The following is a 57,671-nucleotide window of genomic DNA, read 5'->3' as shown; positions in this document are numbered from 1 at the left end:
TAAGCAGCTTCCGGCGGCAGGCCAAATCAACGGTGACGAATGTTTCACCTTTGGCCCGTTAACCTCGGACTCATGAAGATCCCCTGTGGCGAGGGAGCTTGCTCCCGCTTGGCTGCGGAACAGCTCTAAAGTCATACGCTACGTTGTTTCAGGGGAACCGGGAGCGTCGGATTGATGGCCGCTTCGCAGCCAAACGGGAGCAAGCTCCCTCGCCACAAAGGTCTGTGCCAGACCAACTATCTGTGTTTTTTACGGTCTAGAATTCGGCCTCTGTGCCCCATTTCCCAAGGAAGCCCATTACGTGAAATCCCTCCTTGCACTGCTTTCCCTCGTAGCCCTGCCGGTGCTGGCCGCCGAGCCGACCCTGTACGGTCGTTACGAATACATCGCGCTGCCGGAAATCGGCGGTGAAGTACTCAAGGCCAAGATGGACACCGGTGCGCTGACTGCGTCGCTGTCGGCCAAGGATATCGAAACCTTTACCCGCGACGGCGAGAACTGGGTACGTTTTCGCCTCGCGACCAAGGACGCGAGCAACAAGGTCTACGAGCACAAAGTCGCGCGGATCAGCAAGATCAAGACCCGCTCCGAGGAAGACGAAGAGGACAAGGACGTGATCGAACCCACCAAGCGTCCAGTGGTCGATCTGGAGTTGTGCCTGGGTAACGTGAAACGCACGGTTGAGGTCAACCTGACCGACCGCAGCAGCTTCAATTACCCGCTATTGATTGGCGCAAAAGCCCTGCGCGAGTTCGGCGCGGCGGTGAACCCGGCGCGGCGATTTACGGCGGACAAGCCGGATTGCTGATTAATACAGGCTGAGCCGGTGTGATGCCTTCGCGAGCAAGCTCGCTCGCACAGGGATCTCCAGTGAACACAAAGTTTGTGCGCACCACAGATCAAATGTGGGAGCGAGCTTGCTCGCGATTAGGGCAGTACGGTCAACGAAGATTTAAAGCTTCGGCATCGTCGCAATCATCGAAGCCCGCTGACTCACCTCGAAGTACCACCCCGCCAACTGCGGATTCACCTCGCGCCAATCCAGATCCGGATGACGCAAATCCAGATAACCCAACGCACACGCCACGCTGATCGCTGCCACATCGAAATGGCTGGTCAGCTCGGCAATTGCGTCCTTCTCCAGCAACGACAAGGTGCGGCGGATTTTGTCGCGTTGGCCGTCGAGCCATTCGTCCCAGTGTTTTTCCGGGGAGCGCAGGGCGGTTTCGTAGCGCACCAGCACCGCCGCATCCATGATTCCGTCGGCCAGCGAGGCCAGGGTCAGGCGGCGCCAGCGGGCCGAGCCTTCGCGGGGAATCAGCGGGTTGCCGACGTGTTGATGATCGAGGTAGTCGAGGATCACCCGGCTGTCGTGGATGACGTTGCCGTCGGCCAGGCGCAGGGCCGGGATCTTGCTCAGAGGGTTATCGTCGATAAGAGTCAGGTCCGGGTTGACCGGGGTCAGCACGCTGGTCTGCAACGCCACACGGTTCTGTTGACCGGTTTCGTGCAGCAGCACCATCACTTTGCGAACGAAGGGTGAAAGAGGGTTGTGGTACAGGGTCATGCTCGGGGCGGACATGGCGACGACTCGGTCGGGGGCGGTGTCGGGCAGCATAGCGTGTTGGTTCGGTAGCTCAAACCGAACCCTGTAGGAGCGAGGCTTGCCCGCGAATGCGGTGCGTCAGCAACAGAGTTTTGACTGACACACCGCTTTTGCACGCAAGCCTCGCTCCTACAGGTTTTGCGTTTTAGCTGGCCGGTTGCAGTGTCTGCGATTCGGCATTTGGGCCTGAAGCAGCCTGCGGCTTGAGTTCACGAGCCACAGTCCAGACGATGAACGCAGCCACGATGTCGAAAATCGCCAGCACCACGAACAGCGGGCTGTAGCCGATCTTGGTCACCATCACACCAAACACCAGCGTGAAGGCCGCCGCACCGAGGTAACCGAACATGCCGCCCATGCCGGTGGCAGTGGCCACTTCGTTTTTGCCGAACGAGTCCGAGGTGATCGCATACAGCGCGCCGGACAAGGTCTGGTGAGCGAAGCCACCGATGCACAGCAGCGCAATGGCGGTGTACGGGCTGGCAACCAGGCCGATACAGGCAGGGCCGATCATGCACGAGGCACCGAACAGCAGGACCATTTTGCGCGAGGTGAACAACGACACGTTGCAGTGCTTGTGGAAGAACGGGCTCAGGTAACCGCCGAGTACGCAGCCAAGGTCGGCGGCGAGGAACGGCAGCCAGGCGAACATCGCGATCTCTTTGATGTTCATGTGGCGTTCAGTCATCAGGTACAGCGGAATCCACGCGTTGAAGGTCTGCCAGGCTGGCTCGGAGAGCATACGGGCGCTGGCGATGGCGTAGAAATTGCGGCTGCCGATGATCTTTTTCCAGCTGCCTTTTTTCGTTGCGGTGTTTTTGAAGTGATCTTCCTGACCGCCGAGGATGTAATCGCGTTCTTCGTCACTCAGGCGCTTTTGATCGCGTGGGTGCTTGTAGAAGATCATCCACAGGAAAGTCCAGGCCACGCCCAGGCCGCCGACGATCAGGAACGCCAGTTCCCAACCGCTGTGCAGAATCGCCCAGACCACCAAGGGTGGTGCCAGCACGGCGCCAATCGACGAACCAATGTTGAACCAGCCAATGGCCACCGAGCGCTCTTTGGCCGGGAACCATTCAGTGGAGGTCTTGACCGCCGCGGGCAGACCCGCCGCTTCCGTCAGGCCAAGCAGGCCGCGGACGAATGCCAACCCCTGCCAACCGGTCGCCAGAGCCGCCAGTGCGCAAGCAATCGACCAGGCGAAGGCAAAAATGGCGAAGCCCATTTTGGTGCCGATGGCATCGATGATGTAGCCCGCCACCGGTTGCATCAGCGCGTAGCAGACTTGCCAGGCGACGACGATGTGCGAGTACTGCTCGGTGGAGATGTTCATTTCGCTCATCAGTGTCGGAGCAGCCACTGACAGGGTATTGCGCGCCAGGTAGTTGACCATCAGGCCGGCCGTCACCAGACCGACCATCCACCAGCGGATGCCTTTGACTTTCATCACTTCACCATTCTTTTATTTTTGGATTTTTTGGTGTTTCAGTTGTTGTAGGTTGTCGTACAACATGCGTCTTTATAGAAGTGAGAGGGCGAAATTGTCAACAAATATGTCAGAGGATTTACAGGAGGAAGCGACGGGCGGAAGAGGCCGTCATCGTATGACTACTCGAAATGGGTCATGTAGGAGCTGCCGAAGGCTGCGATCTTTTGATGTTGTTTTTAAGAGCAAGATCAAGAGATCGCAGCCTTCGGCAGCTCCTACAAGGGCCAGCGTTCAGTCAGCGGCGTTGCAGGAGGCCGCGCAGGGCGAAGAAGGCCGGAATGCCCAGGCCCAACCAGCTCAGGGCGTCCCACATTCCATCGCCAAGCAACGCGGCAAACAATCCCGCCGCACTGAACAGGGCGATAACGGTCGGGGTGCCGAAGACCTTCCAGAAGTTCGACTGCCGGGGCTTCATGCCAGGCTCTCCGCTTTTTCCAGGACGGGTTTTGCAGCCTTGCGCCGCACCACCCACAGGTAAACCCCACTGCCAAGCACAATGATCGTCAGCACATCCAGGGTCGCCCAGAGGATTTTCATCGGCATGCCACCGTAGTCACCAAAGTGCAGCGGTTGCGACATGCCCATGGCGTCCATGTACCACGGACGCTCGGCCACGGCGGTCACTTGAAGGGTGCTGGCGTCGATCAGCACTGGCGTCAGCAGGTGCGACGTCAGGTGCGTGCTGCCCTTCATGAACACCGCGTAATGGTGCTCGCTGGAAAACCGCGTGCCGGGGAAGGCGATAAAGTCCGGTTGCATGCCCGGTGCGGCGTCTTCGGCGATGTCGAGCAGACGGGTGGCCGGCGCTAGATGTGTCAGCGCAGGTGCATCGCGGTACGGCGCGACCATCGCGCTCAAGCTGTCGTTGCGCCAGGCGGCGATCAGCAAGTCGGCACAGGCGCTGATGACACCGGTCACGCCGACGACCAAGGCCCAGGTCAGGGTCACGACGCCGATCAGGTTGTGCAGGTCGAGCCAGCGCAAGCGAGTGGATTTGTCCTGGCGGACGGTGGCGAATTTCAAGCGGCGCATGAATGGCAGGTACAGCACGGTGCCGGAGACGATCGCCGCTACGAACAGGATGCCCATGAACGCCAGCAGCAACTTGCCCGGCAGCCCGGCGAACATATCCACGTGCAGGCGCAACATGACCAGCATGAAGCCGCCGTTGGCCGACGGCGTCTCCAGCGCTTCGCCGGTACGGGCGTCGAGCATGAAGGTGTGGGATGAGTTCGGCTCGGTCCCGGCAGTGGGCGCCATGATGGTAAGCACGGCGTTGGGTTCGTCTTCTTCGAAGCCGAAATATTGCACCACTTCACCGGGACGATGCTTTTCAGCGGCTTGCACCAACTGCTGCAGATCCAGCTGCGGGGTGTCCGCCGGCATTTGTCTGACTTCAGGAGCATCGCCCAGCAAGTGGTCGATCTCGTGGTGAAAGATCAACGGCAGGCCGGTCAGTGCCAGCATCAGCAGGAACACCGTGCAGATCAGGCTGGTCCAGGTGTGGACGGCGGACCAGCGACGAATTGTTTTACTTTTCATTTCATGACCTTCAGAAATACCAAAGCCGTCCTCGAAGGACGGCCTGGGTATTGGGCGTGTCAGATCAAACCGTTACCACTTGTAGGTGGCACTGGCGACGACGCTGCGCTCATCACCGTAGTAGCAGTAGAAACCGTCGCAGGTGGAGATGTAATCCTTGTCGAACAGGTTGGTCGCATTCAAGGCCAGCGAGGCGCCTTTCAGGCTGTTGTCCAGACGGCCGAGGTCGTAATGGACGGCAGCGTCAAACAGGGTATAAGCGCCAGCCTTGCCCAGCCAGGTGTTGCCCTGGTCGCCATAGGTGTTGCCGGTGTAGCGCGCACCAGCACCGATGCCGAAACCGTCCAGCACGCCGTTGTGCCAGGTGTAGTCACCCCACACCGACGCTTGTTGGTTAGGCATCAGTTGCAGGCGATTGCCCTTGTAGATGCCATCTTGCACTTCGGACTTGGCCAAGGTGTAGGCAGCGGTGACCTTGAGGTTTTCGGTCACGTCGGAGACTGCTTCCAGCTCCAGGCCTTTGACTCGCACTTCGCCGGTCTGGCTGGTGACAGGGACGTTGCCCACGTTGGTGGTGACGGAGACGTTTTTCTGGGTCAGGTCATACACCGCAGCGGTCAATAGCGTGCTGCTGCCCGGTGGCTGGTACTTGATGCCCAGTTCCCATTGCTTGCCTTCGGTCGGCTTGAACGAGTCGGTCGGCGAGGCTGTAGCGTTGCTGGTCGGCTGGAACGACTCGGCGTAGGACAAGTAAGGCACGAAGCCGTTATCGAACACATAGCTGATCGCCGCGTTGCCGCTGAAGTTCTTGTCGCGTTCAGTGTTGGTGGCATCGTTTTTGTTGAAGAACTTGGTACCGGTATGCACCCAGTCCTCACGACCGCCCAAGGTCAGGCGCCATTGGTCGAGGGCCATCTGGTCCTGGACGTACAGGCCGGTTTGCTGGGTTTTCTGATCGTAGTCATAAAACGCAGACGAGCGCGGTGGACGAACAATCGGCAAACCGTAAATCGGATTATTCACGTTGATGCCCGGCGCACTGCCGAAGATCGAGGTGTAGTTGGTGTTGTTGCGCTGATGGTCCAGCCCGAGCAGCAGGGTGTGGTGGATGTCACCCGTGGAAAAGTCGCCCTGGAAATTGTTGTCCACGGCGAACTGGCTGATGTCTTCGTCCACGTTGGTGGTGCCGCGACCGGTATTGCCTTGATCGTCGACGACAAATCCGAAAGCGGCAAATGCCGGAATGTAGCTGTTGACGGTCACTGCCTGGAACGACAGGTCCGACTTGGTGTAGCGCAGGTTCTGACGGAACTGCCAGACATCGTTGAAGCGATGTTCAAAGGAATAGCCCAGCGCATAGTAGGTGCGGTCGTAGTACTCGTAATCCGGATCACCCAGGTTTTTGTGGTGCGAGATCTTGCCGAAAGGCATGTCGATCTTGGTGCCCTGGATCGGGTAGAACTGGCTGGTGATCCCGGTATCGTCATGGGTGAATTGGGTGAGCAGGGTGAACGTGGTGTCTTCGTCAATGTTCCACGTCAGGCTCGGCGCAATGTTGTAGCGCTTGTCATCGATATGGTCGATGGGGGTGCCACCGTCACGCAGTACGCCGCTGAGGCTGTACAGGAACTGACCTTCATCATCGATCTTGCCGGTGCTGGCGAAGTTGATCTGGCGGTGATTGTCGCTGCCGTATTGCAGCTGGATTTCGTTGCTGGATTCGGCGGTTGGGCGACGACTGACCATGTCCAGCAGGCCACCCGGTGGGGTCTGGCCGTACACGGACGAGGCCGGTCCGCGCAGCAGGGCAAGGCGATCGAGGTTCCAGGTTTCCTGTTTCGGGTTCGCGTACACGCCTTTAGGCAGTGGCAGGCCGTCGAGGAACTGGGTCGGTTCGAAACCGCGCACACGCAACCAGTCGGCACGAGTGTCGCTGCCGTAACTGCTGGCGGTGATGCCGGGCAAGTAACGCACAGCGTCATCGAGCGTGTGTACGTTACGGTCGTCCATTTGCTCGCGAGTGACTACGGAAATCGACCGCGGTACTTCGACCAGTGCGGTGTCGGTTTTGGTGCCGGCGGCGGTACGCTTGGCCAAGTATCCTTGCACCGGGCCCCACGCGCTTTCCGTGTCTTCTACGCCAATCACGCTGGTCGCCGGCAGAGCCATCGCGCCCTCGGGCACCGCCACCAGGCTGTAGCTACCGCTGCCGCTCTCTTCCAATTGCAGACCGGTGCCGCGCAAGGCTTCGCGCAGCGCGCTGGCTGCGTCGAACTGGCCTTTGACCGGTGCCGACGTCTTGCCCGCTGCCAGCGATGGATTCAGCGACAGCGCGAGACCGGCCTGGCTGGCGATCTGGTTCAGCGTGCTGGCCAATGGCGCGGCCGGCAGGTTGTAGGCGCGAACGCTAGACGCCTGTTCAGCGGCGATCAGTTGGCTGCTGGCCAATGGCGTGCAAAGGGCAATGGCGACCGCCAGCAAACTGGGGCGCAACAAGGTGTCTAGCGAACGGGACATACAGCGGCTCCTGAAAGTGAATACTTCTCAATTGCTTAGGTGCCGGATGAAAATCAAAAAGTGATAGGGCTGGATGAAAATAATTTCGATTCAGCAATTGTGGTGTGGCTGATGGCCTCTTCGCGGGCAAGCCTCGCTCCTACAACTGATTGCGCTGTACCTGTAGGAGCGAGGCTTGCCCGCGAAGGTGTCATACCAGGCAAAAACATCTCTTCAGGGCTTGGCTTCGGTCTTCGCTGCCACCGTCACCCACCATTGCGTGTGCTGTTCGATCTGCACCGGCAGCGTCGGGAGCAGGGCGTTGAGCGCCAGGTCGGTGTCCTTCAACGGGAAACTGCCGGTGATCCGCAGATCAGCCACTTCCGGAGCAACGCCCAAATAGCCGCGACGATAGCGCCCAATCTCGTGGATCAGATCCTCCAGCCTCGCGTTGTCCACCACCAGCATGCCGCGAGTCCAGGCATCGGCACCGAGGTTCAGCGCCACAATCGGCCCCAGGCCGTTGCTGCGGATCAGCACCTGCTGGCCTTCATGCAGAATCTGTTCTTCAGGGTTCGCCTCGGGATGGGCGGCCACCGCCGACTGCAACACGCTCAGACGCGTACCGTCTTCTTCGCGCTTGACCAGGAACCGTGTCCCGAGCGCGCGCATGCTGCCTTCGCGGGTCTCGACGATAAATGGCCGGGGGTCACCATGGCCGGTTTCTACGAGGATTTCCCCTTCCTGAAGGACGACCAGCCGCTGTTTCTCATCGAAGCGTACGTCTACGGCGCTGTGGGTGTTGAGGTTGATCAGCGTGCCGTCGGCCAGGCGAATGGTGCGTTGCTCGCCGGTGGCAGTGCGCTGATCAGCCAGCCAATAGCTAAGTGGCACGTAACGATCAGCGGCGAATAGCGTCAAGCCGACCACGGCGAAGACGCTGGCCACGCCGCTGCCAAGTTTACGGACGCGTCGGCGAATGCCTTCTCGCGATTGCAGCAAAGCCGTGCGGGCCGGGCCGCTGGCGACACTGAAACGCTGGTCAAGCATTCCCAACTGACGCCATGCGCGGGCATGTTCTTCGTGGGCGGCGTGCCATTTGGCGAACTCTTCGCGCTCCACCGGGTTGCCGGAGTCCAGGGACAATTGCCAGGCAATCGCCGCGTCCAGCACCTGCGCCGATACCGGTTTGGAACTGACCGGGCTCATGTCGGCTCACCGTACAGCGCGATGTAGCACTGACGGACGCCTTGGGCCAGATACTGGCGCACACGCGGCACCGATACCCCGAGGCGCTCGGCGATTTCGGCATGGGAGAGGCCGTCAAGACGGTTGTAGATAAATGCTGCGCGGGCCTTGCTGGATAATTTGCCGAGCAAACGATCAATGTTTTTCAGGTCTTCGAGGATCATTTGCTGTTCTTCAACCGATGGTTGCTCGGCTTCGGGAATCAGCATCAGTTCGGTGAGGTAGGCCTGTTCCAGCGCGGCGCGGCGGAAGTAGTCGAACAGCAAACCCTTGGCAATCGCCACCAGAAACGCCCGCGGCTCGCGCGGTTCTTTCAGTTCCTCACGGCCCAGCAAGCGCACGAAGGTGTCCTGGCTCAGGTCTTCGGCCCGTTGTGGGCAAGCGACATTGCGACGAAGCCAGGTCAATAGCCAACCGCGATGGTCGCGATATAACGCACCGACGAGCTCACTTTGAGGGCTTGGGACTGACGACACGCAGCATCACCGATTGGGAAGTGTTAACTAACGAGAATTGTTCGCGATTGTGTCAGAGGCAGGAGAGGTAAGCAATTAACGTTGGTCGGGTAGGAGTTTGATGTAGGGCCATGTAGGAGCTGCCGCAGGCTGCGATCTTTTGATTTTGATTTTTCAAGATCAAAAGATCGCAGCCTGCGGCAGCTCCTACATGAGGGGGGTGTTAGAAGGACGGAGTTTGCTGTCGGCGCTTGCGCTGATTCAGCCGTTGCTGCAAATTCAACGGGCTATGAATTTGCTGCTGTCGCGCTCGGCTGAACAGGATCAACGCCAGCTCCGCAGTGGCCAAGGCATCGGCGCTGGCGTTGTGGCGTTCAAAAACCTCCAGCTTGAACCAGTCGATCCATTCGTCCAGGCCGGCCTCGCGGATGTTGGCTTGTGGGCAGAGCAATGGCGCGATATCCGCCACGTCGAGAAAGCCATGCGGCAACTTGTAGCCCAGATGATCTTTCAATGCGCGGCCGAGCATGTGTTGGTCGAACGGCGCATGAAAGGCCAATACCGGGCTGTCGCCGACGAATTCCATGAAATCGAGCAACGCCTCGGCCGGGTCGCTGCCGGCGGCAATCGCGCTGGGACCGAGGCCGTGAATCAGCACGCTGGGGCCGAGTTTGAGTTCGGCGCATTGCAGGGTGCGTTCGAATTGCTGGCTGAAGTCGATCGCGCCGTCCTCGATCACTACCGCGCCAATGGACAGCACGCGGTCTTTGTTGAGGTTCAGCCCGGTGGTTTCCAAGTCCAGCACGACCCAGCGCTGCTCACGCAAGCTGCATTCACTCAGCCCGGTCAGCGTCGGCAACCGTTGCAGACGTTGTTGCCGCTCACCGGAGAGGATTGGGCCAGCCGGGCGAAGCCACGAAAACAGGCTCATAACTGGTACCGCAAGGTCAGGCTGCTTTGCAGGCGCTGAGCCTGGCGCAGCGACTCACGCAGGATTCGCCGATCCAGATGATTGAGGCTGTCCGGATCGACGCGGTTGGAGTAGGGCAAGTTCTCCCGGGTCTGTAGCTGATGTTGCTGCATGCGGGTTTGCTGGATGAAGTGATACGCCTCTTCGTACGCAGCGCCATCCAGCGGCTCGATGACTTCTTTGTCCACCAGTTGGCGAAAACGCTCCAGCGTATTGTTTGTCTCGATCCCGTTTGCCAACGCCAACAACCGCGCACCGTCGACGAACGGCGTCAGGCCCTGAACCTTCAGGTCCAGGGTGGCCTTCGCGCCATTTTTGCGCGCGAGTACAAACTCGCGGAAACGTCCTACGGGAGGGCGATTGCGCAGCGCGTTTTCGGCCATCATCCGTTGGAACAAACGGTTGTCGCCGACCTGATCGAGAATGCCGCGACGCAACTGTTCGCAACCTTGCTCGCTGCCCCAGACCACGCGCAAATCGAAGTAGATACTCGAACCCAGCAGGTTCTCCGGTGTGGCCTCGCGGATAAACGCGGCGAAGCGTCTGGCCCATTCGACTCGGGACAAGCACAGCTCGGGGTTGCCGGCCATGATGTTGCCCTTGCACAAGGTGAAGCCACAGAGCGCCAGGCTTTGATTGATCTGCAGTGCGATGGGCAGCAATTTGCCGCGAATTTCCGCCGCGTGGGCGGCGTCCCGGGCTTCGAACAGAATGCCGTTGTCCTGATCGGTGTGCAGCGTCTGCTCACGGCGGCCTTCGCTGCCGAAACACAGCCAACTGAATGGCACGCCAGGGTCGCCTTTCTCGGCCAGGGTCAGTTCGATCACGCGGCACACCGTGTGGTCGTTGAGCAGGGTGATGATGTGGGTGATCTGCGTCGAAGAGGCACCGTGGGCCAGCATGCGCTCCACCAATTGGCCAATCTCGCCACGCAGCGTCACCAGATTTTCCACACGCTGGGCGCTGCGAATGGTGCGCGCCAAATGCACCAGATCGACCCGTTGCAGGGAAAACAGGTCGCGTTCCGAGACCACGCCGCACAAGCGCTGATCCTTGACCAGGCACACGTGGGCGATATGCCGTTCGGTCATGGCGATCGCCGCATCAAAGGCGCTGTGATCCGGCGACAGGAAAAACGGCGCCTGGGTCATGTGCCGATCAATGGCTTCACTGAAATCGCCGGTGCCGTTGGCCACCACTTGGCGCAAGTCGCGCAGGGTGAAAATCCCCAGCGGCGCTTTCTGCTCGTTGACTACCACAATGCTGCCGACTTGCTGGTCATGCATCAGAGTCACGGCTTCACGCAGCGGCGTGTTCGGGCTGCAAGTCACCGGATGACGCATGGCCAATTCGCCGAGACGGGTATTGAGCGAATACTGGGTGCCGAGGGTTTCCACGGCTTTCTGCTGGACTTGCTGGTTGACCTGATCCAGCAAGCTGCTGACGCCGCGTAGGGCAAAGTCGCGAAAGGTGCAGGAAATGGCGAACAGCTTTATGAACGCCAGCTTGTTCAGCTGTAGGCAAAAGGTGTCTTCGGCGGCCAGGTGTTCGGTGCGCGTCGCACGCTCACCCAGCAACGCGGCGAGGGGAAAACACTCGCCGGTGGTGATCTCGAAAGTGGTTTCGGTCCCACCCTTGGCCGTGTGCGGGCGCTCGCCCACCACCCGGCCTTGCTTGACGATGTAGAAGTGCTCAACGGGGCCGTCGGCAGGCTTGATGATGCTCTCGCCGGGGGCATAAAAACGCAGCTGACATTGTTCAACCAGATACGCCAGGTGGGCGTGTTCCATTTGATTGAAAGGCGGGAAGCGCTGAAGGAATTGCAACGTGCCCTGGATGTTCTGCAACACCGCGGTTTTCCCTGCCTGTGTGAAGGCGTCCGCTTTACTCATAACCATTACCGCAGTCTTTTTTGGATTTGTTGTTGTCGGATGACTCAGCCATGGTCGGCCCCTACGAGCGGGGTGCCCATTGGACGTAAGTCTAGGTAGGCAGCAAACGTGACGGAGCGTCGGAAAAACCCTACGCAAATGTGAGAAAAACCTACGCTTTCCCCTATTGGAAAATTTTCCGACGAAGTGCACATTGAAGGTCTGCTTAGCGATGTCTCACCACTGTGCTAGGGAATAGAACTGAACATGTAGAGAATGCCATGTCCGACCACGATATTTTGAGTGACGCCGAGCGCAAAGCGCTCAGTGCCGTCATGCTGGAACCTGACCTGCCGCCGCAGCGAGTGCTGATCGTCGACGACGATAAAGACGCCCGAGAGCTGCTATCAGAAATTCTGGCGCTGGACGGGATTCGCTGCATGACCGCCGCCAGTGGCGAAACCGCACTCAAGATGCTGGATGAAAAACCTTCGATCGGGCTGGTCATTACTGATCTGCGCATGGGAAATGTCGATGGGCTGGATTTGATTCGCCAGGTGCGCGAGTCAGTGCGGGCGGCGCTGCCGATCATCATCGTTTCCGGCGATGCCGATGTGAAAGACGCCATCGCCGCCATGCATTTGAGCGTGGTGGATTTTCTGCTCAAGCCCATCGATACCGGCAAGTTGCTGGGGCTGGTGAAGCATGAGTTGGGGATGGATCTGTAAAGAAAGATCAAAAGATCGCAGCCTTCGGCAGCTCCTACATTTTGAATGCGTATTTCTGTAGGAGCTGCCGAAGGTTGCGATCTTTGATTTTGCCTTCAACAAAAAAGCCCTGATCTTCCGATCAGGGCTTTTTCATTTGCAGCGCTAACGCTTACTCAAAGGCCATTGGCAGCCTTGAACTCGCGACGACGACGGTGCAGAACCGGCTCGGTGTAGCCGTTCGGCTGCTTCGTGCCTTCGATCACCAGTTCGACGGCTGCCTGGAAGGCGATGTTGCCGTCGAAGTTCGGTGCCAGCGGACGGTACAGCGCGTCACCCGCGTTTTGACGGTCAACCACCGGCGCCATGCGCTTGAGGCTTTCCATCACCTGATCTTCAGTGACGATGCCATGACGCAGCCAGTTGGCGATGTGCTGGCTGGAAATACGCAGCGTGGCACGGTCTTCCATCAGGCCGACGTCGTTGATGTCCGGCACTTTCGAACAGCCGACACCCTGGTCGATCCAGCGCACCACATAACCGAGAATGCCCTGGGCGTTGTTGTCCAGTTCGTTCTTGATCTGTTCCGCGGTCCACTGCGGGTTTACAGCCAGCGGAATGGTCAGGATGTCGTCCACCGACGCGTGGGCACGTTTGGCCAGTTCGGCCTGACGGGCGAACACGTCAACCTTGTGGTAATGCAGCGCATGCAGGGCCGCAGCGGTTGGCGATGGAACCCAGGCAGTGTTGGCGCCGGCCAATGGGTGAGCGATTTTCTGTTCCAGCATCGCCGCCATCAGGTCGGGCATCGCCCACATGCCTTTACCGATCTGTGCGCGGCCTTGCAGGCCGGTGCTCAAACCGATATCGACGTTGGAGTTCTCGTAAGCGCCGATCCATTTTTCCGCCTTCATGTCGGCCTTGCGCACCATCGGGCCGGCTTCCATGGAGGTGTGGATTTCGTCGCCCGTGCGGTCGAGGAAACCGGTGTTGATGAACACCACGCGCTCGCTGGCTGCCTTGATGCACGCCTTGAGGTTGATCGTGGTACGACGCTCCTCGTCCATGATCCCGACTTTCAGGGTGTTGCGTGGCAGGTCCAGCACGTCTTCGATGCGGCCGAACAGCTCGTTGGTGAACGCCGCTTCTTCCGGACCGTGCATCTTCGGCTTCACGATGTAGACCGAGCCGGTGCGGGTGTTTTTGCGCGACGTGTTGCCGTTGAGGTTGTGCTTCGCTGCCAGGCAGGTCACCAGGCCATCGAGAATGCCTTCCGGCACTTCGCTGCCGTCTTTGTCGAGGATCGCATCGATGGTCATCAGGTGACCGACGTTGCGCACGAACAACAGGGAGCGACCGTGCAGGCTCAGTTCTTTACCGTCGACGCCGGTGTAGGTGCGGTCGGCGTTCATGGTGCGGGTAAAGGTCTTACCGCCCTTGGCGACTTCTTCCGACAGATCGCCTTTCATCAGGCCGAGCCAGTTGCGGTAGATCACCACTTTGTCATCGGCATCGACGGCGGCGACGGAGTCTTCGCAGTCCATGATGGTGGTCAGCGCGGCTTCCATCAGAACGTCTTTGACGCCGGCAGCGTCGGTCTGGCCGACCGGGGTGCTGGCATCGACCTGGATTTCAAAATGCAGGCCGTTGTTTTTCAGCAGGATCGCGGTCGGAGCCGAAGCATCGCCCTGGAAGCCGATCAACTGGGCATCGTTACGCAGGCCAGAGCTCTTCAAAACCGAGTTGCTGCCACCTTTGAGGGCGACGACCAATTTGCCGTCAACGATTGTGTAACTGGTGGAATCGACGTGGGAGCCGGCTGCCAATGGTGCCGCTTCGTCGAGGAAGGCGCGGGCGAAGGCGATGACCTTGTCGCCACGAACCTTGTTGTAGCCTTTGCCTTTTTCCGCGCCACCAGCTTCGCTGATGGCGTCGGTGCCGTAGAGCGCGTCGTACAGCGAACCCCAGCGGGCGTTCGAAGCATTGAGCGCGAAACGGGCATTCATCACTGGCACCACGAGTTGTGGGCCGGCCATGCGGGCGATTTCTTCATCGACGTTTTGCGTCGTAGCCTGGAAATCGGCTGCTTCTGGCAGCAGATAACCGATGTCTTGCAAGAAGGCTTTATAAGCCACGGCGTCGTGTGCTTGACCGGCACGGGATTGGTGCCAGCCATCAATACGAGCCTGGAAATCATCGCGTTTGGCGAGTAGGGCTTTGTTCTTCGGCGCCAGGTCATGAATGACCTTGTCGGCACCGGCCCAGAACTGATCGGCGGTGAGGCCGGTACCGGGAATGGCTTCGTTGTTCACGAAGTCGAACAGGACTTTGGCGACCTGAAGGCCACCGACTTGAACGTGTTCAGTCATTGCTTGCCTCACTCTGCTCAGCTATTTCGCTTTTCAGCTCTTCAATTTAACAATGAAGCCTATGGCATTTAAACCACAAACCCTGCGACCAGTGCATGCCATTTCTGACGGCTGGGTTGGGACCAATCAAAGGCGCGGAGGCCTTGCTGACGGGGCTTTCAGGGATGCGGCTGCGCCTGTGGCAGACATCGATCCAACGTTATGTAGTGCGCGCTGCGGCATACTACATGATGAATTGCGCTTGTGAAAATCAGACTAATTACGTCGTTCTGCGACCCCATGACGCATTGCAGTCACGGCGAGGCACGGGATGTTCTCAAAAAAGTATGAGATTGTTCCAGTTAAATATAAAAAGTTGTACACGATTTTCGTGTTCAGCAGGCTCGGTGTCTCTTCTTTCGCGGGCAAGCCTCGCTCCTACAGGGCAACGCAATCCTTGTAGGAGCGAGGCTTGCCCGCGAAGGCGTCGGTCGACTCAGCGAGGGGTCAACCCTTGCCTATACTTGGTTTTCTATAACAAAAGTCATGACAAGAGGGCTGCGCCATGGACCACCTCGTACTCACTGTATTCGCTCCGGACAAGCCAGGGCAGGTCGAGCGCATTGCCCAATGCATTGCCGAGCAGGGCGGCAATTGGCTGGAAAGCCGCATGTCGCGCATGGCCGGGCAATTTGCCGGGATCCTTCGGGTGGGCGTGCCCGCTGAAGCCTACGACACACTGGTCGATGCCCTGCAAGGTTTGTCGGCGCACGGCATTCGCGTGCTGATCGCGGAAAGCGGCATAGAACAATCCTGCACCTGGAAACCGATTGCCATGGAGTTGGTGGGTAACGACCGGCCGGGGATTGTGCGTGATATCACCCGATTGCTCAGCGAGCAGGGGGTGAATCTGGAGCGACTGGTGACGGAGGTGCGTCCGGCACCGATGAGCAGCGAGCCGCTGTTCCACGCCGAAGCGATTCTCGCCGTGCCGTTGACGTTATCGCTGGACGTGCTGCAATCGCGCCTGGAAACCCTGGCGGATGACCTGATGGTCGAGTTGGTGCTGCGCAGTGAACCGTGATCAGGTTATCCAAGTTAAACGTGCACCTGCCTGTGGATAACCTGTAGAGACAGCCCGCCAGGCCACGCCGGCCGGGGCTTTTCAGGATCTGATCAAAAAACCAGCAGTTTCAGTAACTTGCGCACAATCGCCGGGGATCAGGCTGTGGATAACCTTGGGAAGGAATGATGCAGGCCACGGAATACGTGGCCTGCAAAGGTTTGTGCGTTTTTTGATCAGCTGCGGCGGCGCAAACTTATCCACGCATCGAGGCTGTAAACCGCCAGCCCGGCCCAGATAAAGATGAACGCCACCAGTGTGCTGGATGACAAGTGCTCGCCAAACAGCAGAACGGCCTGCAGCAGCACCAATGTCGGCGCGAGGTATTGGAGGAAACCCAGAGTGGTGTAGGGCAAATGCCGCGCCGCGGCGTTGAAACACACCAGTGGCACCAAGGTAACCGGACCGGCAGCGACTAGCCACCAGGCTTCGGATGTGGTCCAGAACTCAGGTTGAGCGCTCGCTGCGGTCGGATTGAACAGCAACCAGGCGACGGCAATCGGCACCAGCATCCAGGTTTCCACCACCAATCCCGGCAGCGCCTTGACCGGTGCCTGTTTTCGAATCAGCCCATAGAAACCGAAGCTCAGCGCCAACACCAGTGACACCCACGGCAGACTGCCGACTTGCCATACTTGTTGCGCAACGCCGATTGCTGCCAGACCGACCGCGACCCACTGCATGCGTCGCAGGCGCTCGCCGAGAATCAACATGCCCAGCAGCACGTTTACCAGCGGGTTGATGTAGTAGCCCAGACTGGCTTCAAGCATGCGCCCGTTATTGACCGACCACACATAGGTCAGCCAGTTGGCCGCAATCAGCGTTCCGCTGAGTGCCAGGATCGCCAGCCGTCGCGGGTTCTCTCGCAGCTCACGCCACCAGCCCGGATGCTTCCAGACCATTAGCAGCAAGGCGCCGAACAGCGCGGACCACAGGACTCGGTGGATGATGATTTCCACGGCGGGCACGCTGGCGATGGCTTTGAAGTAGAGCGGGAAAAGTCCCCAGATGATGTAGGCACTCAGGCCCAGAATGTACCCGCGACGCGGGTTGGCGGCTTGCATGCAGAATCCTTGCTCAGGCAGCTGACAAAGGGGGGATTGTAGGGCGGTTGTATAGATGTGTCGCTTCTGAAAAGCAAAAGATCGCAGCCTTCGGCAGCTCCTACATTGATTGCATTCCGATGCAGGAGCTGCCGAAGGCTGCGATCTTTTGATCTTGAAATTAAAAAAGCTTCAGAGGCTCTTCATTCAGCGCTGCCAGCTGCTCACGCAAGGCCAACACCTGATCGCCCCAATAGCGCTCGGTGCCGAACCACGGAAAACTGCGCGGGAACGCCGGGTCGTCCCAGCGGCGGGCGAGCCACGCGCTGTAGTGCATCAGGCGCAAGGCGCGCAACGGTTCGATCAGGGCCAGTTCCCGTGGGTCGAAATCATGAAATTCGTTGTAACCGTCCATCAATTCCGACAACTGCCCAAGACACTCCTGGCGGTCACCGGCCAGCATCATCCAGATGTCCTGCACAGCCGGACCCATGCGGCAGTCGTCGAGATCGACGATGTGGAACATCTCGTCGCGGCACATCATGTTGCCGGGATGGCAGTCGCCGTGCATGCGGATGTTCTGATGCGGTGTGGCGGCGTAGACCTCTTCCACACGCTTGAGCAGGTCGCGGGCCACCGACTCGTAGGCCGGCAGCAGGCTTTTGGGGACGAAATTACCTTCGAGTACGGTCGTCAGTGAGTCGTGACCGAAGTTCTTCAGCCCCAGCGCTTCGCGGTGCTCGAACGGTTTGGTCTTGCCCACCGCATGCAGTCGACCGAGCAGTTGCCCCAGGCGATACAACTGATCGAGATTGCCGGGCTCTGGCGCGCGGCCGCCACGGCGCGGGAACAGGGTGAAACGGAAACCGTTGTGTTCGTGCAGGGTTTCACCGTTGTGGATCATCGGCGCAACCACCGGCACATCGCATTCGGCGAGTTCAAAGGTGAACTGGTGTTCTTCCAGAATCGCTTCGTTGGTCCAGCGCTGCGGGCGGTAGAACTTGGCGATCAGCGGCTCGGAGTCTTCGATGCCGACCTGATAGACACGGTTCTCGTAGCTATTGAGCGCCAGAATGCGCGCGTCGCTGAGAAAGCCGATGCTTTCGACAGCGTCGAGCACGAGGTCTGGGGTGAGGGTTGCAAACGGGTGGGTCATGCTGACTCCTGCGCGCAGCAGGCTGCTGCGTCCGGCCAGGCATGGTAGCGCAGACGGGGCTTGTTTAGGGGTTCGCTTGAGATGAGTGATGTTCGTGCTGACGCCTTCGCGGGCAAGCCTCGCTCCTACAGGTCATGCGCCGATTTAGACATCGCGCATGATCTGTAGGGGCGAGGCTTACCCGCGAAGAGGGCCTATCAGGCGCCGACGACCCCACCATCTTCGCGGCTAATTACCATCACCGAAGACCTCGGTTTGCCATTGGGCAAATGCTCCGGGAAGGTCGATCCGCCGTTTTCCCCCGGATGTTGAATCCCGACAAACAACGTCTTCTGATCCGGTGAGAAGCTGATCCCCGTCACCTCGCAACCCATCGGCCCGACCATGAAGCGACGAATCTCGCCGGTCGCAGGGTCGGCGCAGAGCATCTGGTTGTTGCCCATGCCAGCAAAGTCACCGGCATTGCTCATATCGCCATCGGTAAGAATCCACAGGCGCCCGGCATTGTCGAAGCCCAACCCGTCCGGGCTGTTGAACATGTTCTGCGGGGTGATGTTCGAGGACCCACCCTTCGGCGTACCGGCATGCACGCCCGGGTTGCCCGCGACCACGAACAAATCCCAGGCAAAGGTATTGGCGCCGTGATCGTCGCGGTCGGTGCGCCAGCGCAGGATTTGTCCGTAGACGTTTTTTTCGCGCGGGTTCGGCCCACCCACCGGTTGCCCGTCTTCGCCGCGTTTGGCGTTGTTGGTCAGGGTGCAGTAGACCTGGCCGTCCTTGGGGCTGACGACAATCCATTCCGGACGGTCCATGCGTGTGGCCTTGACCACGCTGGCCGCGAGGCGCGCGTGAATCAGCACTTCGGCTTGATTGGCAAAGCCGCTGCTGGCGTCGATGCCGTGCTTGCCGTGATTCAGTTCGATCCACTCGCCCTGGCCCTTGGGGTGATCGGCATTGCCGTCGCCAGCGTCGAAGCGCGCCACGTACAAGGTGCCGTGGTCCAGCAGGTCGCGGTTGGCCTTGGGGTTTTTGTGGTTGATCTTGTCGCGGCTGACAAATTTGTAGATGAACTCACCGCGCTCGTCGTCGCCCATGTAGACCACGGCGCGTCCATCGCCGGTTTCGGCAAGGGCAGCGTTTTCATGTTTGAAACGGCCCAGTGCGGTACGTTTGACCGGCGTCGATTGCGGGTCGAACGGGTCGATTTCGACCACCCAGCCGTGACGGTTGAGTTCGTTAGGGTTCGTCGCCAGGTCGAAACGCGGGTCGTGCTGGTGCCAGTTGATTTCTTTGCTGGTTGCCACGGCGCCGTAGCGTTTCTGTGCGGCGTCGAACTTCTGCTCGGCATTGCTGCTGCCGAAGCAGTCGGTGAAGTTCTCTTCGCAGGTCAGGTAAGTGCCCCACGGGGTTTTACCGTTGGCGCAGTTCTGGAATGTGCCGAGGACTTTTTGGCCATGCGGATCGGCGCTGGTCTTCAACAGGTCATGGCCGGCCGCTGGGCCGCTCAGGCTGATCGGCGAATTGCCGTGGATGCGTCGGTTGTAGTGCGAGCCCTGGACGAATTGCCAGTGACCGTTTTTACGCTGCACTTCAATCACCGACACGCCTTCACAGGCCAGTGCCTTGCGCACGTCTTGCGCCGACTGCGGCATGCCGCCATGAGGGTAGAGGTAACGGTAATTGGTGTATTCGTTGTTGATCGCCATCAGTGCCCGGTTGTTGTCACCGGGGAAGGCGAACAGGCTCATCCCGTCGTTGTTGTCGCCGAACTGGATTTCCTGATGCTCGGCGCTGCCGTTGCCACTCGGGTCGAAGGCCGGGCCGTTTTTGTGCAGGGGTTGGCCCCAGCTGATCAGCACCGAAGAGTTGTAGCCTGGCGGCAGGCTGATGGCATCGCTGGTGGCGGCGGGAATGCTGTCGAAACCCAACAATTGGCTGGTGCCGGCGCTGACACTGCCGGCCAGCACGCTGCGGCTCAGCAGGTTGCCGCCGAGGAACATCGCGGCACCGCACAGGGCTCCTGCGCTGATAAAGCCGCGACGGCTGAAGCCGACCATTTGCTCAAGGTCGGTGGGTTGGTTGTCTTCTAATAGGCTCACATCAGGCTCCCTGCGGTTTTTGCAGTCACCTTAATGCGGGTCGATGAAGCTTTTGTTGCAGTTGTAATTACAGCGGCGTGCCAAGCAGGACGTTGGACGGCGAGAACTGCGCGCGTACCTGTTTTCCGGCGATCAGCTCACGGGACCGCAAGTGCCAGGGCTCGGCCAGGGCACAGAGTGTCTGGCCGTTGGGCAGGCTGATGCGCACTTCGCAGGGGCCGTCTTCGGCATCGAGAATTTCCTCGATGATGCCCTCCAGGCAATTGTGTCCTGGTGTTGCGTCGTCTTCGCTGCCCAACACATCCAGCCAGCCGGCCTTGATCAGGGCCACGACTTCGGTGCCGGTTTGCAGGTCCAGGCGCAGGGTGCTGTCGTGGGTGATTTGCGCGTCGATGCTCAGGCCTTCGGCCAATTCCAGGCGAACGCGGTCGTTGTGGCCCTGGGTTTCAATGGTCGAGACCTTGCCATGCAACTGATTGCGCGCGCTGGTCCTGAGCATCAAGCGCCCAAGCAGATCGAGGTCGCTGGCCTCTTCAGCGGCTTCCAGCACCTGGGCCTGCAACGCCTGGAGCTTTTGATAGAGGCGCAAGACGCGTTCGCCTTCGCTGGACAGTTTGGCGCCCCCGCCACCCTTGCCGCCGACAACGCGCTCCACCAGCGGTTTTTCCGCAAGGTTGTTCAATTCGTCAATGGCGTCCCAGGCGGCTTTGTAGCTCAGGCCAGCGCTTTTCGCGGCGCGGGTGATCGAACCCTGCTCGGCGATGTGTTGCAGCAGGGCAATGCGTTGCGGGCGGCGGACAATGTGCTGGGACAACAACGTAGGCATGGACATGGCAAGACGCTTTGGGCTGTGACGATGATGAGGACGTTGGCGGCTCGGGGCTCGGGAGTCAAGTCAAGCCACAATACTTGTGGGAGTGAGCCTGCTCGCGATGAGGGTTTCACATTCGACATAGATGTTGAGTGCCAGATCGCTATCGCGAGCAGGCTCGCTCCCACAGGGTTTGTGTTTTCAGGTTACGCGGTGTCGCCAGGTTTCGGCGTGCGGGCCAGGCAATAGACGTCGACCCGAGCGGCACCTGCGTCCATCAATAGGCGGGCAAGTGCCTGAGCCGTGGCGCCCGTGGTTAGCACGTCGTCCACCAAGGCCAGGTGACGCCCCTTTGGTGACGCATTCGGTGCCAGGGCAAAGGCGTGACGCAGGTTTTTTTTGCGTGCCTCGGCGTTCAGGTCTTGTTGGGCGTTGGTGTCTTGGGTCCTTAGTAGTAGCCGTTCGTCGGAGGGAATGGCGAGGTGGACGCTGAGCCAGCGCGCCAGCATGGCGGATTGATTGAACCCTCGTTGGCGCAGACGTCGGGTGGCCATCGGCACCGGCACCAGTGCGTCGGGGCGCGGCAGATCATCTTCGAAACGATGTTGCAGCGATTGCGCGAGAAGTTCGCCGAGCAGGTGGCCAAAGGGCCATTTTGCACTGTGCTTGAAGCGGGTAATCAGGCTGTCGACCGGGAAGCTGTATGTCCACGGGGCCACGACCCGTTCGAAGGCTGGCGGCTGCTTCAGGCACTGCCCGCACGTCAGGCCTGCAGCGGGCAAGGGCAGGGCGCAGGTCTGGCAGTGATCGCTCAGCCACGGCAGGTCGGTTTCGCAACCCATGCAGATGGGCGTGGCACCCTCGGCAGCTTCATTGCAAAGCAAACAGGGTTGTTTGTTTTTTAACCAGATGTAAACCGGCCCTCTGTATCGTGGTTGACAGCGCATCGCTCTTCCTTAAATATGCCGAAACATCTGTGATGCGACCGTGGGGATTCCATTTCCCCGTCGCCTGCCAAAGCATAAAAAGGTATACGCCCATGAGCGCCAGCACCACTGCAACCCTGCGTCATGACTGGTCTTTGGCCGAAGTCAAAGCACTCTTCGTTCAGCCATTCAACGACCTGTTGTTCCAGGCCCAGACGGTGCACCGCGCGCATTTCGACGCCAACCGCGTCCAGGTATCGACCCTGCTGTCGATCAAAACCGGTGCCTGCCCGGAAGATTGCAAATATTGTCCGCAGTCCGGTCACTACAACACCGGCCTGGAAAAAGAAAAACTGATGGAAGTGCAGAAGGTCCTCGAAGAGGCTGCTCGCGCCAAGGCCATCGGTTCGACCCGCTTCTGCATGGGCGCGGCGTGGAAACACCCGTCGGCTAAAGACATGCCGTACGTGCTGGAAATGGTCAAAGGCGTGAAAGCCATGGGCCTGGAAACCTGCATGACCCTCGGTCGTCTCGATCAGGACCAGACTGTGGCCCTGGCTGATGCAGGCCTCGATTACTACAACCACAACCTCGACACCTCGCCGGAGTTCTACGGCAGCATCATCACCACCCGCACCTACGGCGAGCGCCTGCAGACCTTGGCCTACGTGCGTGAGTCGGGGATGAAGATCTGCTCCGGCGGCATCCTCGGCATGGGCGAGTCCCTCGATGACCGCGCCAATCTGCTGATCCAGTTGGCTAACCTGCCAGAGCATCCTGAGTCGGTGCCAATCAATATGCTGGTGAAAGTCGCCGGTACGCCGCTGGAAAATGCCGACGACATCGACCCGTTCGACTTCATCCGTATGCTCGCGGTTGCGCGGATTCTGATGCCGCAATCCCACGTGCGACTGTCTGCTGGCCGCGAAGCGATGAACGAGCAAATGCAGGCCCTGGCGTTCTTCGCCGGTGCCAACTCGATTTTCTACGGCGACAAACTGCTGACCACCGCCAACCCGCAGGCGGACAAAGACATGCAGTTGTTCTCGCGTCTGGGCATCCTGCCGGAAGCTCGGGAAGAGCATGCTGACGAAGTGCATCAGGCTGCGATCGAGCAGGCGCTGGTGGAGCAGAAGAGCAGCGAGCAGTTTTATAACGCAGCTGTTTAATCACGCTGAGGATTCTTTGTAGGAGCTGCCGAAGGCTGCGATCTTTTGATTTTGTTTTTAAAAGCAAGATCAAAAGATCGCAGCCTTCGGCAGCTCCTACAGGGGTCGCGCACCTTTCCCATTCGCGAGGCCTGCATGTCTTTCGATCTCGCCGCACGCCTTGCTGCCCGCCGTGCCGAAAACCTTTATCGCCAGCGCCCGCTGCTCGAAAGCCCGCAAGGCCCGCAAGTGCTGGTCGATGGTCAGCCATTGCTGGCGTTCTGCAACAACGACTACCTGGGCCTGGCCAATCACCCGCAAGTGATCGAGGCCTGGCGCGCCGGTGCCTCGAAGTGGGGCGTCGGCGGCGGTGCTTCGCATTTAGTGATTGGCCACAGCGGCCCGCATCACGCGTTGGAAGAAGCACTAGCCGACCTCACCGGTCGCCCGCGAGCGTTGTTGTTCACCACCGGTTACATGGCCAACCTCGGCGCTGTCACGGCGCTGGTGGGACAGGGCGATACGGTGCTTGAAGACCGGCTCAATCACGCATCGTTGCTGGATGCGGGGCTGTTGTCCGGCGCACGTTTCAATCGTTATCTGCACAACGACGCAGCCAGTCTGGCCAAGCGTCTTGAGAAAGCCACCGGTAATACGCTGGTGGTCACCGACGGCGTGTTCAGCATGGACGGCGACATCGCCGATTTGCCGGCGCTGGCGCGAGAAGCCAAGGCCAAGGGCGCGTGGCTGATGGTCGATGATGCCCACGGTTTTGGTCCGTTGGGTGCCAATGGGGGTGGCATCGTCGAGCATTTCGGCCTGAGTCAGGAAGACGTTCCGGTATTGGTCGGTACCCTCGGCAAGGCATTCGGCACGGCCGGTGCTTTTGTCGCCGGCAGCGAAGAGCTGATCGAAAGCCTGATCCAGTTCGCCCGCCCCTACATCTACACCACCAGCCAGCCTCCGGCGCTGGCCTGTGCCACGCTGAAAAGCCTTGAGTTGCTGCGCAGTGAGCACTGGCGTCGCGAGCATTTGCAGACGCTGATCCGCCAGTTCCGCCACGGTGCCGAGCAGATTGGCCTGGAGCTGATGGACAGTTTCACACCGATCCAGCCGATCATGATTGGCGACGCCGGGCGCGCGGTGCGCTTGTCGCAGATGCTGCGCGAACGCGGGTTGATGGTGACCGCCATCCGCCCGCCAACTGTGCCTGCCGGCAGTGCCCGATTGCGCGTAACCCTGACCGCCGCCCACAGCGAGGCGCAGGTGCAGCTATTGTTAGAAGGATTGGCCGATTGCTTTCAACACCTTGGACCGGAGCCAAGCCATGCGTGATCGCCTGATTCTGCTGCCCGGCTGGGGCCTCGGAGTTTCGCCGCTGGAACCGTTGGCGGCGGCCTTGCAGGGCCTGGATGAACACCTGCGTGTGGAAATCGAGCCGTTGCCGGAGCTGGAATCGAGTGATCTTGAAGAGTGGCTCGATGAGCTCGACTCGACGGTGCCGCAGGATGCCTGGCTTGGCGGCTGGTCCTTGGGTGGCATGCTCGCGTCCGAGTTGGCGGCGCGTCGCGGTGACCGTTGCTGCGGCTTGCTGACGCTGGCGAGCAACCCGTCTTTTGTCAGCCATGAGCAGTGGCCGAGCGCGATGCCCGGTGAAACGTTCGATGCGTTTCTGGCGGGCTGTGCTGCCGACCCGCGCATGACCTTGAAACGCTTTTCGCTGCTTTGCGCACAAGGCGCCGAAGACTCGCGCGGGTTGTCACGGCTGTTGCTCGGTGGCGCACCACATACCACTGCGCCGGTGTTGATGAACGGCCTGGAATTGCTCGCACAACTGGACACCCGGCAGGCCTTGCAGGCTTTCCGTGGTCCGCAGTTGCATTTGTTCGCCGGCCTCGACGGACTGGTTCCAGCCGAAGCTGCCGGAGAACTTCTGGTATTGCTGCCAGATGTCGAAATCGGCCTGATTGAACAGGCCAGCCACGCGTTTCTTCTGGAAGACCCCCACGGTGTAGCGGGGGCGATCCAGGCCTTTTTGCATGAGTCCGGTGATGACTGATTTATCCCTTCCCAACGTACCCGGCGGTTTGCCCGACAAACGCCAGGTAGCGGCTTCCTTTTCCCGTGCGGCATCGAGTTACGACAGCGTGGCCGAGTTGCAGCGTGATGTCGGCAGCCAATTGTTGAACCGTTTGCCGGGTGATTTCGTGCCGGCACGTTGGCTGGACCTTGGTTGCGGCACCGGATACTTCAGTCGTGCGCTGGGCGAGCGCTTTTCCGAGGCTCAAGGTGTGGCGCTGGACATTGCTGAAGGCATGCTCAATCACGCCCGGCCATTGGGCGGCGCAACGCACTTCATTGCCGGCGACGCCGAGCGTTTGCCGCTGCAGGATTCGGCCTGTGACCTGATTTTTTCCAGCCTGGCAGTGCAGTGGTGCGCGGACTTTGCTTCGGTGCTCAGCGAAGCCCATCGGGTGCTGAAACCAGGCGGTATTTTTGCGTTTGCTAGTCTATGCGTGGGCACGTTGTTTGAACTGCGTGACAGTTGGCGGCAAGTAGACGGTATGGTCCACGTCAACCGCTTCCGTGAGTTCGCGGTTTATCAACAGTTGTGTGCGGCCAGTGGTTTGCAGGCAATCAGCCTGGAAACGCGCCCACACGTGCTGCATTACCCGGATGTGCGCAGCCTGACCCATGAGCTCAAGGCGTTGGGCGCGCATAACCTGAATCCTGGTCGGCCGGGTGGTTTGACCGGTCGGGCACGGATTCTGGGTTTGATCGAGGCTTATGAGCAGTTTCGTCAGGCCCAAGGCCTGCCGGCGACTTATCAAGTGGTGTACGCCGTTATGGAGAAACCCTTATGAGCGCAGCCTATTTCATCACCGGCACGGATACCGATGTCGGCAAAACCACAGTGGCTGCCGGTTTGCTGCATGCCGCACGGTCAGCAGGCCTGAGCACGGCGGCGGGCAAACCGGTCGCCTCGGGCTGCGATGTCACGCCCAAGGGTTTGCGCAACGCTGATGCCCTGGCGCTGCTGGCGGAATGTTCGCTGCCGTTGACCTATGCACAGGTCAACCCGGTGGCGTTCGAGCCCGCCATCGCCCCGCATCTGGCCGCGCGTGAAGCGGGTGTGGCGCTGACGGTACAGTCGCTGTTGACGCCCATGCGGCAGATCCTCGACATGCAGGCCGATTTCACCTTGATCGAAGGTGCCGGTGGCTGGCGCGTGCCTTTGGCAGATCAGGACAACCTGTCAGACCTGGCGATTGCGCTGAATTTGCCAGTGATTCTGGTGGTTGGCGTTCGCCTGGGGTGCATCAGCCATGCCTTGCTGACGGCCGAGGCGATTGCCCGGGACGGTTTGCAGCTGGCGGGTTGGGTGGCCAATATCATCGATCCGAAGACTTCGCGGCTGGAAGAAAATCTCGCGACCCTCGCCGAGCGAATCCCGGCACCGTGTCTGGGGCGGGTGCCGAAGCTCAAGCTCGTGACGGCGGACGCTGTGGCAGAGCATCTGCAGCTGGATCTGCTGGACTGATTTGTTGCAAAGAGGGTTTTGCCTATGACAAGGCACTGTGCCATTAGTGTTTTTGTCGGGCCTTTTGCTGTTGGGTCTGATTCAATGGCCGCTGTTGATCCTTTGCAAGGACGAGTTCTCCCATGGAAATCTCAGGAAACACCGCTTTCTATGCCGGTCTGAGCACTGTTCAGACAGGGCAGAACCGAGTCGATCAAGCCGCTGGCCAAATCGCCAACAATACGATTGAACGTTCGGTTACCAGCCAGTCTTCCGAAGCTCAGGTTGATCGCCTGCTTTCGGTCGATCGCAGCCAGCAATCGAACCTGGCCAGTAATGTGATCGAAATGTCCCAAGGCAAATTTCAGGTGGAACTGGGTGCGAAAGTCGCCAAGACTTCCGATGAAGTGCTGGGCACTCTAATCGATACGTTCGCCTGATCCTTCGCTAAAGCCACTTTTCTAACGCCGCGACTTTTCGCGGCGTTTTTCTACGTAACGCCTTCTCCCCACACTAATCTTTCCTGTACGGCGTGTTGCTCAGTCAACCGCGTTGCGCCGCTGTGGGCAATTGTATTTGCAGCGCATGATGACGAACGGCAAAAGATCGGCGCTTGACAAGATTTGGGCGTAAACGTATGTTTCAAACAACTGTTTGACCGTCGCAGCAAATCGACACGGTCGCTCATTCCCGGTTACATCAGCAGAGGTTTATCGCTATGCCTGACTACAAGGCCCCCTTGCGTGATATTCGCTTCGTTCGTGACGAACTGCTCGGCTACGAAGCGCATTATCAGAGCCTTCCGGCTTGCGCAGACGCAACTCCGGACATGGTTGACGCCATTCTCGAAGAAGGCGCCAAGTTTTGTGAGCAGGTACTGGCTCCGCTGAACCGCGTGGGCGACATCGAAGGCTGCACCTGGAGCGAGTCCGGCGTTAAAACCCCGACCGGTTTCAAAGAAGCCTACAAACAATTCGTCGAAGGCGGCTGGCCAAGCCTGGCCCATGACGTGGAGCACGGTGGCCAAGGCCTGCCGGAATCCCTGGGTCTGGCTGTGAGCGAAATGGTTGGCGAGTCCAACTGGTCGTGGGGCATGTACCCGGGCCTGTCGCATGGCGCGATGAACACCATCTCCGAGCACGGCACGCCAGAGCAGCAGCACGCCTACCTGACCAAACTGGTTTCCGGCGAATGGACCGGCACCATGTGCCTGACCGAGCCTCACTGCGGCACCGACCTGGGCATGCTGCGCACCAAGGCCGAGCCTCAGGCCGACGGTTCCTACAAAGTCTCCGGCACCAAAATCTTCATCTCGGCCGGTGAACACGACATGGCCGACAACATCGTCCACATCGTGCTGGCCCGCCTGCCGGATGCACCGGCTGGCACCAAAGGTATCTCGCTGTTCATCGTTCCAAAGTTCATGCCGAACGAAGACGGTTCGATCGGCGCGCGCAACGCGGTGTCCTGTGGTTCCCTGGAACACAAGATGGGCATCCACGGCAACGCCACTTGCGTGATGAACTTCGACGCGGCCACTGGTTTCCTGATCGGCCCGGCGAACAAAGGCCTGAACTGCATGTTCACCTTCATGAACACCGCACGCCTGGGTACCGCACTGCAAGGTTTGGCCCACGCCGAAATCGGCTTCCAGGGCGGCCTGAAATACGCTCGTGATCGCTTGCAAATGCGTTCGCTGACTGGCCCCAAAGCGCCGGACAAAGCCGCTGACCCGATCATCGTGCACCCTGATGTACGTCGCATGCTGTTGACCATGAAGGCGTTCGCCGAAGGCAACCGTGCGATGGTTTACTTCACCGCCAAGCAAGTCGACATCGTCAAGTACGGGGTGGACGAAGAAGAGAAGAAGAAAGCCGACGCTCTGTTGGCATTCATGACCCCAATCGCCAAGGCCTTCATGACCGAGGTCGGCTTCGAGTCGGCTAACCACGGCGTGCAGATCTACGGCGGCCACGGCTTCATCGCCGAATGGGGCATGGAGCAGAACGTTCGCGACAGCCGCATTTCGATGCTGTACGAAGGCACCACCGGTATCCAGGCACTCGACCTGCTGGGCCGTAAAGTGCTGATGACTCAAGGCGAGGCTTTGAAAGGCTTCACCAAGATCGTTCACAAGTTCTGCCAGACCAACGAAGGCAACGAAGCCGTTCAGGAGTTCGTCGCACCGCTGGCTGCACTGAACAAGGAATGGGGCGAGTTGACCATGAAGGTCGGTATGGCCGCCATGAAAGATCGCGAAGAAGTCGGCGCGGCCTCCGTGGACTACCTGATGTACTCCGGTTACGCCTGCCTGGCCTACTTCTGGGCTGACATGGCGCGCCTGGCGGCCGAAAAACTGGCTGCTGGCACCTCGGAAGAAGCGTTTTATACCGCCAAGCTGCAGACTGCGCGTTTCTACTTCCAGCGCATCCTGCCGCGTACACGCACTCACGTTGCAACCATGCTGTCGGGCGCCAACAACCTGATGGACATGAAAGAAGAAAACTTCGATCTGGGCTATTAAGCCTTAGCGAAGCACCTGAAAAAAACCGCCGTTCCCTCGGGATCGGCGGTTTTTTTTGCTTCATTTTCTGCGATCAGCCGCTTCTTACCATGGCGTCGGTTCCAGAGGGCCGACTCCAGTCGGGGTGCTTGTGCCTTCTCCATTGCGTATGAACGGCAGGTGCCAGAAGTCGTTCGGAACCATTGGATCGCCGGGTTTGACGCCTTCCGGGAAGATGAATTCGAACACCGGTGCCACGTATTGTCCTGCAGTCAAACCGTTGGCTACGGTCAGCCGGCTGGCGTTTTGGATGCAATTGTCCACGGCGGTCTGGGACAGAGACGTTTGTGGCGCACACAGGGAACGCGCAATGACCCGCAAGGTACGCGTCGGCTGGCTGAGCAGTCCGGTCGGGGCCTTGGCTGCCCGAAGCCTGGCACGTTGTGGCTGGGCACCCAGGTTTTGGGTCGTGATGCCGCCCGGGGCTCCCAGGCAGCTGGCGGCCAGGCCTGTGGAAGGGTCGCATTCACCGGTCATCTCAAAGGGGGTCACCCAGCGATTGGTCTGAACGCCCGTCGATGGATTGACATCGATCAGATAAATATCGACCGGGGTCTTGATGTCGGTGGTCGAGGCTTCAAGGAAAATCCGGTCCTGTGTTTCTTGAGCTGCACCGCCGATAGCGACCGCCGCAGGGTCAGCAGTGCCCAGACCAAATTCGCCGATAGACAGATAGCTGGGCTGAGTACCCGGCTGGGTGTAGATCCCGACATTGGCCTCGATGGTGTGCGCGGAGATGAAGTCAGGGCTGCCTGACGTCGCCGATTTGAACAGTGTGCCGGAGTAGCTGATGAAGTCGCCAACTTCGAATGGAGCCTGTTGCGTCGGGTCAGGGTCTGTCGCGGTGCGTGTCGCATCGCTGAACCGCTTCATGACGTACTGGCTGCAAAAGACCTGACCGATCGCCGGCGCCGAAAGCTCTCCGCTGGCCGGCAGTGTCACGCCAGCCTGGCTGAAGTTACGGCAATTGTTGGTGGTCGTCGCGGTAACCACTTTAGGCCGGTTTTTCTGCGGGCAGAGTGCGTCGTCCCCGGAGATGGTGCGCGGTACACACATCGGATAACCGGTGGCGGCATGAATGGTGGGGTTGGCGTCATCGACGGAGAAGCGAGGGTCGGGGCTTTGTGGGCGGCCAAAGCGTCCGTTCGGATCGTTGATCTGGATGATCGTCGGTAACGAAGGGTTGCCGCTGTCAACTTCGATGTTGCCGTTGGTGTAGTCGATTCGGGAGATGTAGCCGGCGCCAGCATTGGCTGATTGCTGCGAGACAAAAATCAGCCCGGCAATTTTTTTGTCGGCGACAAAGTTGCCCACCACATGGATCTCGAACGAAGGATAAGCCGGTGGTGTTTTGTTGAGTGCCAGTGAGCCACCGTGGACAAAGTCCGCCCAGCTCAGGGTGTTGGCCGGCATTTGCATAATCGTGTTGCAAGGGACGGTTATCGTGACGCCGTTCAGTTGGACGGTGCCCCCGTAACGACCAGGGTCAGTGGTGCCTGGGCAGTTAGCATTGGTGGGGTCCAAGGTCATGTTCTGGATAAACCCGGTGACGTCGAAGCCATGAACCGCATTCGGGTTGGCGAATACCGGATCGGGTAGCGTGGGCGTCGAGAAGGGCGATGTTGCACCCTTGACGGGTGGTTTGGCCGTCCCGTTTTTAGCCATTGCAGGGCCTGCACCTCCAAAGGCCAACGCGATGACAGCGGCACAGGCCAGCAGCCCGTGGCGACCTGACAAGGCAATGGTTCGCTTGTGGAACGGTGGTATAGCGAGCGTTTTTGCTAGTGTGGATAAGCTCATGGATCTCTCCAAAATCATGCAGAACCAGTTGCCGGCCAATCGACTCGCACGCCTGCTGATGCGCTGAATCCCGCGCAAGAAAGACAAAAAAGGCGTGAGCGTCGAGTGGGCTCGATCCAAAGAGATAAGTGGTTGAGATTCTGTACGGTCAGTACGCGATCGCCTCTCACCCTTCAGATGCATCCGATCCGCGATGTGTTGGCCGGTTAGGGACACAATCGCGAGAGACATTTCCTTGAGCCTGAGGCGTACTTAGCAGTTGTCGTGCCTGATTGGCACAAACAATGGCCAGTGCATTAAACATGCGGGCTGTGCTGTCATGGAAGGTATTGCACGCAACACTGTTAAATTGATATTCACCAATGTAGGGGGGGATATATACCCGTGTTAGGGGTTTTAATGTGGTTCGGGTTACTTAATGAGAAGTGTTGTTTATATGTACTCTGACTGGAAACGCTTTGCAAGCGGGCGTGTTGAAAATATGCAAAATTACTGTTTTTAATTCAGTATTAAATAAAAGCAATAGCTGGCGCAGTACAACCTGCATACGAATGGAAAATCTGTATTTGTTTTTTGCTCCTGCTCTTTAATAGTTCTGGTATGTACTGGGTTTTGTTAATACACGTTGTCCCTGTTGTATGAATTAGCAATTACTTTGCCAGCTTGCTGGAATAATCATTGTTCAATAATAAACAGTTCTAAATCATTTAGTTACGTGCATGTTGATTGCTGGGTGACAGATGCTTATGGGGAATTCCCCCCAGTAATGGGGGAGCTTTGCCGAAATTGAGGAAGAGATGCATTGGTCGATTTGATTTGTTGCGTGACATTTTCATTTGGCAGTTTTTATCAATAGTGCATGCAATAAAAAACATTGAATTTTTACTGATGAAATCTTTTGTTACAGCTAGAGTTGAGATAAGCATCGCCCACGGTGCGAGCACGCAGTGTTTTAATTAAGCCTGAGCCAAGAGAGTACTTTGCCAGCGCGGCTTCTTCTCGCCTCTGCCAATTTAGAGTTGGTGTGATTAATGATGCGAGCAACAAGGTCCATGGCCAAGAGTTAATCTCGTAACAGGACAACTCCGGAGTCTGGCTGCTCCGTACTGAATCGAGAATGTCATCATGGTTAAGCCCTTGAGCATCATTCGTACTATCCGCTTGGCCGGCGTGATCGCGGGCAGCCTGATTGCAGTTAGTCTCGCTTGCAAGAGTGCTGTCGCCGCTGACGTGCCAGAAGTTGTCACACCTATACCGGATGTGCCCAGCCTGCAGTCGTTGCGCGGCATGACCCCGCCCGATCCCTCTGGGACCGAAGGCGGGCGCAAGGTCGATTTGATGACCGACTACGTACTCAATCGCGGCGCCGCTATCTTGTTGGGTAAAGCGCTGTTCTGGGACATGGAAATCGGCAGCGACAGCTCCACTGCCTGCGCGTCCTGCCATTACCACGCCGGGGTTGATCACCGCACCACCAACCAGATCAACCCAGGCCAGGCGAACACCAATGCCAACGTCACGTCGATCTTCAACAAGCCCTTCGTGGCGTCCGATGTCCCGGGCGACGTGCCTACCTATACGACCAAGTCCGGGGGCAAGGGCGGTCCGAACTACCTGCTGAAGAAAGCCGATTTCCCCACCCATGTGCTGGCTGACCCGCTGAATCGCAATTCGCCGATTCTTTATTCGAGCGACGACGTCATCGGTTCCCAGGGCGTGTTCGACGCCAACTTCGTCAAACCAAATCAACCACGTTTCGACAAATGCATACAGCAACCAGACGGTGTCTTCCAGGTCGGCGGCATCAATGTCCGTCGCAGTACCGGGCGCAACGCGCCGTCGGTGATCAATGCGGCATTCAATGTGCGCAACTTCTGGGATGGCCGGGCCAACAACGTGTTCAACGGCTTCTCGCCTTTCGGCAACCGCGACCCCGACGCCGGGATTTTCGTCACCAGCGATCGCAGCGGCGTAGCGGTCAAAGTGCGGCTGGCACTCAACGATGCCTCGGCGGCCTCGCAAGCCGTGGGGCCTCCGGGCAGCCCCGTTGAAATGTCCTGCGGCGGGCGCACGTTTGCCGACATCGGCCGGCGCATGCTCGACACCCTGATGCTCAAGCAGCAGCGGATCTCATCCACCGACTCTGTGCTCGCTCCGGTATCGGGTGCGCGCAGGCCCACCTACCGCGAACTGATCAAAAATGCCTTCCAGCCACGGCTGTGGAACGCCACGCAGCAGGTTTCCCTGGGCGGCGCTCCCTACACTCAGATGGAGGCTAACTTCCCGCTGTTCTTCGGGCTGGCGATTCAGATGTATGAGTCCACGCTGATCTCGGATCAGGCGCCGCTGGATGCCTATTTGCAGGGTGATCACACGGCCATGAACGAGCAGCAGGTTCAGGGCATGAACTTGTTCCTGGGCAAAGGCAAATGCATCAGTTGCCACGGTGGCGCAGAGCTGACTAACGCTGGCAGCCGGCTGCTGTTCCATCCACGTGAGCGCATCGAACGTATGGTGATGGCTGACAACCTGACCACGCTCTACGACAACGGCTTCTATAACACCGGTGTGCGCCCGACGTCGGAAGACCTGGCGCTCGGTGGTGCGGACGCGTGGGGCAATCCATTGTCCTTTGCCCGTGAGTACAACACGCAGCTACAAGGCGGGAAGATACCTGACCCACTGGATGTCGATGTCTGCACTTTCGAAGCACCGTTGAGTGCGGCGATTCCCTGCGATGCGACGCTCAAGCCCAACGTCAATTTCCGCGACTCGGTCGATGGTGCCTTCAAGACCCCGACGCTGCGTAACATCGCGCTGACCGGGCCGTATTTCCACAACGGCAGCCGTGCGACGCTCAAGCAGGTCATCGAGTTTTACAACCGTGGCGGCGACCGGCGTGGCGAGGACGCGAGCAACACCAGCGGTTTCGAGCACCCTTCGGTTAATCAGCACAACGGCTCGAACCTCGATCCGGACATGACCAACCTGAACCTGACGCCCGATGAACAGGATGCTTTGGTCAAATTCATGGAGGTGGGTTTGACCGACCCGCGCGTCGCATGGGAACAGGCGCCGTTCGATCACCCATCGCTGGTGCTGCCGCAAGGCGCGGTCGGTGATGAAAACGCAGTGACACAGAAACCGGTCAGTCCGAAGATCACCACCCGCCAGGCGCTGGACGCCAACATCCAGCTCAAACCGATCGGTGCGGAGGGGCGCGGGCCCCAGGAAGGACCGCTGCAGCCGTTCAACAACGACATCTGACTGCCGTCGCGTTATATCGGCCCAGCCATTGGCCTCCTTACGAGGTTCGATGGCTGGCGTTGCATTCGGTAACGCATTGCTGAAAAAAACCTCGTCAAACCACTCAGTAAGTCAGGGCTTCGGCCGTTAACAATGATGGCCATGTGACCTTGGTCAGAATGTGTGTGCTTATTGCCACGCGTTGCAGGCACAATGCCATCAATTGCTATGACGGTCGGAGCTTTACCCTTGCCGCGTTCTTCCGCTGTACGTTTCAGTCATTTCCTGCCGTCACTACTGCTGTTGCTGGCGGGGCTTGCGGCTGCTTACGTCAAGGATCTGAACGTCTTCTTCACCTCGCTGTTCAACGTGCTGCCAACCTTGGTGCTGTTGCTCGGCGGTGCTTACTGCGCGGTTTATCGACGTCAGCGTGAACTGTTTCTGATGGTCACGGTGTACATTGCCTACTTCCTGCTCGACACCCAGACCGACTACTACCGCGACAACGGCAAAGTGCGCGACGACGCAGCGGTGGTCTTTCATTTATGTTGCCTGCTGCTGCCGCTACTGTTTGGCGTGTTCGGCGCGTGGCAGGAACGTACCCATCTGTTCCAGGACATGGTGGCGCGCTTTGCGGTATTGCTGGCCGTGGGCAGCGTGGCACTCGGGCTTGAGCAAAGTTACCCGCATGCGCTGTTGATCTGGCTGTCGGAGATCCGTTGGCCAGCGTTGCATGGTGCCTGGATGAGCCTGATCCAGTTGTCCTATCCGGTGTTCATTGCCTCGTTCGTGTTGCTGGCCTATCAGTACTGGCGCAACCCGCGACCGCTGCATGCGGCACAACTGGTGGGGCTGCTCGGACTGTTCTGGATGTTGCCGAAAACCTTCATCCTGCCGTTCACCCTGAACATCATGTGCAGCCAGGTGATGCTGATGATCGCCGCCGCCGTTGCGCACGAGGCCTATCAAATGGCGTTCCGTGACGAGCTCACCGGCCTGCCGGGGCGTCGCGCCTTGAACGAACGCATGCAACGGCTGGGACGCAATTACGTGTTGGCCATGAGCGACGTCGATCACTTCAAGAAATTCAACGATACCCACGGCCATGATGTCGGCGACCAGGTACTGCGACTGGTGGCCAGCAAGCTGTCGAAAATCGGCGGGGGCGGTAAGGCGTATCGCTACGGCGGTGAGGAATTCGCCCTGGTGTTTGCCGGCAAAACCCTCGAAGAGTGCATGCCGCACCTCGAAGTCATCCGCGAATCCATCGCCACTTACAACATTCACCTGCGTAACCAGGACAGCCGCCCTCAGGATGATAGTCAGGGTCGTCAGCGTCGTTCCGGTTCCCAGGCTTCGAGTGTGTCGGTCACCGTCAGTATTGGCGTGGCCGAGCGGCTTGAACAGCGCACCCCGGAGCAAGTGCTCAAATCGGCGGACGAGGCCCTTTATAGCGCCAAGGGCGCCGGGCGTAACTGCGTGGTTGCGTACGGTCAGACCCGCCGTGGCGCTGTGCGTATGGACGCCGCTACGGTTGAGTGATGATGGCGCATTCAGCGTCTGGACTGTGATTGTGAGGCGTGGTCGGCGGCAGTAGATTTGAGCAATCTGCTGACGGAGAATGACCATGCCCGAGTACAAAGCTCCCCTGCGCGACATGCGCTTTCTGATCGACCACGTCTTCGACTTTCACAGCAACTACGCTGCGCTGGGTGCTACTGACGCCAGCCCGGACATGGTCAGTGCGATCCTCGAAGAAGGTGCGAAATTCTGCGAGAACGTGCTGGCGCCTCTTAACCGTATCGGCGACGAAGAGGGCTGCCATTTCGACAATGGCGTGGTCACAACGCCGACAGGCTTCAAGCAGGCTTTCGCACAATATGTGGAGGGCGGCTGGCATGGTCTGGCGGCGGATCCAGCCTACGGAGGTCAGGGATTGCCAAGCTCTCTGGGCTTGGTCATCAGCGAGATGATCGCGTCCAGCAACACCTCCTGGGGCATGTACCCCGGCCTGACCCACGGGGCCATGTCGGCCATCCATGCCCATGGCACTGAAGAGCAAAAACAGACGTACCTGAGCAAACTCACCGCCGGCCAATGGACCGGCACCATGTGCCTGACAGAAGCCCATTGCGGCACCGACCTGGGCATCATCAAGACCCGCGCCGTGCCACAGGCTGATGGCAGTTACGCGATCTCCGGCAGCAAGATTTTCATCTCCGCCGGTGAGCACGACATGAGCGACAACATCATTCACCTGGTGCTGGCGAAATTGCCGGACGCGCCAGCCGGGACCAAGGGCATTTCGCTGTTCATCGTGCCTAAATTCCTGCCCGATGCCTCAGGTGAGGCCGGCGAGCGCAATGGTGTGACCTGCGGCTCTATCGAACACAAAATGGGCATCAAGGCGTCGGCCACCTGCGTGCTGAATTTCGACGAAGCCAAAGGCTTGCTGATCGGCGAGGCGAACAAGGGCCTGAACTGCATGTTCACCATGATGAACCACGCGCGCCTGGGCACGGGCATGCAGGGTTTGTGTCTGGGAGAAGCGAGTTTCCAGGGCGCGATCAAGTACGCCAACGACCGCTTGCAGATGCGCGCATTGACGGGCCCGAAAGCACCGGAGAAAGTTGCCGACCCGATCATCGTTCATCCGGATGTGCGGCGAATGCTGCTGACCATGAAGGCCTTCAACGAAGGCAATCGGGCGCTGACCTACTTCACGGCGCAGTTGCTGGACGCTGCACACCTGAGTGCAGATGAGGCGGCGCGCCAGGATGCCGAAGACCTCTTGGCGTTCCTGACCCCGATCTGCAAGGCTTTCATGACCGACACAGGCCTGGAAGTGACCAACCTCGGCATGCAAGTGTTCGGTGGCCACGGTTTCATTCGTGAATGGGGTATGGAGCAACTGGTGCGTGATTGCCGCATCGCGCCTATCTACGAAGGCACCAACGGCATTCAGGCGCTGGACTTGCTGGGGCGCAAAGTTCTCGGCAGCCAAGGCAAACTCCTGAAGGGATTCACAAAAATCGTCCACAAGTTTTGCGCGACGAACGCCGAGCATCCGCAGTTGGCAAGCTATGTGGCACAACTCAATGGCCTGAACCAGCAATGGGGCGAGTTGACCACCAGGATCGGCGTGGCTGCGATGAAAAACCCTGATGAAGTGGGTGCCGCCTCTGTGGATTACCTGATGTACAGCGGCTACATCATCCTTGGCTATTTGTGGTTGCGCATGGCGTTGGTGGCCCAGGCACAGCTGGAGGCCGGCAACGGCGATGCGGATTTCTGCACGGCCAAACTGGCGACGAGCGAGTTTTACTTCAAGCGTTTGTTGCCACGCACTGCCGCTCATCGGGCAGCCATCGAGGCGGGTAGTGATTGCCTGATGCGCCTGCCGGCGGAGTTGTTTTCACTTTAATCTTTTAAATCCGATACAAAGGAGCCCGCCTGACCGCGGGCTTTTTTTGTGACTGAATGGTCGGTGACTAAAAATTACAAAACGGTCACCGGCTGACCCTATGTGTCGCAAAAGTTGTTGGGTTACACTCGGGCCCAACGAAAGCACCACTCCTACGAATCACCTGTATAGATCTTGCGAGGTTTGCCATGGCTGACTACAAAGCGCCCCTGCGCGATATGCGCTTCGTCCTCAATGAAGTTTTCGAGGTCGCCAAACTTTGGGCCGAACTGCCAGCGTTGGCCGAGACCGTCGATGCGGAAACCGTCGAAGCCATTCTCGAAGAAGCCGGCAAGGTCACCAGCAAGAGCATCGCGCCCCTGAGCCGTGCGGCTGACGAAGAAGGTTGCCACTGGGCGGACGGTGCCGTCACCACGCCGGCAGGTTTTCCACAGGCTTATCAGACCTACGCTGAAGGCGGTTGGGTCGGTGTCGGTGGTGATCCGACCTACGGCGGAATGGGCATGCCCAAGGCTGTTTCGGCCCAGGTCGAAGAAATGGTCAACTCCGCCAGCCTGGCGTTCGGCCTGTACCCGATGCTGACCGCCGGTGCCTGCCTGTCGATCAACAACCACGCCAGCGAAGAACTGAAGGCCGCGTACCTGCCGAACATGTATGCCGGTATCTGGGCCGGTTCCATGTGTTTGACCGAGTCGCACGCCGGCACCGACCTGGGGATCATCCGCACCAAGGCCGAACCTCAGGCCGACGGTTCCTACAAGGTCAGTGGCACCAAGATTTTCATCACCGGCGGCGAACACGACCTGACCGAGAACATCATTCACCTGGTGCTGGCCAAACTGCCGGACGCTCCGGCCGGGCCGAAGGGCATTTCGCTGTTCCTGGTGCCGAAGTTCATGGTCAACGCCGATGGCAGCCTGGGCGCACGCAACCCGGCGAACTGCGGTTCGATCGAGCACAAAATGGGCATCCAGGCGTCCGCGACCTGCGTGATGAACTTCGACGAAGCCGTGGGTTACCTGGTCGGCGAGCCGAACAAAGGCCTTGCGGCTATGTTCACCATGATGAACTACGAACGTCTGGGGGTTGGCATTCAGGGCCTCGCTACCGGTGAGCGCTCTTACCAGAACGCTGTCGAATATGCCCGTGACCGTCTGCAAAGCCGCTCGCCAACCGGTGCTCAGAACAAGGATAAAGTGGCTGACCCGATCATCGTCCACCCGGACGTGCGTCGCATGTTGCTTACCATGAAAGCCTCGAACGAAGGCGGTCGTGCTTTCTCGACGTATGTGGCCATGCAACTGGACACCGCCAAGTTCAGCGAAGACGCCACCACCCGCAAGCGCGCGGAAGACCTGGTAGCGTTGCTGACTCCGGTGGCCAAAGCGTTTCTTACCGACCTTGGTCTGGAAACCACGGTTCACGGCCAGCAGATTTTCGGCGGTCACGGTTACATCCGCGAGTGGGGCCAGGAACAGTTGGTGCGTGATGTGCGCATCACCCAAATCTACGAAGGCACCAACGGCATTCAGGCGCTGGACCTCGTCGGGCGTAAAATTGTCGGCAGCGGCGGGGCGTTCTACAACCTGTTCGCTGACGAGATTCGCCACTTCACCGCCACCGCCAGCGCTGATCTGGCGGAGTTCACCAAACCGCTGAACGATGCCGTGACCACCCTCGACGAGCTGACCGCCTGGGTACTGGACCGCGCTAAAAACAACCCGAATGAAATCGGCGCGGCGTCAGTCGAGTATCTGCAAGCATTCGGTTACACGGCTTACGCCTACATGTGGGCGCTGATGGCCAAGGCTGCCTTCGGCAAAGAAGCGCAGGACGATTTCTACGCCAGTAAATTGGGTACGGCGCGATTCTATTTCGCCCGTCTGCTGCCGCGGATTCACTCGCTGAGTGCGTCGGTGAAGGCCGGCAGCGAGCCGCTGTTTCTGCTGGATGCCGCGCAGTTCTGAAGATGTAACGTCATGTAAGCATTCTCTTACATGACGTGCTGCTGTTCTCCCATAGGTTTAAATTGGATCCACAGTTAATCTACTTCACATGGACGTAGCGCAGGAAGCGCAAAGCAACAACACGGACACGTAGGATTCTGCCAGGACGGCGGAGTGAAATGGATGTCAGGGAAACAGTCTGCAAAGCCCCGCTTCGGCGGGGTTTTCTTTTGCCTCGAGAAAAGTTTCACATCGTCGGCGGACTGTTCAAGCGTTCATCCGGCCGGTTCATCACTTCCTCCAGCAATGTCCGCAACAACGCCAGCGAGGCCTGTTGCCGTTGCACATCCCGACACACCAACCCGACTTTCAGTGGCACGCGCGGCTCACTCAAGGGTTTCCACAGTAGTTCCTGATTGCCGTATTCCTTTTGCGAGCGTCCAGGCAATACGGTCGCCAGCCGGGTGTGAGGCAGGCTGTCGAGAATCCCCACCATGTTATTCAATTCTGCCTGTACTTGCGGACGACGTCCGAGGCTGGCTAATTGCGCTTGCCAGATTTGCCGGATCTGAAACTCTTCACCCAGCAGCAACATCGGCAATTCCGCGGCCTGACTCATGGACACTTTCTTGAATTCCCGCAATGGATGATCCGCAGGGATTACCAGGGTCAGTTCATCTTCGTACAGCATCACACCATGCAAACCCGGCTGGCGCGGCGGCAGGTAGCTGATACCAATGTCGAGCGAGCCGTTGAGCAAGCGCTTTTCGATTTCCAATCCGGTCAGTTCGTAAATCTGCACCACCAGATGCGGCTGGGCCTTGCGTACGCGCTCGAGCATTTGTGGCACGAGACTGGTGTGGACGGTTTGCAAGACACCAATGGCCAGCGTGCGCAACGCTTGGCCCTTGAAGTTACCCAGCGCTTCCCGCGCTCGTTGCAAACCGTCGAGAAGAGGCAGGGCATGGTTGTACAGCGTGTGGGCGGCGAGGGTAGGCAGCAGGCGTTTGCTGCTGCGCTCGAACAGGCTCACTTCGAGGTTTTGTTCGAGGTGGCGAATCTGCTGCGACAGGGCAGGCTGGGAGATGGACAGGCGCTCGGCCGCACGCCCCACGTGACCTTCTTCGTAGACCGCGACGAAATAACGCAGTTGCTTGAAATCCATAAGAAATACTTATCGAAAATGCTTAAAAATCGAAATGGCTGGACGCCTCGTCTGAGCCTAGTCTAACCGCATCCACAAGGCTTACAGGGCCACAGAGCGCGATGAATACCGATTGTTTCGATGGTGTTTGCATAGGTAAGACAAAAAATCTCAAACGAGGGTTGAAGGCATGAATCTGTTCAACCTTCGTCGCCCGTCCCCAAGTCTGGATGACCTGGTGGCGGACGACTCCTTTCAGTCCCGGGGGGATACCTTTTCCAGCGAGTGTCTGATGCCCAGTGTCGAGCGGCCGAAACAGGTTTTTGTCCGTGGTCAGGGTTCCTGGTTGTGGGACAACGATGACCGTGCCTATCTGGATTTTTCACAGGGTGGCGGCGCCAACAGCCTCGGGCACAGCCCCAAGGCACTGGTTAACGCCATCACGGCACAGGCTCAATCGCTGATTAACCCCGGTTTTGGTCTGCATAATCGCGGCATGCTCAACCTCGCCGAGCGATTGTGTGCTGGCACCGGCAGTGACCAGGCGTATCTGCTCAACAGCGGCAGTGAAGCGTGTGAAGCGGCAATCAAGCTGGCACGCAAATGGGGCCAGCAACATCGGGGTGGCGCATCACGGATCATCGTCGCCAACAACGCCTGTCACGGTCGTAGTCTGGGGACGATTTCAGCGTCGGATAGTTCGACACTGGTCAACCGGTTCGAACCGCAATTGTCAGGCTTCAGCCACGTTCCGTTCAATGATCTGCCGGCGCTGCACGCGGCCGTGGATGAGCGAACCGTGGCGATCATGCTCGAACCGATCCAGAGCGAAGCCGGGGTGATTCCCGCCACCGCGCACTACCTCAAAGGCGTCGAACGGCTGTGCCGTGAACTCGGCATTCTGCTGATTCTCGACGAAGTGCAAACCGGCATTGGTCGTTGTGGCACCTTGCTCGCCGAACAGTCCTTCGGTGTCCGCGCCGATATCGTCGTGCTCGGCAAAGGACTGGGCGGTGGTGTTCCCGTAGCGGCATTGCTGGCGCGGGGCAGGGCCTGCTGTTTCGAAACCGGCGAAATGACCGGCACCCATCATGGCAATGCGTTGATGACAGCGGCGGGGCTGGTCGTAATTGACAGTGTGCAAGACAAAGGATTTCTTAAGCACGTCGAGGAAAGCGCCCAGCACCTGCGCGAAGGTTTACAGCGGTTGTCCCATCGCTACGGCCATGGTCAGTTACGCGGTCAAGGACTGCTCTGGGGACTGACCCTGTCCGACGATTCGGCCGATGCCGTAGTCAAAGCAGCGTTGTACGAAGGATTGCTGCTCAATGCTCCGCAACCCGACTGCCTGCGCTTCACCCCGGCACTCACTGTCAGCAAAGCCAACATCGACGAAATGCTCCTGCGCCTGGCCCGCGCCTTCTCCCGCGTGCGCACCGCGCAACTGCAGTGCCGCAAAGGGATTGCCGTCTGATCAGACACGCCCTACAGAAATTCCCGAACCGTCTCGCGGTATAACGCACGCCCCACGCCTGTATTTTTTGGCGTGGGGCGTTTTTTTGTGGCTGCGAAACTTGTCGCGACGCCTGGTGCACAGGATTATTGAAGTGAACCCTGACCAACGGCACAGGTCGATTAGCTGTAGGGCTCGCATGAGCCGATTTCGATCAGGAGTTGCCCCATGGATTTCATTCGCATCATCATCGCCATTCTGCTGCCGCCATTGGGTGTGTTTCTACAGGTGGGGTTTGGCGGGGCGTTCTGGCTGAATATTCTGCTGACGTTGTGCGGTTACATCCCTGGGATCGTGCATGCGGTTTATATCATCGCCAAGCGTTGAGTACGGGGCCTGATGTCAGGCGCTTTCGTGGGCAAGCCTCGCGCCTACAGATACAAATGATATCCCTGTAGGAGCGGGGCTTGCCCGCGAAGGGAACTCCACAATTTCAACCGGCGATCTCCATAACCCGCCGATAAAACAACCACTCCTGCTCCAGCGCGTGAGCCTGATTTACCGCCTTGCGGAATCCATGGCGCTCATCAGCGTAGTAATGGGCTTCTACCAGAATACCGTTGCTCTGAAGTGCCGAGACCATATCGCGGGTCTGTTGCGGCACGACCACCGCGTCCAGTTCCCCTTGAAAAAAAATCACCGGCACGCTGATGTTGCTCGCATGCAGTAACGGCGTTCGAGCGGCGTAGCGCTCGGCATCCTGCGCAGGATCGCCGATCAGCCAATCCAGATAGTCGCCTTCGAATTTGTGCGTCGCACGACCTAGCGCAACAGGATCGCTGACGCCATAAAGACTGGCACCAGCCCGAAATACCTTGTGGAACGCCAGCGCGCAAAGCGTGGTGTAACCGCCCGCGCTGCCGCCGCGAATAAATGCCTTGTCACCATTGATCAATCCGCGTTCGGCGAGATGGCTGACCACCGCGCAAGCGTCTTCGACATCGACATCACCCCAGCTCAAATGCAGCGCCTGGCGATAGGCCCGACCGTAGCCGCTGCTCCCGCGATAATTGAGGTCGGCGACGGCGAAGCCGCGTTGCGTCCAGTACTGGATGCGCGGGTCCAGCATCGGATAGCACGCCGATGTCGGGCCGCCGTGGATGAATACCACCAGCGGCGGTTTTGCATCCGAGGTCATCGCCGGGTAGAAAAAGCCGTGGGCTTCGCCGGAGCCGCTCGGGTAGCGCAGGGTTTGTGGAACGCTGATCTGTTGGGTAGGCAGCGGTGTAATACCGCCGGCCAGTTTTTTCACTTCGCGAGTGTGACGGTCGATGGCTATCACGGCTGACGAACTGATCGGCGATGCCGCAATGCAGTAAATGAAATGCTCATCCAGGGCGAGATGACGGAAACGGCTGTAGTCGCCGGTGAAATCTTCGCACGTGGCGCCGCAAAGACCCAATCGGCCAAAACCGCCCTCGCTCCAACTGGCCAGATAGCGGGTTTCGCCCAGCGGCAACCAGGTGCAGCCGCCAAGTTGCCAAGGCGCCGGACCATGGTCGGCGGCGGCACTTGGTAATGAGCTGAGACCGTTTGCGGACTCCATCCAAGGCTGCCAGAAACCGCCGCGATCCGTCAGACAAAACAACCTGCCGCTGTCATCGAATCGAGGTTGTTGCAGTGACTCTTGGGCGTTATCGCCGGCCACGCAACGGGGCGGGGCAAAACCTCCATCGTCTAGGCGTTCGGCAACCATCAAGCGAGTCGCGGTCCACGGCTGATCCGGGCGGCTCCACTCGATCCAGGCCAGGCGCCGAGCGTCAGGACTCAATGTCGGTGCAGCGTAAAAGTCAGCACCTTCGGCCAGCAAATGATGCGAGCCGTCGGCCAGATCAATCGCTACCAATCGATGCCGGTCACGATGTTCTTCAACTGCCAGCACCTGACCATCGGCAAACTGCAAGTCGCCGTAACGGCACACACCCGACGTCAGGACTGCAGGCTCGCCGTGCAGTGATTGACGATAAAGCTGCTGGTCAGCCTCGTTGACGAAAACCACTCCGTCGTCGGTCAGACAAAACGCACCACCGCCATATTCGTACACCCGACTGCGCACGCTGAAGCCTGATGGCGTCAGACATTTCGCCACGCCGTCGCGCCAATGCCAGATCCGGCAGGCGGCATCTTCCGGTCGGTATTCGTTCCAGAACAAACCATGGACGCCCAGCTGCAACTCGGCAAAGTCGATGCCGGCCGCGACGGCGTTGGCGGCGCTGAACGGTTCAGCTTTTGGCGATGAGGCGTGAGTTTCGTTCATTGCGAAAGGCCAGTTGTTCGATGGTCTGAGTCGCGTGCTCGGCTTCTTCGCGAGCCTTGAGAATCACGCCGTGATGCTGCGACTTGCTGCACACCGGGTCGGCGTTGCTCGCGTCACCCGTGAGCATGAATGCCTGGCAGCGACAGCCGCCAAAGTCTTTTTCTTTCTCGTCGCAGGAGCGGCACGGCTCGGGCATCCAGTCGTGGCCGCGAAAGCGGTTGAAGCCGAAGGAGTCGTACCAGATGTGCTGCATGCTGTGGTCGCGCACATTGGGAAACTGCACTGGCATTTGTCGGGCGCCATGACATGGCAGCGCGGTACCATCTGGCGTAACTGTCAGAAAAATACTGCCCCAACCATTCATGCAGGCTTTCGGGCGTTCTTCGTAATAGTCCGGCGTGACGAAAATCAGTTTGCACGGATGCCCTTCGGCTTCCAGTTTGGCGCGGTACTCATTGGTAATGCGTTCGGCGCGCACCAGTTGTTCCCGAGTCGGCAGCAAACCAACCCGATTGAGCTGCGCCCAGCCGTAGAACTGGCAAGTGGCGAGTTCGACGAAGTCCGCCTCAAGGGCGATGCACAGCTCGATGATGCGGTCGATCTTATCGATGTTGTGCCGATGGGTTACGAAGTTGAGCACCATCGGATAGCCGTGCGCCTTCACCGCGCGGGCCATTTCCAGCTTCTGCGCAAAGGCCTTCTTCGAGCCAGCCAACAGGTTGTTCACTTGCTCGTCGCTGGCCTGGAAACTGATCTGAATGTGATCGAGACCGGCCTTCTTGAAGTCGCTGATTTTTTGCTCGGTCAGGCCGATGCCGGAGGTGATCAGGTTGGTGTAGAAACCCAGCTTGCGCGCCTCGGCAATCAATTCTGCGAGGTCCTGACGCACCAAGGGTTCACCGCCGGAAAAACCCAACTGCGCTGCGCCCATCTCTCGTGCTTCGCGAAACACTTTAAGCCACTGCTCGGTGCTCAATTCCTTGCCTTGCTCGGCGAAGTCCAGTGGGTTGGAGCAGTACGGGCATTGCAGCGGGCAGCGATAGGTCAGTTCGGCCAGCAGCCACAGCGGCAGGCCGATTTCCGGTTTGGGCGGTAACTTGTCTGACGCGCTGTCAGGCAAGTTCGATCCAGTGCTGAGCACGGGCGACCTCCATGAATTGCTCGATATCATCACCGAGCTCGGGCACGCCGGGGAACTGTTGGTCGAGTTCGACAATGATCGCGGCGACGTCGCGTTCGCCATCAATCAACCCGCCAATCAGCGCGGCGCTTTCATTGAGTTTAATCATGCCTTCCGGGTACAGCAGCACATGGCCTTTTTGCGCGGGTTCGTACTGGAAACGGTAGCCGGGACGCCAGGTCGGGGTCTTGCTGCGATCGAAGCTCATAAGGTGATTCCTTTATGCCAGACCCGTTGTTCGGTCACGCTGTGATACGGCGGGCGGTTCAGCTCGTAAGCCATGCTCATGGCATCGAGCATGCTCCAAAGAATGTCCAGTTTGAACTGGAGAATTTCCAGCATGCGCTCTTGGCCCTCGCGGGTGGTGTAGTGCTGCAAGGTGATCGCCAGACCATGCTCGACATCGCGGCGCGCCTGACCCAGGCGCGTGCGGAAATACTCGTAGCCGGCCGGGTCGATCCACGGGTAATGCTGTGGCCAACTGTCCAGGCGCGACTGGTGGATCTGCGGCGCGAACAGCTCGGTCAGAGAGCTGCTGGCGGCTTCCTGCCAACTGGCGCGGCGGGCGAAATTGACGTAAGCGTCCACGGCGAAACGAACGCCGGGCAGCACCAGTTCCTGGGAACGCAGTTGATCCGGATCGAGGCCGACCGCCTGACCGAGGCGCAGCCAGGCTTCGATGCCGCCGTCTTCACCGGGAGCGCCGTCATGGTCGAGCAGGCGCTGAATCCACTCGCGACGGATCTCGCGGTCCGGGCAATTGGCGAGGATCGCGGCGTCTTTCAGGGGGATGTTCACCTGATAGTAGAAGCGGTTGGCGACCCAGCCCTGGATCTGCTCGCGGGTCGCCCGGCCTTCATACATCGCCACGTGGTAGGGGTGGTAGATGTGGTAATAGGCGCCCTTGGCGCGCAGGGCGGCTTCAAATTCGTCGGGGGACATTGGGGTGTCAGTCATTGCGGTTCTCCGGAGTACAACCGGTGGATTCTTTGGTGCCTGGTTGGACGCTTCGCGGGCAAGCCTCGCTCCTACAGGTTGGATGGCACCCTTGCAGGAGCGAGGCTTGCCCGCGCAGAGGCCGTCAGCTACAGCACAATACTCATGCCGTCGTACGCCACTTCTACATCACGCCGATCCAACTCCGCCCGCTCTGGCGAATCCTCGTCGAGAATCGGGTTGGTGTTGTTGATGTGGATAAGCACTTTGCGCTGTTTGGGCAATTGCCCCAGCACTTCAAGCATGCCGCCGGGACCGTTCTGCGCCAGGTGGCCCATTTCCCGACCGGAACGGGTGCCAACGCCGCGGCGCTGCATTTCATCGTCGTCCCACAGCGTGCCGTCCACCAGTAGGCAATCGCTGCCGGCCATGATTTCCAGCAATGGCGCGTCGACCTTGCCCAGGCCTGGCGCGTAGAACAATTTGCCACCTGTGCCCAGGTCTTCGACGATCAGGCCGATGTTGTCGCCCGGATGCGGGTCGAAGCGATGCGGCGAGTAGGGTGGCGCGGCACTGCGCAGTGGCAGCGGGGTGAAGCGCAGGTTCGGGCACGCCGGGATGCTGAAGCTCTGGTCGAGTTCGATGCGGTTCCAGTTCAGGCCGCCGTTCCAGTGATTCAGCATGGTGAACAACGGGAAACCGGTGCTCAGGTCTTCATGGACCATGTCGGTGCACCAGACCTGATGCGGGCAACCTTCACGCAACATCAGCAGGCCGGTGGTGTGGTCGATCTGGCTGTCCATCAGAATGATCGCGCTGATGCCGGTGTCACGCAGGGCGCGGCCCGGTTGCATCGGGGCGAAGCTCTGGAGCTGGGCGCGGATGTCCGGGGACGTGTTGCAGAGCACCCAATTTACGCCGTCATCGGATATCGCGATGGACGACTGGGTACGCGCCCTGGCATTCAGGCTGCCGTCGCGAAAGCCTGCGCAGTTCACGCAGTTGCAGTTCCATTGGGGGAAACCGCCGCCAGCGGCGGAACCTAGAATCTGGACAAACATGGGCGCTCCATCATTTTAACGCTGAAAATAAAACGCCTCGGATAACCGAGGCGTTGTACTGCATTTCTGCCAAGGCAGAGATCAACGGCTGGCGAAGTACATGGTGACTTCAAAGCCGATACGCAGGTCGGTGTAAGCAGGTTTGGTCCAGGCCATGGGGGCGCTCCTTAGGTTGATGGGACAGTTGAGACCTATACATATAGTCCACCTCCAGCAGGAGATGTTCAGATAGTTAGGTAGCTATGTTACTCAATATTGCTGAGTAATTGCCCATGAAACTTTGAGAAAGCTCATTGCAGCCCCGGTAATGATCATTTTGCCACTTGCCAGGGTGACCCCGGGCAAGCCGCGCTGGCCAGGCAACGCCAACCGCCTTCGGCCTGATTCAGCCGTTGGGCCGCACCCACGAGCGCCGCTTGATCAATTTGCAGAATCACTTGGGGTAACTGTTTCAGATAATCCGACGAGCGGCCGGCCAGTTTGCCCTGCCAGAGCAGCTCGGCCGCTTCGGCGTTGGGCATGGCGGTGCTTTCGAATTGGTTAGCCAAGGTCTGACGCAGTGCGATGAAGCTGATGTCGTCGAGGTTGCGGATCATGTCCGGCAATCCGCTAAGGAACTGTTCAATGTGCAGCAGTAGATCCAGCGGAGCGACGCTCGGCGATTGCACACCGAACAGCAGACCGGTTTGCCCGTGAATCTGGCGCAGGTCACTGAAAACCGCGTAGCCGAGTTGCAATTCCACCCGCAGGCGTTGGTAGAACGGCGTCTGACAGACGTGTGCGAGTAAACGCCACGCGGCTTCGTCGGCAATTTCTTGGGAGGGTGTCGGACAGAACAACAGCAATGCGTGTTCGCTGGAGCCGGTAGCGACGGTGTGCCACAAATGTTGCGTGTGAATCGATGGCGGCAGCGTCAGCTGATTGTCCGGAGTGCCGGGTATACGGCTCAGCGCCAGGCCCATTGCCGCTTGGGTCTGAGCCGACAGGCCGATTGCCAGGCCATCCCAGCGGGCGCTCGACCAGAGTTGCTTCGCGTCGTCCGATACGGCGGTTTGTTCAAGGCAATGATCGGGCAATGCCTTGAGCAATTGCCGAATAGGCATCAACGCGACGGCTGTTGATTCATCACACAGGAAATCGGCATCGGTGTTCGCCAGTTCCTTCAGCACGTGTTCCAGGACGGTAGGCATCGGCTCCTGTAGCCCCGTCATTTTCAGCCGCCATTCGTTGCCCGCTGCGCTGAAGGAAACATCCACGCCTGCCTGATGCGCTTCTTCGCATAGCGGTTGCAGATGTTTTGCCAGCCTTGATTGAAGGTGATTGCCAGGTGCTGCGTCGAGGCGCCAGCGCACGTACACCGCACCTTCAGCGCTGTTATCCGGCAACGCTTGGCTGAACTGCATCGGCGAACGTTCGCGGCGACTGCGCGAGCGATCCTGTGCAAATGTGCGCAAGCCACGGTGGGCGCTGGTCTGGCCGCGAATCAACCCGGCGTTCGGTGCCGCAGACTCGGCGCGCAAGAACGGATTGGGTGTCGGCAGTTGCCATTGGCCCGTGAAGTTATCCACAGCGCGGAGTTGTTGCAGGATTTGCTGGAGGGCTGTCACGCCGTGTTCGGATAGCCCGGCTTCGTGCCGTTCGCTGTCCAGTCGGGCCAATTGCAGGGCGCTGCTGACTTGCTGTTGGCGCTGGAGCAGAGCTGCGTATTCATCGCGCAATCCGCTCCAGTCTTGCTGAGCGAAGAAGCCCAGCCAATCCATTAACAGGTCGCGAATCGCCGTCGGCTGTGTATTGGTGTCCCGCGTGAACTCGATGTGCAGCAAGGCTTGCCCGGCAAATTGATACAACGGCGCGGCTTTCAACTTTTCGGCCCACCCGCGGTTTTGCAATTCAGCCAGCAACCCTTCGGGTTTCGCAGCGTTGAGCCAATGGCACAGGAACTCCAATGCTTCGGGCGATGAATCGGGTAGCGCTTCAAGAGCAAACAGCAGATCCAGTCGGCGCTCGTTCACCTGCTGATAACTTTTATCCGAATCGCCCATCAGCGGCGTAGCAGCCTGTTGCGCGATCGAATTTCCCTCGGGAATGGCCTCAGCGAATGCCTGGGCAAGTGCTTTCAGTTCTTCAAGATTCTGTGGTCCGACCAGACTCAGCGTCATTTGTCCGGTTTGATAGTACTGCTGAAAAAAATCCAGCAAGGCCTGCTGAAACTCCGGTTGTGGCACCGGCAGACTGTCGCGATTACCCGCGTGAAAGCCCCGCAGTGGATGAGTTTCAGCAACCCCATCGAACAGCGTCAACTGTTGCTGGGCCGTCGCGTCCTGCGACCAGGCGATAAATTCCGCCTGCAGCACTTCACGTTCCCGCTGCTGATCCTCCAGATTCATATACGGATGGGCGAGCATGTCTGACAGGCGTTCTAGCCCACCGGCAAACGCCAGGGGCGGCAATTCGAAAAAGTAATCGGTGGTGCGTTCGCTGGTCCGCGCATTCACCTGCCCGCCATGACGCTGGACGTAGGCCATCAGCCCCTGGCCGGCGGGAAAACGCTCGGTCCCCAGAAACAGCAGATGCTCAAGAAAATGCGCCAGACCGGGCCATGCCAACGGCACATCATGGCTGCCGACAGCAACCCGCAATGCCGCAGCGCAACGCTTCAATTCAGGCGCATGGCGTAGCGTCACCCGCAGGCCGTTGGCCAGGGTTTCAGTGTGGGGGCGAAGGTGGTTCAGCGCAGACATGAGCACTTCCAGAACAGAGAAGCGCTCATGCTAGCGGATTAGTCAGCGCTTGTTCAGGTCGCCGTAAAGTTCGGGGCGACGATCGAGCAGGTAGCGATTGGCGGCGCGGGAATCGACCATCAACTGACGATCCAGCTCGCCAACAATCAGCGCTTCATCGAGACCGGCCTGGGCAATGCGGCTGCCATCCGGCGCGGCGATGCTGCTTTGGCCGCAATAATGGATGTCACCTTCGTGCCCGCAGTAGTTGGCGTAGGCGACGTAACACTGGTTTTCGAAGGCGCGGGAGCGGACGGTGACGTCAGCAATGAAGTCGAAAGGAATCATGTTCGCCGTCGGCACCAGAATCAGCTCGACGCCATCAAGGGCCAGACGCCGGGCGTTTTCCGGAAACTCCAGGTCGTAGCAAATCAGGAGGCCGAGTTTCCAGCCGTTGAGTTCAACGACTGGGAAATCGTTGGTGCCGGGGCTGAACATCGAACGGTCAAGGTCACCGAACAAGTGCGTCTTGCGGTAGTTGCACAGGCGCTCGCCGTTGGCGTCGATCAACTGCGCGGCGTTGTAGATCTGCCCGTCCTCGGTGCGCTCGGGATAGCCATACAAAATGGCAATCCCGGCAGACTTGGCAATGCGCGCAATTTGTTGCGCCGACTCACCGTTGTGCACCTCCGCCAGCACGCTGACGGCATCGACGCCGATGTTGTAACCGGTCAGGAACATTTCCGGCAGTACCAGCAAATCGGCGCCTTTGGCTTCCTGCGCAAGCTGCTGCAAGCGTTGCAGATTGCCGGCGACATCCAGGGGCAGTGGCGGACATTGGTAAAGGGCTACGCGCATTTCGGATTCCTCTTACTCGGGCAGGGCGATCGGTCCGATCTCGTTGAACACATCACCTGGACCCGGATTCTCGGCGTGAGTTGCACCGCCGAAGTGTTTCATGATCCCCCACACCGCATTGAGCGACGTCTGCACCGCGCCTTCGACCCAGGCCGGCGTCCACGAAACGTCGTCGCCGGCGATGAAAATCCCGCGCTGTTCGGCAGGCATGTCGTCCTGCATGAAGTGCGCGTACATGCGCTGGTTGTAGCGGTAGTGGCCGGGCAGGGCACCTTTGAAAGCTCCGAGGAAATGCGGGTCGGCTTCCCACGACACGGTGATCGGATCGCCAATGATGCGCGCCGCAATATCGACTTTCGGGTAGATCTTCTTCAGTGCATCCAGCGCCAGTTTCACGCGTTTTTCCACCGGCTGCGGAAGCATTTTCAGCGCGTCGCTCATCCACGAGTACGACAGGCAAATCACGCCTGGTTTGTCGTCGCCGTTATCAAAAAGGTAGGTGCCACGAGTCAGGCGATCGGTGAGGGTCATGCTCATCAGGTCGCGGCCGGTTTCTGGGTCTTTATCCTTCCAGAACGGGCGGTCGACCATCACGAAGGTTTTCGACGATTGCATGTAACGGGTGCGGTCCAGGGCCATCCACATCTTTTGCGAGAACAGGCTTTCGTCGCATTCGATCTGGGTGGTCAGCAGCCAGCTCTGGCACGTGGTGAGCACGGCCGCGTATTCACGGGTGTCGCCCCAGTTGTCGGTGACGGCAAAACGGCCACCTTCGGCATGAGCGATTTTTTTCACACCGGTGCGCGGTGCGCCGTTGTGCAGGGAGCTGAGGCTGGTGCCCGCAGGCCAATGCGCGCAACGTTCCGGCACATGACGCCAGATACCCAGTGGCACTTGTTCCACGCCGCCGACTACCAAGTGCTGATGATCGTCGCAGTTGGTCATCACTACGCGGAAGATTTCCAGCATCGAGTTGGGGAAGTCCGAGTCCCAGCCGCCCGTGCCAAAACCGACCTGGCCAAACACTTCGCGGTGATGGAACGACAGCTTGGCGAAGGCTTTGGAGGTGGCGACGAAGTCGTAGAACGTGCGGTCGTCCCACAGCGGAACCAGGGTGTTCCACAGCTCTTTCAGGCGTGGCACATCGCGGTCGCGGATCGCTTGCTGGATATCGGAAAACTGCGAACCGGCTTCCAGAGCGTCGGCCCAGGCATCAGCCACTTCTTGGAACAGTGCGGGAAGATCCGACAGTTTTTGTGCGTAATGGGTTTGGCCTTCGAGGTCGATCACCGTGCTGCCCGACGCGGGTGTCAGCGGGTTCGGGAACGGTTTGGTTTGCAGGCCAAGCTTGTCGACGTAGTGATAAAACGCGGTAGACGACACCGGGAAACGCATGCCACCGAGTTCGGCAATGATGCCTTCGGCACCGTTGAACGCCTGGGAGCGCAGACGACCGCCCATTTTTGAGGCTTCGTAGACGACAGGCTTGAGGCCCAGTTTCATCAATTCGTACGCGGCCACCAAGCCTGCAATGCCACCGCCGACAATCGCCACTTCGGCACCGTGATTGTGTTCGGGAATGCTGCCCAGACCGGCCGGGTGTTCAATCCAGTCGTCGAAGGCGAAAGGAAAGTCCGGGCCGAAAATGGTGACTGGTTTTTTACCATCTGCAGGATGGCGATTGTTCTTGTTCATGGCTGACCTTGCTAGCGACCGAACGCGGAGTGCGCGTCTGAGTATAGGAAAAGATGCCAGCCATTCTAGAGAGCGTAGAACACGTTAATAAGACGCAAAGTGTCGTCGTTTTGCCAATATATTGATCAGTATGACGATCTGTCGATGCACACTGCCCACTGTAGAAGCGAGCTTGCTCGCGAAGAGGCCAGCCCAGACACCGAAGCTCTACAGCCAGAGACTCAAACCGGCTGCCCACGATCAATCTTGCTACTCAAGATGATTGAAGTCGTCGTCTTCTCCACCCCATCCACGCTGCCAATCTGATCCAGCAACTGATCCAGCTGCTCTGGCGAGTCCGTGCGCAACCAGGCCACATAATCAAATTCGCCACTCACCGCACACAGCTGCTGCACCTGAGCCATGGCGCTCAACCGACGCAACACTTCCTTGCCAGAACGCGGCTGCACAGTAATCCCCACGTACGCCTGCAACCCACCGTCCACCACGCGCTGACCAAGGCGCACGCCGTAACCGGTGATGACCTTGGCCTTTTCCAGCCGCGCCAGGCGCGAAGTGACGGTGGTGCGGGCGATGCCCAGTTGCCGGGCAAGCATGGCGACGCTTTCGCGAGCGTTGAGCTGAAGGGCAGCAATCAACTGGCGGTCGATTTCGTCAAGAACGGGCGGGCGAGTGTCAGGCAAAGCGTCATCTCCAGCAGCACAGATCAATGGGCAAACATGTTACAGGCACATTCTGAACAGCGCTCGTGACGGATGTCTGGGCTAGTCTCACTACCGTTCATTACATTTCTGCCTGCGACAAATTGCCATAAGTAACTAGGTGGTACATTATTCCGCCCTTGTCACAAATGGGGAAAATTACCGACATGAATAATTCTGGGGCTGCCGCCGGCAGCAAATGGTTGCTGGTGGGGCTGGGTGTTCTGATTGCACTGATCGGGCTCGGCCTCGCTGGCGGCGGTGGCTATCTGATTGCGCTTGGCGGCAGCTGGTACTTCTTGCTGATGGGGCTGGCGATGCTGGTTTCCGGGCTGATGATCGCCCGCCGCAAACCGGCAGGCGCTTGGCTGTATGGTCTGGCACTGATCATGACGGCGATCTGGGCGGTGTGGGATGCCGGATTCGAGTATTGGCCATTGGTTTCGCGTGTGCTGACCTTCGCTGTGATCGGTCTGGTCGTCGTACTGATTTATCCGACATTGGTACGTGCTTCAGGCGCGTCCGCAGGTCGTGGCGCGTATGGAGTGGCCGGTATTCTGGGTGTCGGTATCGTGGCGACCATGGCTTACATGTTCGTGCCAACCCACGTGGTCAAGGCCAGCAGTGAACCCACCGTAATACCGGTCGCACCGGGCACCGAACAGAAAGACTGGGCGCACTGGGGCAACACCACCGCCGGCAATCGCTTTGCCGCGCTGGACCAGATCAACAAGGGCAATATCGACAAGTTGCAGGTCGCCTGGACCTTCCGCACCGGCGACATCCCGCAGAGCACCGGCGCCGGTGCCGAAGACCAGAACACCCCGTTGCAAATCGGTGACACGGTCTACACCTGCACCGCCTACGGAAAAGTCTTCGCCCTGGACGCCGACACCGGTGCCCAGCGCTGGAAGTTCGACCCGCAAGGCTCCGCACCCAACTGGCAGCGTTGCCGTGGCCTGGGCTATTCCGAAACCCCTGCTTCTTCGGACAACCAGCCAACTGCCTGTACGAAACGTCTGTTTTTGCCGACCGGCGATGCCCGTCTGATCGCCATCAATGCCGAAACCGGCAAGCCGTGCGAAGAGTTCGGAAACAAAGGCACCGTCGACCTGAAAACCGACATGGGCGAAGTGAAGCCCGGTTACTACCAGCAAACCTCGACCCCGTTGGTCGCAGGCAACGTAGTGATTGTCGGCGGTCGCGTGGCGGACAACTATTCCACCGGCGAACCGCCAGGTGTGGTCCGCGCTTACGACGTGCGTAGCGGTGAGTTGGTGTGGGCGTGGGATCCGGGTAATCCGAACACCACCAAACGTCCGCCAGCCGGTGAGACTTACACCCGTGGCACGCCGAATGTGTGGTCGGCCATGTCCTACGACGCCAAGCTCGGTCTGGTCTATCTACCGACCGGCAACGCCACCCCGGACTTCTTCGGCGGCCAGCGTACCGAGTTCGACGACAAGTGGAACTCGTCCATCGTCGCCATCGACGTGAAAACCGGCCAGGTGCGCTGGCACTTCCAGACAACTCACCACGATCTGTGGGACTTCGACCTGCCGGCGCAACCATTGCTGTACGACGTGCCGGACGACAAGGGCGGTACCCAGCCAGCCTTGGCGCAAGTCACCAAGCAAGGCGAAATCTTCCTGCTGAATCGCGAAACCGGCGTGCCGATTGCTCGTGTTGAAGAGCGTCCAGTTCCACAAGGCCATGTGCCCGGCGAGCGCTATTCGCCGACCCAACCGTTCTCGGTGGACATGCCGTCAATCGGCAACAAAACCCTGACCGAATCCGACATGTGGGGTGCCACGCCGTTCGACCAGTTGATGTGCCGCATCCAGTTCAAAGGCATGCGCCACGAAGGCGTCTACACCCCGCCGGGCATGGACCGCGCCCTGCAATTCCCGGGCTCCTTGGGCGGCATGAACTGGGGCAGCGTCTCGGTTGATCCGAACACGAACTACATGTTCGTCAACGACATGCGCCTGGGCCTGGCCAACTACATGATCCCTCGCGACAAGATCGGTGCCGGGGCCAGCGGTATCGAAATGGGCGTGGTGCCGCAGGAAGGGACGCCGTTCGGTGCCATGCGCGAGCGCTTCCTCTCGGCGGCCGGTATTCCATGCCAGAAACCACCGTTCGGCACCATGTCCGCCATCGACCTCAAGACCCACAAACTGATGTGGCAAGTCCCGGTCGGCACCGTACAAGACACCGGCCCGCTGGGCATTCGCATGCACTTGCCGATCCCCATCGGCATGCCGACGCTTGGTGCTTCCTTGGCCACTCAGTCGGGCCTGCTGTTCTTCGCAGGGACTCAGGATTTCTACCTGCGTGCTTTCGATACCGGCAACGGCAATGAGATCTGGAAGGCACGTTTGCCGGTGGGTAGTCAGTCGGGTCCGATGACCTATGTATCGCCGAAGACAGGCAAGCAGTACATCCTGCTGACGGTGGGTGGTGCGCGGCAGTCGACGGATCGGGGGGATTATGTGATTGCGTATGCGTTGCCTGAGTAAGGGCTGAATCGCGGGTACGAAAAAGCCGCGCGATTGCGCGGCTTTTTTTGGACTTTGAGTTCGTCGATTACGACGTTTTCAGATGTTTGCGGAGCCGTAGGCTCGGTAGAAAATGGCTCGAAACCGTATAAAAAACCCCGCTCAATTTGTGCTTAGCTGCTGAAGCAACCATAGGCATGGCAGGTGTGTTGCGGGTAAACCAGGTTTGGCATAAGTGCTCTCGCTGCTTTTGCCGAAGGGGAAGCTTGGCTTTTTCAGTGGACAAGTCCCAAAAAGGGATCGATAAGGCCATTTTTGGGACTTCTACGCTGCTGTGATCATTCGCAAGTTCGATGGATCTGCTCCCTTCTTCGGTCGATCCGGCCCTCGCTCCAGCACCTTCGTCACATCATCGATCACAGCTTTGCTCATCGCCGTCAGGTAATGCGCAGCCCAAGCGTGGCGGTCGGTGTCTTTGGCGTAGGCGGCGTCCAGGGTTAGCTCTTTCGCGAGATACAACAGGTTGGAGGCCTGGGCCTGGGCCAGGGCATCGGCAAGGGGAACGCCTCGGCTGACGTGGAACAGTGTTTGGTTTGAGCAGTAGATGAAGGGCGTGAAGCCGATGGTTTTCAGTTCTGAGGGATCGGATGTAGTCGATTTAGTCATTGTGTAGCTCCTAATTTAATGGGCTGCCGCATCCGTTTCCAAGCGAATGGGTGGCAGCTGTGCGCAGGTTGGAAAACCGGGAAATTAGGAAACCGGCACGCCCGAAGACGTCCCGCGCACAGCCGCCATAACTCAAGATCGTAATGGGCAAACTGTTGTTTTTAATTTCGACGGGTTTCCAAGCCCGATCGCTGAATGGTCAGCGACGTCCGGAGACTATCCCGTCGAAGAAAAGCGCAACAAGGCGGCAACGTGCCCAAAAAGTGAGTTTCGGAGTTTGCCTACAAGGTCTGAGGGCGTCATCCGATAATGCGCAACATTTGGTAAACGAAACCCAATCGCCAGACACGCAAAAGCCGCGCATTGCGCGGCTTTCTTGTTTGGTGGGCCCACACGGACTTGAACCGTGGACCAAAGGATTATGAGTCCTCTGCTCTAACCAACTGAGCTATAGGCCCTCAGTAGGCCGCGGATTATAGCGACGGTTTCGCGGCTGTGCTATCCGAAAAGTCTGAAACGGTTGAACGAAGAAACGTCGCGGCAAATTCGTCGGCGGGCAGGGGCAGGCTGACGATGTAGCCCTGGATCTGTTCACAGCCTTCATCGGCAAGAAATTGCTGCTGCGCCTGGGTCTCCACACCTTCGGCAATCACGGTGAATTGCATACTTCGGCCGAGGGCGATGATGGCGCGCACGATGGCGGCATCATGGGGATCATCCGGCAGGCCGCGGACGAACGACTGGTCGATTTTGAGGATGTCCAGCGGTAGACGCTTTAGGTAACTCAGTGATGAGTAGCCAGTGCCGAAGTCATCGATCGCCAGTTGCACACCCAGATGCTTGAGTTGATGCAGCACGGCCAGCGCTTCCTCAGCCTGGCTCATGATGAAGTTTTCGGTAAT

46 protein-coding genes and 1 tRNA gene (1 of these 47 only partly in view) are annotated in these 57,671 nt (G+C 59.1%); 17 read left to right on the top strand and 30 right to left on the bottom strand.

The features are described 5' to 3' along the window. Window positions 1-301 precede the first annotated feature (301 nt). Entirely contained in the window at window positions 302-808 is a 507-nt protein-coding gene (locus tag KUF73_RS22970; protein WP_218440303.1) for an ATP-dependent zinc protease, read from the top strand. Between the two features lie 144 nt (window positions 809-952). On the opposite strand, the gene KUF73_RS22965 is transcribed toward KUF73_RS22970, so the two are convergent. The 9 genes from KUF73_RS22965 to KUF73_RS22925 form a co-directional block, all read right to left on the bottom strand. Further along, complete coding sequence (locus KUF73_RS22965; RefSeq protein ID WP_218440302.1) at window positions 953-1,582, bottom strand: glutathione S-transferase; 630 nt, start codon at window positions 1,580-1,582, stop codon at window positions 953-955. A gap of 169 nt (window positions 1,583-1,751) precedes the next feature. Then, window positions 1,752-3,053, bottom strand: coding sequence for an MFS transporter (locus KUF73_RS22960; RefSeq protein WP_218440301.1), 1,302 nt, complete (start codon window positions 3,051-3,053; stop codon window positions 1,752-1,754). A gap of 277 nt (window positions 3,054-3,330) precedes the next feature. Beyond that, window positions 3,331-3,510 (bottom strand): hypothetical protein, encoded by a 180-nt coding sequence (locus tag KUF73_RS22955; RefSeq protein WP_218440300.1) that lies wholly within the window; start codon window positions 3,508-3,510, stop codon window positions 3,331-3,333. Then, window positions 3,507-4,637 (bottom strand): PepSY domain-containing protein, encoded by a 1,131-nt coding sequence (locus KUF73_RS22950; RefSeq protein WP_218440299.1) that lies wholly within the window; start codon window positions 4,635-4,637, stop codon window positions 3,507-3,509. Before KUF73_RS22950 ends, KUF73_RS22955 begins: the two co-directional genes overlap by 4 nt. Window positions 4,638-4,709: 72 nt before the next feature. Then, complete coding sequence (locus tag KUF73_RS22945; RefSeq protein WP_218440298.1) at window positions 4,710-7,154, bottom strand: TonB-dependent siderophore receptor; 2,445 nt, start codon at window positions 7,152-7,154, stop codon at window positions 4,710-4,712. Between the two features lie 213 nt (window positions 7,155-7,367). After that, window positions 7,368-8,342 (bottom strand): FecR domain-containing protein, encoded by a 975-nt coding sequence (locus KUF73_RS22940; RefSeq protein WP_218440297.1) that lies wholly within the window; start codon window positions 8,340-8,342, stop codon window positions 7,368-7,370. Continuing rightward, window positions 8,339-8,857, bottom strand: a complete 519-nt coding sequence (locus KUF73_RS22935; protein ID WP_218440296.1) for an RNA polymerase sigma factor — start codon at window positions 8,855-8,857, stop codon at window positions 8,339-8,341. Before KUF73_RS22935 ends, KUF73_RS22940 begins: the two co-directional genes overlap by 4 nt. 202 nt (window positions 8,858-9,059) lie before the next feature. Then, window positions 9,060-9,767 (bottom strand): PolC-type DNA polymerase III, encoded by a 708-nt coding sequence (locus tag KUF73_RS22930; protein WP_218440295.1) that lies wholly within the window; start codon window positions 9,765-9,767, stop codon window positions 9,060-9,062. After that, complete coding sequence (locus tag KUF73_RS22925) at window positions 9,764-11,698, bottom strand: putative nucleotidyltransferase substrate binding domain-containing protein (RefSeq protein ID WP_305516112.1); 1,935 nt, start codon at window positions 11,696-11,698, stop codon at window positions 9,764-9,766. Before KUF73_RS22925 ends, KUF73_RS22930 begins: the two co-directional genes overlap by 4 nt. Window positions 11,699-11,958: 260 nt before the next feature. Here KUF73_RS22925 and KUF73_RS22920 point away from each other — a divergent pair, with 260 nt between their 5' ends. Continuing rightward, entirely contained in the window at window positions 11,959-12,405 is a 447-nt protein-coding gene (locus tag KUF73_RS22920) for a response regulator (protein WP_218440293.1), read from the top strand. A 155-nt stretch (window positions 12,406-12,560) separates the two neighbouring features. On the opposite strand, the gene KUF73_RS22915 is transcribed toward KUF73_RS22920, so the two are convergent. After that, entirely contained in the window at window positions 12,561-14,753 is a 2,193-nt protein-coding gene (locus KUF73_RS22915; RefSeq protein ID WP_218440292.1) for a malate synthase G, read from the bottom strand. 544 nt (window positions 14,754-15,297) lie between these two features. Between KUF73_RS22915 and KUF73_RS22910 the strand changes: the two genes are divergently transcribed. Beyond that, window positions 15,298-15,816 carry a glycine cleavage system protein R gene (locus KUF73_RS22910; RefSeq protein WP_218440291.1) on the top strand — a complete coding sequence of 173 codons (519 nt, stop codon included), beginning with the start codon at window positions 15,298-15,300 and terminating at the stop codon, window positions 15,814-15,816. Between the two features lie 215 nt (window positions 15,817-16,031). Here the strand turns inward: KUF73_RS22910 and rarD are convergent, their stop codons facing one another. From rarD to KUF73_RS22885, 5 genes are all read right to left on the bottom strand, one after another. Next, window positions 16,032-16,919, bottom strand: a complete 888-nt coding sequence (gene rarD / locus KUF73_RS22905) for an EamA family transporter RarD (protein ID WP_218440290.1) — start codon at window positions 16,917-16,919, stop codon at window positions 16,032-16,034. 160 nt (window positions 16,920-17,079) lie between these two features. Next, complete coding sequence (locus tag KUF73_RS22900; protein WP_218440289.1) at window positions 17,080-18,054, bottom strand: serine/threonine protein kinase; 975 nt, start codon at window positions 18,052-18,054, stop codon at window positions 17,080-17,082. 197 nt (window positions 18,055-18,251) lie between these two features. After that, window positions 18,252-20,153 carry a PhoX family phosphatase gene (locus KUF73_RS22895; RefSeq protein ID WP_218440288.1) on the bottom strand — a complete coding sequence of 634 codons (1,902 nt, stop codon included), beginning with the start codon at window positions 20,151-20,153 and terminating at the stop codon, window positions 18,252-18,254. A 67-nt stretch (window positions 20,154-20,220) separates the two neighbouring features. Further along, a complete protein-coding gene (locus KUF73_RS22890) occupies window positions 20,221-20,985 on the bottom strand; it encodes a TOBE domain-containing protein (RefSeq protein WP_218440287.1) in 765 nt (254 codons plus the stop codon). Window positions 20,986-21,170: 185 nt separating this feature from the next. Beyond that, window positions 21,171-21,911: a ComF family protein gene (locus KUF73_RS22885; protein WP_218440286.1), complete on the bottom strand. Its 741-nt coding sequence runs from the start codon at window positions 21,909-21,911 to the stop codon at window positions 21,171-21,173. Between the two features lie 92 nt (window positions 21,912-22,003). Between KUF73_RS22885 and bioB the strand changes: the two genes are divergently transcribed. The 7 genes from bioB (at window position 22,004) to KUF73_RS22850 (ending at window position 29,082) form a co-directional block, all read left to right on the top strand. Then, complete coding sequence (gene bioB / locus KUF73_RS22880; protein ID WP_149416497.1) at window positions 22,004-23,059, top strand: biotin synthase BioB; 1,056 nt, start codon at window positions 22,004-22,006, stop codon at window positions 23,057-23,059. Between the two features lie 135 nt (window positions 23,060-23,194). Beyond that, window positions 23,195-24,373: an 8-amino-7-oxononanoate synthase gene (gene bioF / locus KUF73_RS22875; protein WP_218440285.1), complete on the top strand. Its 1,179-nt coding sequence runs from the start codon at window positions 23,195-23,197 to the stop codon at window positions 24,371-24,373. Beyond that, window positions 24,366-25,097 (top strand): alpha/beta fold hydrolase, encoded by a 732-nt coding sequence (locus KUF73_RS22870; RefSeq protein WP_218440284.1) that lies wholly within the window; start codon window positions 24,366-24,368, stop codon window positions 25,095-25,097. Before bioF ends, KUF73_RS22870 begins: the two co-directional genes overlap by 8 nt. Further along, on the top strand, window positions 25,090-25,902 hold the full coding sequence (gene bioC / locus KUF73_RS22865; protein ID WP_218440283.1) for a malonyl-ACP O-methyltransferase BioC: 813 nt from the start codon (window positions 25,090-25,092) through the stop codon (window positions 25,900-25,902). The genes KUF73_RS22870 and bioC overlap by 8 nt, the downstream gene beginning before the upstream one ends. Beyond that, window positions 25,899-26,579 carry a dethiobiotin synthase gene (gene bioD / locus KUF73_RS22860; protein WP_218440282.1) on the top strand — a complete coding sequence of 227 codons (681 nt, stop codon included), beginning with the start codon at window positions 25,899-25,901 and terminating at the stop codon, window positions 26,577-26,579. The genes bioC and bioD overlap by 4 nt, the downstream gene beginning before the upstream one ends. 122 nt (window positions 26,580-26,701) lie before the next feature. After that, entirely contained in the window at window positions 26,702-26,998 is a 297-nt protein-coding gene (locus KUF73_RS22855) for a pyrroloquinoline quinone biosynthesis protein PqqE (protein ID WP_218440281.1), read from the top strand. A gap of 278 nt (window positions 26,999-27,276) precedes the next feature. Continuing rightward, window positions 27,277-29,082 (top strand): phenylacyl-CoA dehydrogenase, encoded by a 1,806-nt coding sequence (locus tag KUF73_RS22850; RefSeq protein ID WP_218440280.1) that lies wholly within the window; start codon window positions 27,277-27,279, stop codon window positions 29,080-29,082. A gap of 84 nt (window positions 29,083-29,166) precedes the next feature. Here KUF73_RS22850 and KUF73_RS22845 read toward each other — a convergent pair whose 3' ends face one another. Further along, entirely contained in the window at window positions 29,167-30,786 is a 1,620-nt protein-coding gene (locus tag KUF73_RS22845) for a hypothetical protein (protein WP_256345673.1), read from the bottom strand. 1,260 nt (window positions 30,787-32,046) lie between these two features. Here KUF73_RS22845 and KUF73_RS22840 point away from each other — a divergent pair. From KUF73_RS22840 to KUF73_RS22825, 4 genes are all read left to right on the top strand, one after another. Continuing rightward, a complete protein-coding gene (locus KUF73_RS22840) occupies window positions 32,047-34,188 on the top strand; it encodes a cytochrome-c peroxidase (RefSeq protein WP_218440278.1) in 2,142 nt (713 codons plus the stop codon). Between the two features lie 228 nt (window positions 34,189-34,416). Beyond that, window positions 34,417-35,709, top strand: coding sequence for a GGDEF domain-containing protein (locus KUF73_RS22835; RefSeq protein WP_218440277.1), 1,293 nt, complete (start codon window positions 34,417-34,419; stop codon window positions 35,707-35,709). Between the two features lie 85 nt (window positions 35,710-35,794). Next, the gene (locus KUF73_RS22830) at window positions 35,795-37,591 is read left to right on the top strand and encodes an acyl-CoA dehydrogenase C-terminal domain-containing protein (RefSeq protein ID WP_218440276.1); all 1,797 of its coding nucleotides are present in this window, start codon (window positions 35,795-35,797) and stop codon (window positions 37,589-37,591) included. A gap of 188 nt (window positions 37,592-37,779) precedes the next feature. Continuing rightward, complete coding sequence (locus KUF73_RS22825; protein ID WP_218440275.1) at window positions 37,780-39,558, top strand: acyl-CoA dehydrogenase C-terminal domain-containing protein; 1,779 nt, start codon at window positions 37,780-37,782, stop codon at window positions 39,556-39,558. A 226-nt stretch (window positions 39,559-39,784) separates the two neighbouring features. On the opposite strand, the gene KUF73_RS22820 is transcribed toward KUF73_RS22825, so the two are convergent. Further along, window positions 39,785-40,702: a LysR family transcriptional regulator gene (locus KUF73_RS22820; RefSeq protein WP_218440274.1), complete on the bottom strand. Its 918-nt coding sequence runs from the start codon at window positions 40,700-40,702 to the stop codon at window positions 39,785-39,787. 169 nt (window positions 40,703-40,871) lie between these two features. Here KUF73_RS22820 and KUF73_RS22815 point away from each other — a divergent pair, with 169 nt between their 5' ends. Further along, window positions 40,872-42,155: an aspartate aminotransferase family protein gene (locus tag KUF73_RS22815; protein ID WP_218440273.1), complete on the top strand. Its 1,284-nt coding sequence runs from the start codon at window positions 40,872-40,874 to the stop codon at window positions 42,153-42,155. A 207-nt stretch (window positions 42,156-42,362) separates the two neighbouring features. Then, entirely contained in the window at window positions 42,363-42,521 is a 159-nt protein-coding gene (locus KUF73_RS22810; RefSeq protein ID WP_003228885.1) for a YqaE/Pmp3 family membrane protein, read from the top strand. Between the two features lie 106 nt (window positions 42,522-42,627). Here the strand turns inward: KUF73_RS22810 and KUF73_RS22805 are convergent, their stop codons facing one another. The 10 genes from KUF73_RS22805 to KUF73_RS22760 all read right to left on the bottom strand — a co-directional run bounded on the left by KUF73_RS22805 (window position 42,628) and on the right by KUF73_RS22760 (window position 53,584). Then, window positions 42,628-44,451, bottom strand: a complete 1,824-nt coding sequence (locus KUF73_RS22805; protein WP_218440272.1) for a S9 family peptidase — start codon at window positions 44,449-44,451, stop codon at window positions 42,628-42,630. Next, on the bottom strand, window positions 44,417-45,592 hold the full coding sequence (pqqE, locus tag KUF73_RS22800) for a pyrroloquinoline quinone biosynthesis protein PqqE (RefSeq protein ID WP_256345672.1): 1,176 nt from the start codon (window positions 45,590-45,592) through the stop codon (window positions 44,417-44,419). The genes KUF73_RS22805 and pqqE overlap by 35 nt, the downstream gene beginning before the upstream one ends. Beyond that, window positions 45,564-45,839, bottom strand: coding sequence for a pyrroloquinoline quinone biosynthesis peptide chaperone PqqD (gene pqqD, locus KUF73_RS22795; protein WP_218440271.1), 276 nt, complete (start codon window positions 45,837-45,839; stop codon window positions 45,564-45,566). Before pqqD ends, pqqE begins: the two co-directional genes overlap by 29 nt. Next, complete coding sequence (gene pqqC, locus KUF73_RS22790; protein WP_218440270.1) at window positions 45,836-46,588, bottom strand: pyrroloquinoline-quinone synthase PqqC; 753 nt, start codon at window positions 46,586-46,588, stop codon at window positions 45,836-45,838. The genes pqqD and pqqC overlap by 4 nt, the downstream gene beginning before the upstream one ends. Window positions 46,589-46,716: 128 nt before the next feature. Then, window positions 46,717-47,628 carry a pyrroloquinoline quinone biosynthesis protein PqqB gene (pqqB, locus tag KUF73_RS22785; RefSeq protein ID WP_218440269.1) on the bottom strand — a complete coding sequence of 304 codons (912 nt, stop codon included), beginning with the start codon at window positions 47,626-47,628 and terminating at the stop codon, window positions 46,717-46,719. An 81-nt stretch (window positions 47,629-47,709) separates the two neighbouring features. Beyond that, complete coding sequence (gene pqqA, locus KUF73_RS22780; RefSeq protein ID WP_003444522.1) at window positions 47,710-47,784, bottom strand: pyrroloquinoline quinone precursor peptide PqqA; 75 nt, start codon at window positions 47,782-47,784, stop codon at window positions 47,710-47,712. Between the two features lie 155 nt (window positions 47,785-47,939). Continuing rightward, window positions 47,940-50,369 (bottom strand): pyrroloquinoline quinone biosynthesis protein PqqF, encoded by a 2,430-nt coding sequence (gene pqqF, locus KUF73_RS22775; RefSeq protein WP_218440268.1) that lies wholly within the window; start codon window positions 50,367-50,369, stop codon window positions 47,940-47,942. 42 nt (window positions 50,370-50,411) lie between these two features. Next, on the bottom strand, window positions 50,412-51,206 hold the full coding sequence (locus tag KUF73_RS22770) for a carbon-nitrogen hydrolase family protein (protein WP_218440267.1): 795 nt from the start codon (window positions 51,204-51,206) through the stop codon (window positions 50,412-50,414). Between the two features lie 12 nt (window positions 51,207-51,218). Beyond that, window positions 51,219-52,901 (bottom strand): NAD(P)/FAD-dependent oxidoreductase, encoded by a 1,683-nt coding sequence (locus KUF73_RS22765; protein ID WP_218440266.1) that lies wholly within the window; start codon window positions 52,899-52,901, stop codon window positions 51,219-51,221. Between the two features lie 221 nt (window positions 52,902-53,122). Beyond that, window positions 53,123-53,584 carry an Lrp/AsnC family transcriptional regulator gene (locus tag KUF73_RS22760; protein WP_031319160.1) on the bottom strand — a complete coding sequence of 154 codons (462 nt, stop codon included), beginning with the start codon at window positions 53,582-53,584 and terminating at the stop codon, window positions 53,123-53,125. 185 nt (window positions 53,585-53,769) lie between these two features. Here KUF73_RS22760 and KUF73_RS22755 point away from each other — a divergent pair, with 185 nt between their 5' ends. After that, complete coding sequence (locus tag KUF73_RS22755) at window positions 53,770-56,124, top strand: glucose/quinate/shikimate family membrane-bound PQQ-dependent dehydrogenase (RefSeq protein ID WP_218440265.1); 2,355 nt, start codon at window positions 53,770-53,772, stop codon at window positions 56,122-56,124. Between the two features lie 303 nt (window positions 56,125-56,427). Here KUF73_RS22755 and KUF73_RS22750 read toward each other — a convergent pair whose 3' ends face one another. The 3 genes from KUF73_RS22750 to KUF73_RS22740 all read right to left on the bottom strand — a co-directional run. Beyond that, complete coding sequence (locus tag KUF73_RS22750; RefSeq protein WP_218440264.1) at window positions 56,428-56,769, bottom strand: DUF3077 domain-containing protein; 342 nt, start codon at window positions 56,767-56,769, stop codon at window positions 56,428-56,430. Window positions 56,770-57,150: 381 nt separating this feature from the next. After that, window positions 57,151-57,227, bottom strand: a tRNA-Ile gene (locus tag KUF73_RS22745). Between the two features lie 15 nt (window positions 57,228-57,242). Beyond that, window positions 57,243-57,671, bottom strand: the end of a protein-coding gene (locus KUF73_RS22740; RefSeq protein WP_218440263.1) for a bifunctional diguanylate cyclase/phosphodiesterase. 3,318 nt of this gene lie beyond the right edge of the window; only the last 429 of its 3,747 coding nucleotides appear in the window; its start codon lies off the right edge, out of view — the gene reads right to left on this strand; it ends in the stop codon at window positions 57,243-57,245.

The sequence above is a fragment of the Pseudomonas sp. PD9R genome (genome assembly GCF_019200975.1).
Lineage (GTDB): Bacteria > Pseudomonadota > Gammaproteobacteria > Pseudomonadales > Pseudomonadaceae > Aquipseudomonas.
This window is presented reverse-complemented; position numbering and strand designations above follow the sequence as displayed.

Excerpts from the sequence above, each read along its gene's own strand:
- KUF73_RS22965 (WP_218440302.1), bottom strand. The coding sequence starts at position 1,582 with ATGTCCGCCCCGAGCATGACCCTGTACCACAACCCTCTTTCACCCTTC.
- KUF73_RS22960 (WP_218440301.1), bottom strand. The coding sequence starts at position 3,053 with ATGAAAGTCAAAGGCATCCGCTGGTGGATGGTCGGTCTGGTGACGGCC.
- KUF73_RS22955 (WP_218440300.1), bottom strand. The coding sequence starts at position 3,510 with ATGAAGCCCCGGCAGTCGAACTTCTGGAAGGTCTTCGGCACCCCGACC.
- KUF73_RS22950 (WP_218440299.1), bottom strand. The coding sequence starts at position 4,637 with ATGAAAAGTAAAACAATTCGTCGCTGGTCCGCCGTCCACACCTGGACC.
- KUF73_RS22945 (WP_218440298.1), bottom strand. The coding sequence starts at position 7,154 with ATGTCCCGTTCGCTAGACACCTTGTTGCGCCCCAGTTTGCTGGCGGTC.
- KUF73_RS22940 (WP_218440297.1), bottom strand. The coding sequence starts at position 8,342 with ATGAGCCCGGTCAGTTCCAAACCGGTATCGGCGCAGGTGCTGGACGCG.
- KUF73_RS22930 (WP_218440295.1), bottom strand. The coding sequence starts at position 9,767 with ATGAGCCTGTTTTCGTGGCTTCGCCCGGCTGGCCCAATCCTCTCCGGT.
- KUF73_RS22925 (WP_305516112.1), bottom strand. The coding sequence starts at position 11,698 with ATGAGTAAAGCGGACGCCTTCACACAGGCAGGGAAAACCGCGGTGTTG.
- KUF73_RS22920 (WP_218440293.1), top strand. The coding sequence starts at position 11,959 with ATGTCCGACCACGATATTTTGAGTGACGCCGAGCGCAAAGCGCTCAGT.
- KUF73_RS22915 (WP_218440292.1), bottom strand. The coding sequence starts at position 14,753 with ATGACTGAACACGTTCAAGTCGGTGGCCTTCAGGTCGCCAAAGTCCTG.
- KUF73_RS22910 (WP_218440291.1), top strand. The coding sequence starts at position 15,298 with ATGGACCACCTCGTACTCACTGTATTCGCTCCGGACAAGCCAGGGCAG.
- rarD (WP_218440290.1), bottom strand. The coding sequence starts at position 16,919 with ATGCAAGCCGCCAACCCGCGTCGCGGGTACATTCTGGGCCTGAGTGCC.
- KUF73_RS22900 (WP_218440289.1), bottom strand. The coding sequence starts at position 18,054 with ATGACCCACCCGTTTGCAACCCTCACCCCAGACCTCGTGCTCGACGCT.
- KUF73_RS22890 (WP_218440287.1), bottom strand. The coding sequence starts at position 20,985 with ATGTCCATGCCTACGTTGTTGTCCCAGCACATTGTCCGCCGCCCGCAA.
- KUF73_RS22885 (WP_218440286.1), bottom strand. The coding sequence starts at position 21,911 with ATGCGCTGTCAACCACGATACAGAGGGCCGGTTTACATCTGGTTAAAA.
- bioB (WP_149416497.1), top strand. The coding sequence starts at position 22,004 with ATGAGCGCCAGCACCACTGCAACCCTGCGTCATGACTGGTCTTTGGCC.
- bioF (WP_218440285.1), top strand. The coding sequence starts at position 23,195 with ATGTCTTTCGATCTCGCCGCACGCCTTGCTGCCCGCCGTGCCGAAAAC.
- KUF73_RS22870 (WP_218440284.1), top strand. The coding sequence starts at position 24,366 with ATGCGTGATCGCCTGATTCTGCTGCCCGGCTGGGGCCTCGGAGTTTCG.
- bioC (WP_218440283.1), top strand. The coding sequence starts at position 25,090 with ATGACTGATTTATCCCTTCCCAACGTACCCGGCGGTTTGCCCGACAAA.
- bioD (WP_218440282.1), top strand. The coding sequence starts at position 25,899 with ATGAGCGCAGCCTATTTCATCACCGGCACGGATACCGATGTCGGCAAA.
- KUF73_RS22855 (WP_218440281.1), top strand. The coding sequence starts at position 26,702 with ATGGAAATCTCAGGAAACACCGCTTTCTATGCCGGTCTGAGCACTGTT.
- KUF73_RS22850 (WP_218440280.1), top strand. The coding sequence starts at position 27,277 with ATGCCTGACTACAAGGCCCCCTTGCGTGATATTCGCTTCGTTCGTGAC.
- KUF73_RS22845 (WP_256345673.1), bottom strand. The coding sequence starts at position 30,786 with ATGGCTAAAAACGGGACGGCCAAACCACCCGTCAAGGGTGCAACATCG.
- KUF73_RS22840 (WP_218440278.1), top strand. The coding sequence starts at position 32,047 with ATGGTTAAGCCCTTGAGCATCATTCGTACTATCCGCTTGGCCGGCGTG.
- KUF73_RS22830 (WP_218440276.1), top strand. The coding sequence starts at position 35,795 with ATGCCCGAGTACAAAGCTCCCCTGCGCGACATGCGCTTTCTGATCGAC.
- KUF73_RS22825 (WP_218440275.1), top strand. The coding sequence starts at position 37,780 with ATGGCTGACTACAAAGCGCCCCTGCGCGATATGCGCTTCGTCCTCAAT.
- KUF73_RS22820 (WP_218440274.1), bottom strand. The coding sequence starts at position 40,702 with ATGGATTTCAAGCAACTGCGTTATTTCGTCGCGGTCTACGAAGAAGGT.
- KUF73_RS22815 (WP_218440273.1), top strand. The coding sequence starts at position 40,872 with ATGAATCTGTTCAACCTTCGTCGCCCGTCCCCAAGTCTGGATGACCTG.
- KUF73_RS22810 (WP_003228885.1), top strand. The coding sequence starts at position 42,363 with ATGGATTTCATTCGCATCATCATCGCCATTCTGCTGCCGCCATTGGGT.
- KUF73_RS22805 (WP_218440272.1), bottom strand. The coding sequence starts at position 44,451 with ATGAACGAAACTCACGCCTCATCGCCAAAAGCTGAACCGTTCAGCGCC.
- pqqD (WP_218440271.1), bottom strand. The coding sequence starts at position 45,839 with ATGAGCTTCGATCGCAGCAAGACCCCGACCTGGCGTCCCGGCTACCGT.
- pqqC (WP_218440270.1), bottom strand. The coding sequence starts at position 46,588 with ATGACTGACACCCCAATGTCCCCCGACGAATTTGAAGCCGCCCTGCGC.
- pqqB (WP_218440269.1), bottom strand. The coding sequence starts at position 47,628 with ATGTTTGTCCAGATTCTAGGTTCCGCCGCTGGCGGCGGTTTCCCCCAA.
- pqqF (WP_218440268.1), bottom strand. The coding sequence starts at position 50,369 with ATGTCTGCGCTGAACCACCTTCGCCCCCACACTGAAACCCTGGCCAAC.
- KUF73_RS22770 (WP_218440267.1), bottom strand. The coding sequence starts at position 51,206 with ATGCGCGTAGCCCTTTACCAATGTCCGCCACTGCCCCTGGATGTCGCC.
- KUF73_RS22765 (WP_218440266.1), bottom strand. The coding sequence starts at position 52,901 with ATGAACAAGAACAATCGCCATCCTGCAGATGGTAAAAAACCAGTCACC.
- KUF73_RS22755 (WP_218440265.1), top strand. The coding sequence starts at position 53,770 with ATGAATAATTCTGGGGCTGCCGCCGGCAGCAAATGGTTGCTGGTGGGG.
- KUF73_RS22750 (WP_218440264.1), bottom strand. The coding sequence starts at position 56,769 with ATGACTAAATCGACTACATCCGATCCCTCAGAACTGAAAACCATCGGC.